Origin of the sequence: Pseudomonas sp. IT-P74 (assembly GCF_949768175.1) — a bacterium.
Classification (GTDB): domain Bacteria; phylum Pseudomonadota; class Gammaproteobacteria; order Pseudomonadales; family Pseudomonadaceae; genus Aquipseudomonas.
The window spans coordinates 114,618-172,288 of sequence record NZ_CATKQD010000022.1 but is presented as its reverse complement, the minus strand read 5'-3'; the positions used below and the strand labels follow the sequence as shown (position 1 = coordinate 172,288).

At 61.5% G+C, this 57,671-nt stretch carries 44 protein-coding genes (2 of these 44 cut by a window edge); 14 read left to right on the top strand and 30 right to left on the bottom strand.

Features of this window, described 5'->3' with window-relative positions; genetic code table 11:
* The 7 genes from ACM6J5_RS14685 to ACM6J5_RS14655 form a co-directional block, all read right to left on the bottom strand.
* Positions 1 to 1,464, bottom strand: the 5' portion of a protein-coding gene (locus tag ACM6J5_RS14685; RefSeq protein WP_414928816.1) for a BatD family protein. 186 nt of this gene lie to the left of the window's left edge; the window shows 1,464 of its 1,650 coding nt (coding positions 1-1,464); the start codon lies at positions 1,462 to 1,464; its stop codon lies beyond the left edge, outside the window.
* A complete protein-coding gene (locus ACM6J5_RS14680; RefSeq protein ID WP_150672933.1) occupies positions 1,461 to 3,197 on the bottom strand; it encodes a tetratricopeptide repeat protein in 1,737 nt (578 codons plus the stop codon). The genes ACM6J5_RS14685 and ACM6J5_RS14680 overlap by 4 nt, the downstream gene beginning before the upstream one ends.
* Complete coding sequence (locus tag ACM6J5_RS14675) at positions 3,194 to 4,276, bottom strand: vWA domain-containing protein (RefSeq protein ID WP_095944801.1); 1,083 nt, start codon at positions 4,274 to 4,276, stop codon at positions 3,194 to 3,196. The genes ACM6J5_RS14680 and ACM6J5_RS14675 overlap by 4 nt, the downstream gene beginning before the upstream one ends.
* Positions 4,269 to 4,763, bottom strand: coding sequence for a DUF4381 domain-containing protein (locus tag ACM6J5_RS14670; protein ID WP_095944800.1), 495 nt, complete (start codon positions 4,761 to 4,763; stop codon positions 4,269 to 4,271). The genes ACM6J5_RS14675 and ACM6J5_RS14670 overlap by 8 nt, the downstream gene beginning before the upstream one ends.
* Positions 4,760 to 5,704, bottom strand: a complete 945-nt coding sequence (locus tag ACM6J5_RS14665; RefSeq protein WP_095944799.1) for a DUF58 domain-containing protein — start codon at positions 5,702 to 5,704, stop codon at positions 4,760 to 4,762. Before ACM6J5_RS14665 ends, ACM6J5_RS14670 begins: the two co-directional genes overlap by 4 nt.
* A 5-nt stretch (positions 5,705 to 5,709) precedes the next feature.
* Positions 5,710 to 6,669: an AAA family ATPase gene (locus tag ACM6J5_RS14660; protein WP_008049510.1), complete on the bottom strand. Its 960-nt coding sequence runs from the start codon at positions 6,667 to 6,669 to the stop codon at positions 5,710 to 5,712.
* A gap of 269 nt (positions 6,670 to 6,938) precedes the next feature.
* Positions 6,939 to 7,292: a hypothetical protein gene (locus tag ACM6J5_RS14655; RefSeq protein WP_150672931.1), complete on the bottom strand. Its 354-nt coding sequence runs from the start codon at positions 7,290 to 7,292 to the stop codon at positions 6,939 to 6,941.
* 514 nt (positions 7,293 to 7,806) lie between these two features.
* On the opposite strand from ACM6J5_RS14655, the gene ACM6J5_RS14650 reads away from it, so the two are divergent.
* Positions 7,807 to 12,702 (top strand): NAD-glutamate dehydrogenase, encoded by a 4,896-nt coding sequence (locus ACM6J5_RS14650; RefSeq protein WP_414928815.1) that lies wholly within the window; start codon positions 7,807 to 7,809, stop codon positions 12,700 to 12,702.
* Between the two features lie 185 nt (positions 12,703 to 12,887).
* On the opposite strand, the gene ACM6J5_RS14645 is transcribed toward ACM6J5_RS14650, so the two are convergent.
* The 4 genes from ACM6J5_RS14645 to ACM6J5_RS14630 all read right to left on the bottom strand — a co-directional run bounded on the left by ACM6J5_RS14645 (position 12,888) and on the right by ACM6J5_RS14630 (position 16,248).
* Complete coding sequence (locus ACM6J5_RS14645) at positions 12,888 to 13,598, bottom strand: ATPase (RefSeq protein ID WP_414928814.1); 711 nt, start codon at positions 13,596 to 13,598, stop codon at positions 12,888 to 12,890.
* 228 nt (positions 13,599 to 13,826) lie between these two features.
* Entirely contained in the window at positions 13,827 to 14,237 is a 411-nt protein-coding gene (locus tag ACM6J5_RS14640; protein ID WP_095944795.1) for a cupin domain-containing protein, read from the bottom strand.
* A gap of 160 nt (positions 14,238 to 14,397) precedes the next feature.
* Positions 14,398 to 14,691, bottom strand: a complete 294-nt coding sequence (locus ACM6J5_RS14635; RefSeq protein WP_046037161.1) for a putative quinol monooxygenase — start codon at positions 14,689 to 14,691, stop codon at positions 14,398 to 14,400.
* A 123-nt stretch (positions 14,692 to 14,814) separates the two neighbouring features.
* Complete coding sequence (locus ACM6J5_RS14630) at positions 14,815 to 16,248, bottom strand: PLP-dependent aminotransferase family protein (protein ID WP_414928813.1); 1,434 nt, start codon at positions 16,246 to 16,248, stop codon at positions 14,815 to 14,817.
* A 205-nt stretch (positions 16,249 to 16,453) separates the two neighbouring features.
* Between ACM6J5_RS14630 and ACM6J5_RS14625 the strand changes: the two genes are divergently transcribed.
* The 3 genes from ACM6J5_RS14625 (at position 16,454) to ACM6J5_RS14615 (ending at position 18,643) form a co-directional block, all read left to right on the top strand.
* Positions 16,454 to 16,894, top strand: a complete 441-nt coding sequence (locus ACM6J5_RS14625; RefSeq protein WP_095944793.1) for a carboxymuconolactone decarboxylase family protein — start codon at positions 16,454 to 16,456, stop codon at positions 16,892 to 16,894.
* Between the two features lie 73 nt (positions 16,895 to 16,967).
* Positions 16,968 to 17,948, top strand: coding sequence for a LysR substrate-binding domain-containing protein (locus tag ACM6J5_RS14620; protein ID WP_414928812.1), 981 nt, complete (start codon positions 16,968 to 16,970; stop codon positions 17,946 to 17,948).
* A 173-nt stretch (positions 17,949 to 18,121) separates the two neighbouring features.
* Entirely contained in the window at positions 18,122 to 18,643 is a 522-nt protein-coding gene (locus ACM6J5_RS14615) for a GNAT family N-acetyltransferase (protein WP_150672922.1), read from the top strand.
* Between the two features lies 1 nt (position 18,644).
* On the opposite strand, the gene ACM6J5_RS14610 is transcribed toward ACM6J5_RS14615, so the two are convergent.
* Positions 18,645 to 19,337 carry an aspartate/glutamate racemase family protein gene (locus ACM6J5_RS14610; RefSeq protein ID WP_414928811.1) on the bottom strand — a complete coding sequence of 231 codons (693 nt, stop codon included), beginning with the start codon at positions 19,335 to 19,337 and terminating at the stop codon, positions 18,645 to 18,647.
* Between the two features lie 150 nt (positions 19,338 to 19,487).
* Here ACM6J5_RS14610 and ACM6J5_RS14605 point away from each other — a divergent pair, with 150 nt between their 5' ends.
* Positions 19,488 to 19,982 (top strand): hypothetical protein, encoded by a 495-nt coding sequence (locus tag ACM6J5_RS14605; protein ID WP_150724040.1) that lies wholly within the window; start codon positions 19,488 to 19,490, stop codon positions 19,980 to 19,982.
* Between the two features lie 53 nt (positions 19,983 to 20,035).
* Here ACM6J5_RS14605 and ACM6J5_RS14600 read toward each other — a convergent pair whose 3' ends face one another.
* Together ACM6J5_RS14600 and ccoN are read right to left on the bottom strand one after the other, a co-directional pair.
* Positions 20,036 to 20,257 carry a cbb3-type cytochrome c oxidase subunit 3 gene (locus tag ACM6J5_RS14600; RefSeq protein WP_414928810.1) on the bottom strand — a complete coding sequence of 74 codons (222 nt, stop codon included), beginning with the start codon at positions 20,255 to 20,257 and terminating at the stop codon, positions 20,036 to 20,038.
* Positions 20,257 to 21,684, bottom strand: coding sequence for a cytochrome-c oxidase, cbb3-type subunit I (ccoN, locus tag ACM6J5_RS14595; protein WP_414928809.1), 1,428 nt, complete (start codon positions 21,682 to 21,684; stop codon positions 20,257 to 20,259). The genes ACM6J5_RS14600 and ccoN overlap by 1 nt, the downstream gene beginning before the upstream one ends.
* 239 nt (positions 21,685 to 21,923) lie before the next feature.
* Between ccoN and ACM6J5_RS14590 the strand changes: the two genes are divergently transcribed.
* Together ACM6J5_RS14590 and ACM6J5_RS14585 are read left to right on the top strand one after the other, a co-directional pair.
* Positions 21,924 to 23,597, top strand: a complete 1,674-nt coding sequence (locus ACM6J5_RS14590) for a nitrite/sulfite reductase (protein WP_414928808.1) — start codon at positions 21,924 to 21,926, stop codon at positions 23,595 to 23,597.
* Positions 23,594 to 24,076, top strand: coding sequence for a DUF934 domain-containing protein (locus tag ACM6J5_RS14585; RefSeq protein ID WP_414928807.1), 483 nt, complete (start codon positions 23,594 to 23,596; stop codon positions 24,074 to 24,076). The genes ACM6J5_RS14590 and ACM6J5_RS14585 overlap by 4 nt, the downstream gene beginning before the upstream one ends.
* A gap of 42 nt (positions 24,077 to 24,118) precedes the next feature.
* On the opposite strand, the gene ACM6J5_RS14580 is transcribed toward ACM6J5_RS14585, so the two are convergent.
* From ACM6J5_RS14580 to ACM6J5_RS14515, 14 genes are all read right to left on the bottom strand, one after another.
* Positions 24,119 to 24,619, bottom strand: coding sequence for a hypothetical protein (locus tag ACM6J5_RS14580; RefSeq protein WP_414928806.1), 501 nt, complete (start codon positions 24,617 to 24,619; stop codon positions 24,119 to 24,121).
* A 329-nt stretch (positions 24,620 to 24,948) separates the two neighbouring features.
* Complete coding sequence (locus ACM6J5_RS14575) at positions 24,949 to 27,309, bottom strand: tetratricopeptide repeat protein (RefSeq protein ID WP_414928805.1); 2,361 nt, start codon at positions 27,307 to 27,309, stop codon at positions 24,949 to 24,951.
* Between the two features lie 210 nt (positions 27,310 to 27,519).
* Complete coding sequence (locus ACM6J5_RS14570; protein WP_414928804.1) at positions 27,520 to 30,033, bottom strand: fused MFS/spermidine synthase; 2,514 nt, start codon at positions 30,031 to 30,033, stop codon at positions 27,520 to 27,522.
* 183 nt (positions 30,034 to 30,216) lie between these two features.
* Positions 30,217 to 31,791 carry an arylsulfatase gene (locus tag ACM6J5_RS14565; RefSeq protein WP_414928803.1) on the bottom strand — a complete coding sequence of 525 codons (1,575 nt, stop codon included), beginning with the start codon at positions 31,789 to 31,791 and terminating at the stop codon, positions 30,217 to 30,219.
* Between the two features lie 73 nt (positions 31,792 to 31,864).
* A complete protein-coding gene (locus tag ACM6J5_RS14560; RefSeq protein ID WP_095944782.1) occupies positions 31,865 to 32,893 on the bottom strand; it encodes an HAD family hydrolase in 1,029 nt (342 codons plus the stop codon).
* Positions 32,890 to 34,317 (bottom strand): hypothetical protein, encoded by a 1,428-nt coding sequence (locus ACM6J5_RS14555; RefSeq protein WP_414928802.1) that lies wholly within the window; start codon positions 34,315 to 34,317, stop codon positions 32,890 to 32,892. The genes ACM6J5_RS14560 and ACM6J5_RS14555 overlap by 4 nt, the downstream gene beginning before the upstream one ends.
* Complete coding sequence (locus ACM6J5_RS14550) at positions 34,314 to 35,894, bottom strand: VWA domain-containing protein (protein WP_414928801.1); 1,581 nt, start codon at positions 35,892 to 35,894, stop codon at positions 34,314 to 34,316. The genes ACM6J5_RS14555 and ACM6J5_RS14550 overlap by 4 nt, the downstream gene beginning before the upstream one ends.
* A 1-nt stretch (position 35,895) precedes the next feature.
* Positions 35,896 to 36,888, bottom strand: a complete 993-nt coding sequence (locus ACM6J5_RS14545) for a vWA domain-containing protein (protein WP_414928800.1) — start codon at positions 36,886 to 36,888, stop codon at positions 35,896 to 35,898.
* A complete protein-coding gene (locus tag ACM6J5_RS14540) occupies positions 36,875 to 37,459 on the bottom strand; it encodes a DUF4381 domain-containing protein (protein WP_414928799.1) in 585 nt (194 codons plus the stop codon). Before ACM6J5_RS14540 ends, ACM6J5_RS14545 begins: the two co-directional genes overlap by 14 nt.
* Positions 37,456 to 38,400: a DUF58 domain-containing protein gene (locus tag ACM6J5_RS14535; RefSeq protein WP_371918282.1), complete on the bottom strand. Its 945-nt coding sequence runs from the start codon at positions 38,398 to 38,400 to the stop codon at positions 37,456 to 37,458. The genes ACM6J5_RS14540 and ACM6J5_RS14535 overlap by 4 nt, the downstream gene beginning before the upstream one ends.
* Positions 38,400 to 39,380, bottom strand: coding sequence for an AAA family ATPase (locus ACM6J5_RS14530; protein WP_414928798.1), 981 nt, complete (start codon positions 39,378 to 39,380; stop codon positions 38,400 to 38,402). The genes ACM6J5_RS14535 and ACM6J5_RS14530 overlap by 1 nt, the downstream gene beginning before the upstream one ends.
* Positions 39,381 to 39,388: 8 nt before the next feature.
* The gene (locus tag ACM6J5_RS14525) at positions 39,389 to 40,339 is read right to left on the bottom strand and encodes a transporter (protein WP_414928797.1); all 951 of its coding nucleotides are present in this window, start codon (positions 40,337 to 40,339) and stop codon (positions 39,389 to 39,391) included.
* 15 nt (positions 40,340 to 40,354) lie between these two features.
* On the bottom strand, positions 40,355 to 40,672 hold the full coding sequence (locus ACM6J5_RS14520) for a hypothetical protein (protein WP_414928796.1): 318 nt from the start codon (positions 40,670 to 40,672) through the stop codon (positions 40,355 to 40,357).
* 365 nt (positions 40,673 to 41,037) lie between these two features.
* The gene (locus ACM6J5_RS14515) at positions 41,038 to 41,463 is read right to left on the bottom strand and encodes a YciI family protein (RefSeq protein WP_414928795.1); all 426 of its coding nucleotides are present in this window, start codon (positions 41,461 to 41,463) and stop codon (positions 41,038 to 41,040) included.
* Between the two features lie 410 nt (positions 41,464 to 41,873).
* Here ACM6J5_RS14515 and tpx point away from each other — a divergent pair, with 410 nt between their 5' ends.
* From tpx to ACM6J5_RS14480, 7 genes are all read left to right on the top strand, one after another.
* Positions 41,874 to 42,374 (top strand): thiol peroxidase, encoded by a 501-nt coding sequence (gene tpx / locus ACM6J5_RS14510; RefSeq protein WP_414928794.1) that lies wholly within the window; start codon positions 41,874 to 41,876, stop codon positions 42,372 to 42,374.
* Positions 42,375 to 42,551: 177 nt separating this feature from the next.
* Entirely contained in the window at positions 42,552 to 43,868 is a 1,317-nt protein-coding gene (locus tag ACM6J5_RS14505; RefSeq protein ID WP_095944773.1) for an MdtA/MuxA family multidrug efflux RND transporter periplasmic adaptor subunit, read from the top strand.
* Positions 43,865 to 46,969 carry an MdtB/MuxB family multidrug efflux RND transporter permease subunit gene (locus ACM6J5_RS14500; RefSeq protein WP_414928793.1) on the top strand — a complete coding sequence of 1,035 codons (3,105 nt, stop codon included), beginning with the start codon at positions 43,865 to 43,867 and terminating at the stop codon, positions 46,967 to 46,969. Before ACM6J5_RS14505 ends, ACM6J5_RS14500 begins: the two co-directional genes overlap by 4 nt.
* Positions 46,966 to 50,073: an efflux RND transporter permease subunit gene (locus tag ACM6J5_RS14495; RefSeq protein ID WP_414928792.1), complete on the top strand. Its 3,108-nt coding sequence runs from the start codon at positions 46,966 to 46,968 to the stop codon at positions 50,071 to 50,073. The genes ACM6J5_RS14500 and ACM6J5_RS14495 overlap by 4 nt, the downstream gene beginning before the upstream one ends.
* Entirely contained in the window at positions 50,070 to 51,551 is a 1,482-nt protein-coding gene (locus tag ACM6J5_RS14490; RefSeq protein WP_150672908.1) for an efflux transporter outer membrane subunit, read from the top strand. Before ACM6J5_RS14495 ends, ACM6J5_RS14490 begins: the two co-directional genes overlap by 4 nt.
* Before the next feature lie 206 nt (positions 51,552 to 51,757).
* On the top strand, positions 51,758 to 53,875 hold the full coding sequence (locus tag ACM6J5_RS14485; RefSeq protein ID WP_414928791.1) for a putative bifunctional diguanylate cyclase/phosphodiesterase: 2,118 nt from the start codon (positions 51,758 to 51,760) through the stop codon (positions 53,873 to 53,875).
* Between the two features lie 86 nt (positions 53,876 to 53,961).
* Positions 53,962 to 54,708, top strand: a complete 747-nt coding sequence (locus ACM6J5_RS14480; protein WP_150672906.1) for an SDR family oxidoreductase — start codon at positions 53,962 to 53,964, stop codon at positions 54,706 to 54,708.
* A 152-nt stretch (positions 54,709 to 54,860) separates the two neighbouring features.
* Here the strand turns inward: ACM6J5_RS14480 and mapR are convergent, their stop codons facing one another.
* Both mapR and ccoG read right to left on the bottom strand, forming a co-directional pair.
* Complete coding sequence (mapR, locus tag ACM6J5_RS14475) at positions 54,861 to 56,270, bottom strand: GntR family transcriptional regulator MpaR (protein ID WP_095943607.1); 1,410 nt, start codon at positions 56,268 to 56,270, stop codon at positions 54,861 to 54,863.
* A gap of 130 nt (positions 56,271 to 56,400) precedes the next feature.
* Positions 56,401 to 57,671 carry the 3' portion of a cytochrome c oxidase accessory protein CcoG gene (ccoG, locus tag ACM6J5_RS14470; RefSeq protein ID WP_414928790.1) on the bottom strand. It continues 142 nt past the right edge of the window, so 1,271 of the gene's 1,413 nt are visible here — the last part of the coding sequence; its start codon lies off the right edge, out of view; its stop codon occupies positions 56,401 to 56,403.

Here is a 57,671-nt window from a genome sequence, read left to right as displayed (position 1 = left end):
GGCCAGGGTTTCCGGTTGTTGGCGGGCCCAGGCGTCGAGGGCCTGGCGGGTGGCGTGGGAATCGTTGGCCTGGCACGCGCGCTTGAGGTCGTCGAGTACGGTGCGCGGGCTCGGGCCGGTTTGAGCGACTCGCGCCACCGCCGGTTGCCAGCGGCCACGCCACCAGAGACCGAAGCCGAGCAGGGTGGTGCAGGCCAGGATCAGGGTGCTGAGTTTCCAGCGCCAGATTGCTTCGCTGTCGGTGCCGGCATCGACCGGTGAGGCACCGGCGGGGGTGTCGACCATCAGGCTCGGGTTGGCCGTCACGTGCAGTGTGCGAGCCGGCAGGCTGCTGTGTTCCAGATGGTCTTCAAAGGTGTTCCACCAGACCACGTCGACGGTGGGCAATTCGATGGCGCCGGTCCGTGTCGGCACCAGGGCCTCGCGGTCTTCACGGCTGCCGACCAGGCCGCGTTCGCTGTTCTGGTTGCCGAGCACCGGTTGATCCGGGTAACGACGCAGACCACCGACATCGGTGCCGGGCAGCGGTGGCAGTTGGGTGCTGGACAAGCCTTCGGCTTTTACCGTCAGGCTGCGGGTCAGTGAATCACCGACCTGAGTGTGATCCGGCTCCGGGTTCCAGCTTTCGCTCAGGGTCAGGCTGCGCGCTGGCAGCCAGGGGGCATCGGCCGGATAGGTGATGGGCTTGGCCTTGACCGTCAACAACAGTTCGGCCGAAGTGACGCGCATCAGCTTGCCGGCTTTCGGTCCCTGGGCGGCGTCCTGTACCGGTTGCGGGTCGACCAGCGCGGCGTTGAAGACCTGTGCCGGAATGATCAGTTCGCCACTGTGTTGCGGGTAGATCGCGTAGCGCATTTCGATCACGCCGTGGCGCAGGCCGTCGATGTCTTTTTCGTAGGTGCGCGATTCGCCCAATTGTTCGATGCGCGCGTCAGGTATCTGCAAGGGTGGCAGGCTGCTGTCGTCGTACAGCGATACCGAATGGTAGATGCGCAGGGTCAGAACCGCCTGGGCCTGTACGTACACGCTGGTTTGATCGAGGCTGGCATCAATGAACACCGCGGCACGCTTGTCCGGGATGTCCGGTGTTTCGCTCTCGACCACTTGCAGGGTGATCGGCTGGCTCTGCAGTTCACCCAGTTGCAGTGACGGAATCACCACGCTGCCGTTTTGCCGGGGCAAAAGGGTGACGATCCAGCGAGTAGTGGCCTGGTTTTCACCGCTCAGGGTGTTCAGCTGGTTGACCTGGCGTGTGCCGCGTACTTCGAACAAAGGCTCAAGCGCTGCCAGGTCAGGTTTGCCGAACTGGGTGACATCACTTGATTCCAGGGTCAGCTCGACCGTCTCGCCCGAGCTCAGGCGACTGCGATCAACACTGGCGACCAGTTCTGCTGCCTGTGCCTGAACCGTGCAGAACAACAGGCCATGCAGCAGCGCGAGCAATAAAACGGTGAAGCGGGTCATCGAGTTTCTTCCTGATCCTGATGTTGTTGCTGTTCGTACCAGAATTTGCGCCTGAGCAGTTCACCGGGGTCATCCGGGATCTGTCGCAGCCACTGCTCCAGTGCCTGGCGCTGTTCACCTTCGATGCTGTCGGTGGCCGGGCGCAAGGGCGGTGTGGTGTGTTGTTCGTCACCCAGTTCGCTGCCCGGTACCTCGTTGGTCCCCGGTTTCGGCGCTCTGGTGTGCTGTTGCTCCTCACCCGGGCGGGGCGGTTGCCCCTCGGTTTTCGGTTCGCCGCTGCTCGAGGGCTGGGCGGCGGCACCGGGCGGCGGCTCCCGGGATTCGGCTTCGGTCCGGGCGTTGCTGGCGTCTGGCTCAGGAGGGGGTGGCGTGTTTTTCTCCTTGAGCAGACGTTCGACCAGCGCCTTGTTGGTCAGTGCCGGACGCAGATCCGGTTGACGCTCCAGTGCCTGCTCGTAAGCGTCCAGTGCAGCCTCCAGTTCACCGCTTTTGGCCAGGGCATTGCCTCGATTGTAGTGGGCGTGGGCATCGTCGCCTTCGGCAAACCGCTCGGCGGCGCCCGTGTAGTCGCCGGCCTCATAGAGCGCCACGCCTTGCCACTGATGGTTTTCGAAACGTCGCGAGGCCTGGGCGGGGCGCTTCTGCTTGAGTAAATGCAGGCCTTGTTGATCAGGGCGCAGCCAAAGGTCCGCGAGGTCGAAGGCGTAGCTCGGTTGAGGCAGCGCCAATAGCAGTGGCAGGCACAGCAGCCAACCGCGACGTCCCGCGCAGGCCGCGAGCAGCAACAGTGGCAGCAGCAGCCAGTAACCCTGATCGGCCCAGGTGTCCAGGCGCAAGGTCTGACCGTCGTTGCGCAAGTGGCGTGGACCGTCGAGCAGGCCAAGGGCGTGCAGGTCGCTATCGTCCAGGCGCGCCTGGCGATAGCGCCCATCCAGGTCACTGGCAAAATTTTTCAAGCCGGGCTCGTCGAGGCGCGGCACGAGGATTGCGCCTTGTTCGTCCTTGAGGAAGCTGCCGTCCTCTTGGGTGATCGGCGAGCCTTCGGCGGTGCCGATGCCGAGCATCAGCAATTGAGTCGATTTGCCGATCAGCGCGCGGCGGATGCCCAGCCGCTCCTGGTCGGTCAGGGACGAACCGATCAGCAGGATCCGGCCGTCGCCCAAAGCAGCCTGATCGAGCAGCGAGAGGGCCTTGAGCACCGCCAGATCGGCGCGATGACCGGCCTCCGGCATCAACGACGGTTTCAGTGCATCCAGCAGATTGCGGCTGGTGGAAAGATCATCTGACAGCGGTACAAGCGTGTGGGCACTGCCGGCGTAGACGACGATGGCGGTTTGCGCGTCGCTGCGAATCTGCAGCAGATCAAGCAGCTTGCGTCGTGCCTGTTCGAGTCGGTTGGGCGTGACGTCGGTGGCGAGCATTTCCGGGGTCAGCTCGAGAATCACCACCAGCGGGTCGGCGGGCTTTTGACTGGTCTGCTCGACACGCTGCCAGCTCGGACCCAACAAGGCGAGCACGGTCAACAGCCACGCCAGACCGAGGGCGATCCAGGGCAATTTACTGTCGCGACCACTGCCACCGCTGAGCAGTGCTGCGTGAAAGGCCGGTGGCAGGATCATCTGCCAGCGCCCGGCGCGCTTCTTGCGATGCCAGAGTTGCCAGAGCAGCCAGCCAAGCACCGGCAGCAACAACAGCCACCAGGGGCGGAACCAGTAAGGCCACAGCGCACTCATCGGCGCCTCCGCAGGCGCAGGCGTTTGAGCCGCTGGCGCCAGTCGGGCAGCAATTGCGTCTGCAAAAACAGATCCTTGGTAAGCAAGCGTTGCAACGGGTTGTCCGGCCAGAGTACGGGGGCCAGCAGCAGCATGCTCAACCACAGCGCCAGGGCCAGTGGCCAGTGATACAAGGCTTGGGCCGGGCGGGCCTGGGTCGGTTGCTGGGCCACGGGCTCGAGTTGGTCAAGGGTGTCCTTGATCGATTGCAGTTCGTTGCCATCGTGGGCGCGGAAATACTGGCCGCCGGTGGCTTCGGCGATGGCTTTGAGGGACGGCTCGTCAAGGTCCAGGCTCGGATTGACACCGAGCAAGCCCACGGAGCCGCTTTGCTCCGGATCGGCACCGATGCCGATCGGGTAGATTTTCACGCCTTCCCTGGCCGCCAGCCGCGCAGCGGTAAGCGGGTCGATTTCACCGCCATTGTTGGCGCCGTCGGTGACCAGAATCAGCACGCGGCTGGTTGCCGGGCGCGAGCGCAGGCGCTTGAGGGCCAGACCGATGGCATCGCCGATGGCGGTGTTTTTGCCGGCAATACCAATGCGCGCTTCGTCGAGCCAGACGCGTACGGTATGGCGGTCGAAAGTCAACGGCGCTTGCAGGTAGGCCTGGCTACCGAACAGGATCAGGCCGACCCGGTCACCTTCGCGGCTTTCGAGGAAATCGCCGAGCAAGTGCTGGACCAGCGCCAGTCGACTCACTTCTTCGTCCTGCCACTGCATGTCAGGGAAGTCCATGGAACCGGAAACGTCCACCGCCACCAGCAAGTCACGGCCGCTGGCGGCAATCGGCAAGGGTTCGCCGAGCCACTGTGGGCGCGCCGCCGCGAGCAACAGCAACAGCCACAGCAGTATGAAGGGTGCCTGCTGGCGCCATGCCGGCAGGTTGGCCCGGGCGCGACGCCCGGCGAGGCCTTCCAGATCGCTGAGGAAGCTGACCTTGAGCGCCGGTTCGCCACTGTCGGCCACCGGCAATACGATGCGCATCAGCCACGGCAGCGGCAACAGGGCGAAGATCCACGGCCAGGCGAACTCAAACATGCTTGCGAATCCATGTGTCGACGGCCTGGGTCAGGCCGGCGATGGCCTTGTCGTCGAGTTTGCATTCGGGTTTGTAGGCGCCTTCGACCAGCACCATCCAGCGGGTCAGCCCGGCTGCCGGACACCGATTGTCGAGGAATGCCAGCCACTTGCGGCCGTTGAGGGTGTGGCTCTGGCTGTAGGGGTAGTGGTTGCGGCACAGGCGCTTGAGTAAACCGTTGAGTTGCTGCAGCCAGGCACCGGCCGGCGCACCGTCGTAGGGTTTGGGCATCAAGGCCAGCTCGGCCAGGGCGGCCAGGCGCACCGGGTCCAGCGGCTGTTCGGCGCGTACCACCGGGCGTTTGCGTGGAATGAAGTGCCGCAGCTTCCACAGGCCAAAACCGATCAGTGGCACCAACAGAAGCAGCAGCCACCAACCCGGTGCCGGAGGCCAGAACTCCACCGGTGGCGGGGATATCAGTGGTTGCAGTTGGTCAAGGCTGCTCATCGACCTTTCCCCGCATTCTGTGGGTTCAGGTATTCGCGCAATTGCTCGACCATCTCGCTCTGGGTGCTCAGGGGCATCATCAGCACCCGCAGTTTTTGCGCGAGCAGCTCCCAGCGAGCGATGCGTGCTTCGGCCTGGGCCCGGTAGGTCTGGCGCAGGTCGAAATTCAGCGTGTCGAGCTCCAGTTGCGCACCGCGCTCGGCGAAACGTAAAAGGCCGGCGGCGGGCAGGGCATGATCCAGCGGATCGGACAGCGGCAGCAGCAACAGGTCGCAATGGCGCGATAACAGGCTCAGCTGTTGCTCGGCACTGTCCGACAGGGCGCGTTCATCGCAAATCACGATCACCAGACTGCCCGGGCGTGACACTTCCCGGGCGCGGCGCAGGGCGATACCGAAGGCGTCGCGGTCCGGTTCGCCTTCGGTGGTCAGCGACTGGTTGACCCGCACCAGCCGGTTGAGCAACTGCAGCAGGCTTTGCTTGCTGCGCCGAGGCTTGATTTCGTAATGCACATTGTCGCCATACACCAGGCCGCCGACCCGGTCGTTGTGCCCCAGGGCCGCCCAACCGATCAGGCTCGCGGCCTGGGCGGCGAGCACCGACTTGAACATCAGGCCCGAACCGAAAAACAGCCGGCGGCTTTGTTCGACCATGATGAAAATCGGCCGCTCACGTTCTTCGTGGAACAGCTTGGTGTGTGGCTCCTGGGTACGCGCAGTCACGCGCCAGTCAATGGTGCGCACATCGTCGCCGGCCTGATAGACCCGCACCTGATCGAAGTCGACGCCACGCCCGCGCAATTTGGAATGGTGCAGGCCGATCAGCGGGCTGCGTTGGCTCGGCGTGGAAAACAGCTGCACTTCGCGCACGCGATGGCGCATCTCGATCAGGTCGGCGAGGCTGACGCGGATGCCCGGCTCGGGCGGCAGGCTGGCGTTCATCGGGGTCAAGCGACGGCTACGACGTCGAGAATCCGCTGGACCACACGGTCCTGATCGATGCCAGCGGCTTCGGCTTCAAAGGAAAGAATGATGCGATGACGCAGCACGTCGAACAGCACGGCCTGGATATCCTCGGGGCTGACGAAATCGCGTCCGGCCAGCCAGGCGTGGGCGCGGGCGCAGCGGTCCAGGGCAATCGAACCGCGGGGGCTGGCGCCGTAGGCGATCCACTCGGCCATCTCCGGATCGAACTTGGCCGGGGTGCGAGTGGCCATGACCAGCTGCACCAGGTATTCCTCCACGGCGTCGGCCATGTACAGACCGAGGATTTCCTTGCGCGCGACAAAAATCGTCTGTTGAGTCACCCGACGCTCAGGCTTCGCTTCGCCGTTGAGCGCTTCGCCACGGGCCTGTTGCAGGATCTTGCGTTCAACCGTCGCGTCCGGGAAACCGATCTTCACATGCATCAGGAAGCGGTCGAGCTGGGCTTCCGGCAGCGGGTAGGTGCCTTCCTGCTCGATCGGGTTCTGCGTGGCCATCACCAGGAACAGCGGCGACAGCTCATAGGTGCTGCGCCCGACACTGACTTGCCGCTCGCCCATGGCTTCGAGCAAGGCTGACTGGACCTTGGCCGGGGCACGGTTGATTTCATCCGCCAACACGAGGTTGTGGAAGATCGGGCCTTGCTGGAACACGAAGCTGCCGGTTTCCGGGCGGTAGATTTCCGTGCCGGTAATGTCGGCTGGCAACAGGTCGGGGGTGAACTGGATGCGGTGGAACTGAGCTTCGATGCCTTCGGCAAGTTCTTTGATGGCCTTGGTCTTGGCCAGGCCGGGAGCCCCCTCGACCAGCATATGGCCGTCGGCGAGCAGGGCGATGAGCAAGCGCTCGATGAGCTTTTCCTGGCCGAGAATCTGCGTTGAAAGAAAGGTTCGCAGCGCCAGCAGCGCTTCACGATGTTCCATCGATGACTGTTCCTGCAAAAGGGTGGCCGAGGACGTTGGAAATACGCCAGGGCTGGGGGCGTTACTTTAATCCATCGCGGGGGGCGGCGACTAACGGCATTTTGCGCAAAGTGCGGGAAATGGTTGGGGCAATTGCTGGATTTTTGTAGCAGTGGAGCGGCTGGGTGGCTGTACCGGCCCCATCGCGAGCAGGCTCACTCCTGCATTGACGGTGTACGACGATCAACTGTAGGAGTGAGCCTGCTCGCGACGAGGGCAGATCAAACACCTCAAATCTGGCGGATAAAGGTGCCAGTGCCATCAAGAATAGTCTTCAAGGTCAGCTCAACTTCAGCCAAATCCACCATGTCCGGGTCGAAGGTGATTTCCAGCACATCATCCCCATTCAGCACATCGGCATCGGCAGCCGCAATTTCGATCTTCAGCAGGGAAGGGCTGAGGGTGACTTTCACGCCATCAAGGGTCGAAGGCTCGCCGTCGAGGGTGATTTCCAGCTCGTCTTCATCGGGGTAGCGGCTCATCAGGAACATTTCGCCCTGTTCGCTGTGGCAGCACAGCATGGCCATGTTGTCTTCTTCGTCGTCGCAAGGGTTGACGATCAAGAGGGCGGTTTTCATTTTCATGGGAAATTCCTGGCTCGACGGGCGTGGTAAACGCAGCAAAGGGCGATTCTGCCAGCCCGCGCACATTTCTGCTTGGTTGAGTGTCGATGACCGGGTCGTGGGCGGACAGAGTGTTACTGGTCATTTCTGGTACGAATGTCCCGTAAAACCGGACGGAAAACCGTCATTTTCCTGTGCAAATGCTAGTGTTGTTCGATGCGCATGCCTTGAGCTGCGTACCGATGACCGAATATGTCGCAGCACCGCAAGCACGGGCCTTGCCGCACTGGTTAAGCTGCGCAACGGATGAGCACCCGTAAAGACATTGCGCTGCACGCAGTCCAGTCGTTTTTGCAGATGCCCATTCACGGAAGGTGAATGTGACCTGAGTGTCTCGTCCAGCTTCACCCACCTGTCACCCTGTTTCCTCTGCCCGAGAATCAGGAACAGGGTGACGGCTAGCTTTGAAACGTAGCCCCGAAAGGGGTTTCGCGCGACGCTTCCATCAATAACAAGCCCAAGCGGAGTACCACAGATGGCGTTCTTCACCGCAGCCAGCAAAGCCGACTTCCAGCACCAACTGCAAGCGGCACTGGCGCAGCACATCAGTGAACAGGCACTGCCACAAGTGGCGCTGTTCGCTGAACAATTCTTCGGCATCATTTCCCTTGACGAGCTGACCCAGCGTCGGTTGTCCGACCTTGCTGGTTGCACCCTTTCTGCATGGCGCCTGCTTGAGCGCTTCGATCACGCGCAGCCGCAAGTGCGCGTCTACAACCCCGATTACGAACGCCACGGCTGGCAGTCGACCCACACCGCGGTCGAAGTGCTGCACCACGACCTGCCTTTCCTGGTGGACTCGGTGCGTACCGAGCTGAACCGCCGCGGCTACAGCATCCATACCCTGCAAACCACCGTGCTGAGCGTGCGTCGTGGCAGCAAGGGCGAGTTGCTGGAAATCCTGCCTAAAGGCACCCAGGGCGACGACATTCAGCAAGAGTCGCTGATGTACCTGGAAATTGACCGCTGCGCCAACACCGCCGAGCTCAATGTGCTGAGCAAAGAGCTGGAGCAGGTGCTCGGTGAAGTCCGCGTGGCCGTCGGTGATTTCGAGCCGATGAAGGCCAAGGTCCAGGACATCCTGACCATGCTGGACAACAGCCGGTTCGCCGTCGATGGCGATGAGAAGAGCGAAATAAAGAGCTTCCTGGAATGGCTGGTGGGTAACCACTTCACCTTCCTCGGCTACGAAGAGTTTGTGGTCAGCGATGAAGCCGATGGCGGCCACATCGTCTATGACAAGGACTCCTTCCTTGGCCTGACCAAGCTGCTGCGTACCGGTCTGACCTACGATGACCTGCGTATCGAAGACTACGCCGTGAACTACCTGCGCGAACCGACCCTGCTGTCGTTCGCCAAGGCTTCGCACCCAAGCCGTGTCCACCGTCCGGCTTACCCGGATTTCGTGTCGATCCGCGAAATCGACGCCGACGGCAAGGTCATCAAGGAATGCCGTTTCATGGGCCTGTACACCTCGTCGGTGTATGGCGAGAGCGTGCGGGTCATCCCGTACATCCGCCGCAAGGTCGAGGAAATCGAACGCCGCTCCGGCTTCCAGGCCAAGGCTCACCTGGGCAAGGAACTGGCACAGGTGCTCGAAGTGCTGCCGCGCGACGATCTGTTCCAGACCCCGGTGGACGAGCTGTTCAGCACCGTGATGTCGATCGTGCAGATCCAGGAACGCAACAAGATTCGCGTGTTCCTGCGCAAAGATCCATACGGTCGTTTCTGCTACTGCCTGGCCTACGTGCCGCGCGACATCTATTCCACCGAAGTGCGCCAGAAGATCCAGCAAGTGCTGATGGATCGCCTGAAAGCGACCGATTGCGAGTTCTGGACCTTCTTCTCCGAGTCCGTGCTGGCCCGCGTGCAACTGATCCTGCGCGTCGACCCGAAAAACCGCCTCGACATCGACCCGCTGCTGCTGGAAAAAGAAGTGGTGCAGGCCTGCCGCAGCTGGCAGGACGACTACGCCGCCCTGACTGTTGAAAGCTTCGGTGAAGCCCATGGCACCAACGTGCTGGCCGACTTCCCGAAAGGCTTCCCGGCCGGTTACCGCGAGCGTTTCGCAGCGCATTCGGCTGTGGTCGATATGCAGCATCTGCTGAGCCTGAACGAAAAAAATCCGCTGGTGATGAGCTTCTACCAGCCGCTGGGCCAGGTGTCCGGCCAGCGCATGCTGCACTGCAAGCTGTACCACGCCGATACCCCGCTGGCGCTGTCCGACGTGCTGCCGATCCTGGAAAACCTCGGCCTGCGCGTGCTGGGTGAGTTCCCGTACCGCCTGCGCCACAACAGTGGCCGCGAGTTCTGGATTCACGACTTCGCGTTCACTGCCGCCGAAGGCCTGGAACTCGACATCCAGCAACTCAACGACACGCTGCAGGACGCCTTTGTCCACATCGTGCGTGGCGAAGCCGAGAACGACGCGTTCAACCGTCTGGTGCTGACCGCCGGCCTGCCATGGCGCGACGTTGCGCTGCTGCGTGCCTACGCCCGCTACATGAAGCAGATTCGTCTGGGCTTCGACCTGGGCTACATCGCCAGCACCCTGAACAACCACACCGACATCGCTCGCGAGCTGACCCGGTTGTTCAAGACCCGTTTCTACCTGGCGCGCAAGCTGACCGGCGACGATCTGGACGACAAGCAGCAACGCCTGGAACACGCGATCCTCAGCGCCCTGGACGACGTCCAGGTACTGAACGAAGACCGCATCCTGCGTCGCTACCTGGACCTGATCAAGGCCACCCTGCGCACCAACTTCTACCAGACCGACGCCAACGGCCATAACAAGTCGTACTTCAGCTTCAAGTTCAACCCGCACTTGATCCCTGAACTGCCGAAGCCGGTTCCGAAGTTCGAAATCTTCGTTTACTCGCCGCGCGTCGAAGGCGTACACCTGCGCTTCGGCAACGTGGCTCGCGGTGGCCTGCGCTGGTCCGACCGTGAAGAAGACTTCCGTACCGAAGTCCTGGGCCTGGTAAAAGCCCAGCAAGTGAAGAACTCGGTGATCGTGCCGGTGGGTGCGAAGGGCGGCTTCCTGCCGCGTCGCCTGCCACTGGGCGGCAGCCGTGACGAGATCGCGGCCGAGGGCATCGCCTGCTACCGCATCTTCATTTCGGGCTTGTTGGACATCACCGACAACCTGAAAGACGGCGCCCTGGTGCCGCCGGCCAACGTCGTGCGTCATGACCACGATGACCCGTACCTGGTGGTGGCCGCGGACAAGGGCACTGCGACCTTCTCCGACATCGCCAACGGCATCGCCATCGACTACGGCTTCTGGCTGGGTGACGCGTTTGCGTCCGGTGGTTCGGCCGGTTACGACCACAAGAAAATGGGCATCACCGCCAAGGGCGCGTGGGTTGGCGTACAGCGCCACTTCCGCGAGCGCGGCATCAATGTCCAGGAAGACAGCATCACCGTGGTGGGCGTCGGCGACATGGCCGGCGACGTGTTCGGTAACGGCTTGCTGATGTCCGACAAGCTGCAACTGGTCGCAGCGTTCAACCACCTGCACATCTTCATCGACCCGAACCCTGAACCAGCCAGCAGCTTCGCCGAGCGTCAGCGCCTGTTCGACCTGCCACGTTCGGCCTGGTCGGACTACGACACCAGCCTGATGTCCGAAGGTGGCGGCATTTTCTCCCGTAGCGCGAAGAGCATTGCGATTTCCCCGCAAATGCAGGAACGCTTCGACATCAAGGCCGACAAGCTGACACCGACCGAACTGCTCAATGCCTTGCTCAAGGCACCGGTGGATCTGCTGTGGAACGGCGGTATCGGTACTTACGTCAAGGCCAGCACTGAAAGCCACGCCGATGTCGGCGACAAGGCCAACGATGCGCTGCGCGTGAACGGCAACGAACTGCGCTGCAAAGTCGTGGGCGAGGGCGGTAACCTGGGCATGACCCAACTGGGTCGCGTCGAGTTCGGCCTCAATGGCGGCGGTTCCAACACCGACTTCATCGACAACGCCGGTGGCGTGGATTGCTCCGACCACGAAGTGAACATCAAGATCCTGCTGAACGAAGTGGTTCAGGCCGGCGACATGACCGACAAGCAACGTAATGAGTTGCTGGCGAGCATGACCGACGAAGTCGGTGGTCTGGTGCTGGGCAACAACTACAAGCAGACTCAGGCCCTGTCTCTGGCAGCCCGCCGTGCATTGCCGCGGATTGCCGAATACAAGCGCCTGATGAACGATCTGGAAGGCCGCGGCAAGCTGGATCGCGCCATCGAGTTCCTCCCGGCTGAAGAAGCCATCAACGAGCGCATTGCCGAAGGCCATGGCCTGACCCGTGCCGAGCTGTCGGTGCTGATCTCCTACAGCAAGATCGACCTCAAGGAGCAGTTGCTGGGCTCCCTGGTGCCGGACGACGACTACCTGACCCGCGACATGGAAACCGCTTTCCCGCCAACCCTGGTGAGCAAGTTCTCCGCGGCGATGCGTCGTCACCGCCTGAAGCGCGAAATCGTCAGCACCCAGATCGCCAACGATCTGGTCAACCACATGGGCATCACCTTCGTTCAACGACTCAAAGAGTCGACCGGCATGAGCCCGGCGAACGTGGCCGGCGCTTATGTGATCGTGCGTGACATTTTCCATCTCCCGCACTGGTTCCGTCAGATCGAGAACCTGGACTACCAGGTCTCCGCCGACGTGCAACTGGAGCTGATGGACGAGCTGATGCGTCTGGGGCGTCGCGCGACGCGCTGGTTCCTGCGTGCCCGTCGCAATGAGCAGAATGCTGCCCGCGATGTCGCCCACTTCGGTCCGCACCTGAAGGAGTTGGGTCTGAAGCTTGACGAGTTGCTCAGTGGCGAGATCCGTGAAACCTGGCAGAGCCGTTATCAGGCTTACGTCGAAGCCGGTGTTCCGGAGCTTCTGGCGCGTATGGTGGCTGGTACCTCGCACCTGTATACCCTGCTGCCGATCATCGAGGCTTCCGACGTGACTGGCCAGGACCCGGCTGAGGTGGCCAAGGCTTACTTCGCCGTGGGCAGCGCGCTGGACATCACCTGGTACATCCAACAGATCAGCGCTCTGCCGGTTGAAAACAACTGGCAGGCCCTGGCCCGTGAAGCGTTCCGCGATGACGTCGACTGGCAGCAACGCGCGATCACCATCTCGGTCCTGCAACAGGGCGACGGCACCCAGGACGTGGAAACACGGCTCTCCCTGTGGATGGCGCAGCACGAAAGCATGATCGAACGCTGGCGCGTCATGCTGGTGGAAATCCGTGCCGCCAGCGGCACCGACTACGCCATGTACGCGGTGGCCAACCGCGAACTGCTGGACCTGGCGTTGAGCGGTCAGGCGGTAGTGCCTGCCGCAGTCGCCGCCGAGCTGGAACCGGCTGCCTGATAGGCGCTGGATGAAAAAACCCGCATCGAGAGATGCGGGTTTTTTTTGACCTGGGTTTTGTGGTGGCTGACCGGGCCCCATCGCGAGCAGGCTCGCTCCTACAGTCATTCTTCAGTGAACACAGATTTTGTGTACAACAGAAGCCCACTGTGGGAGCGAGCCTGCTCGCGATGGGGCCATTGAAGTCAATACAACTTCTGGCTGGATTTATTATCAACCATCGACACATTACTTGTCGGGTTGGTCAATAAATTACTGAGCGACTGGTCAAACTTTTGCAGCGCCCTGACTTGTACATTCTGTTGTTCGTTAATGTCCGCAACTATCTCTTCACTGCGTTTATAGTCGGCCCACACCGGGCTGAGTGCTTTGGCGTCATGCCCTTGTGCAGTACCGATGTAGTTAAAGTTCTTGTCGTAAAAAACCGCACTGACATCTGCTTGTATGTCTGAACTGCGCGAGGTCATCAGTTGGCTGCGGGTGTCAATTACCGCTATCACATCCGGTTTCGCCGCCCTGAGGCTCTGCATGTCCGGGTATACGATAACCGAGCCGAACTGCCGCTGCATGGAAGCCTTGACCCAGTCAACGGCCATGTCTGGCCTGGAGGTGGTTACATAGGCGTCATGGATTGGCTGTACCAGCAGGCTCTGGCCGAAACCGGTTCCGGCGTTGGCCTGGTAGTCCCGAAGATAGGCGCGGTTGGTCTGGGTATTCTGGCTGTAGACAATACCCAGCGAGATATGGCTGCCGTTGGTTATCAGGGTAGTACTGCTACGGCCTACCGGTTCGGTAAAGATACCGCTCAGTGAAGAGACCGCCGTCGGCGCAGTGGGAATCGAGCAACCGGTTAAAACAACAGCCATGGTGAACGTACTGGCAAGCGCAAGTTTCATGGTGTTTCTCCAGTGAAACAACTTTAGTCGAAAGTTAAGTTGCCGGTGCTATACCGACGGTGAGTCAAGACTAAACCCTGGATGATTTATTTAAATAACCAATGTCCGCACTTATCCGGCGGTCAATAGTTTTGTTTGGTTTAAAAGTCTCCGGCTAATTGCGTCGGGAAATAAAAAGGCCCGAATTCACGATTCGAGCCTTTTTATTTATAGCTGTACGTTCAGCCATCAGTGTTCCAATGGGATCAACACTTTCTCGTCCGGGGCCAAAACCATGAATACCAGCAACTTGGCAGGCTTGGTCGCGCTGGCGTTTTTCGACACAAGGTGTTCCGACCCCGCCGGCTCATACCAGAACTCACCGGCCTTGTAGGTTTTCGCCGGCTGGCCCTTCACCTGGGAGGTGATTTGTCCGGAAATGACATAGGCCATGGTGGTGCCATCGTGTTTGTGGGCGATGGACGATTGACCGGGCTGGTAATCGACTTCGATCATCAGCGCTTTTTTACCAGGGACGTTCTTCAGCATTTCGTCCTGCAGGACGGTAACTTTTTCCGAAGGGGCATGGGCAAAGGCCGATGCGGATGCAATAAGGGCCAGGGCGACGAGAGGGGCAGCACAAAAGCGCAACACGTTCATGGTTCTTTACCTGCGGTGGTTGGTTGTTGCAAACCACAGTAGTGCGCAAGCTGTAGAGGTTAAACAGCCAATATTCTGGAAGGCGAGGGGGCCAATTGCAGGAAGGCCAACGGAGAAAAAATGATGGCGAGGGAGCAAGTTCCCTCACCACGGGAAATGGTTAAACGATCGGAAAACTGTTGAAGTCCACGGCATTGGCCAACTGGCTATCTATCAGGCTGATGAAGCCCTGGACTTCAGGACAGTTGAAATGCGATCGCATGGCCGCTTCCGATTGCCAGTGGGCGCTGACGGTCCAGCGATTGGTGTCCTCGGGGCAGCGGTCGACCATATAGGATTCGCAGCCCGGTAGTTCACGCAGGGTTTCGACAATCTTTTGCAGTTGCTTACCCAGTTCATCCGAGCGGCCGGCGGCGGCCTGTACCTGTACGGTATTGATCACTTCATGGGACATTGCTCACACTCCTGAATCAGGCCGGACGAATCCTGCTCATTGAGGGATAACGCCTATGCAGGATAGGCCCGCCCCCTGGGACCGCCAATAGCCAATCGCCGGATAAAGCCGCAGGCCAATCCGTCAGGCCACCTGCTGCAGGATGTCGCGCAAACGGTCCAGGGCGATGTCGATGTCGAGGGTTTCGATGGCGCCAAAACCCAAGAAAAGCCCGGCCCTGGGCGTTTCCTGATAGAAAAAACTGTCGATGGCATAGAGCCCGACTTCGACTTTTTTCGCCAGTTCGATCACCAATGGAATATCTATCGGCACTTTGCACATCACCACCATGTGGAAGCCGGCGGTAGACGGCACCGCCTCAAGCCAGGACGAGAGGTCGCCGGCCATGCGCGTCAGGATCCGCTCGCGGCGCCCGGCATAGATCGTATGGCAGCGCCGGATGTGCTTGAGCAGGCAGCCTTCGGCGATGAACTTGGCCAGCGCCCATTGCGGCAGGGTCGAGGTGTGCAGGTCGGTGAGCTGTTTGGCGCGCACCACGGCCTCGAGGATCGCCGGCGGCAGGATCGCATAGCCGAGCCGCAGCTCCGGTAACAGGGTTTTCGAGAACGTCCCGACGTAAGCGACGATCCCCCGTTCATCCATGCTCTGCAGGGAATCGGTGGGGCGGCCCTCATAGCGGAATTCGCTGTCGTAGTCGTCCTCGATGATGATCGCGCCCAGCTCATGGGCCTTGGCCAGCAATGCTTCCCGGCGTGCCTGGCTCATGGGCATGCCCAGCGGGAACTGGTGCGACGGGGTGACATAGATCAGGCGAGTGCCGCGAGGAATCCGGTCCACCACAATGCCTTCGGCGTCCACCGGCACGCCAATCACCGTGGCGCCATGGGTGCCGAACAGCAGGCGCGCTGGCGGGTAGCCGGGGTCCTCCATGGCGACCAGGCTGCCCGGACTGATCAGCACCCGGGCGATCAGGTCCAGCGCCTGCTGCGCGCCGTTGCACACCACCACATCCTCATCCTGACAATTGACCCCGCGGGAAAACGCGATGTGCTGCGCAATGGCGTTACGCAGGGCCGGCAAGCCCTCGGGCAAGCTATACAAGCCCTTGGAACCCGCCATCTGGCGCAGTGCATGGGAGGTACAGCGCCGCCAGTCATCCTGGGGGAACTGGCCCTTGCTGGTGGCGCCACCAATGAAGTCGTAGCGCAGCGAGCCTTCCAGGGTCGGATGACGCAGAAACACCGGCAGGTTGCGCCAGGACTCGATCACCTCGAAACCGGCAAGCTCGGTGTGGCTCTGTTTGCGCTGCACCTTCGACGCGCGCGCGTTGACGTAAGTGCCTTTGCCGACCACCCCGGTGAGGAAGTTTTCGTAGGTCAGCTGGGCGTAGGTATCGGAAATGGTCTTGCGCGAAATACCCAGTTGTTCGGCCAGCAAACGGCTGGGCGGCAGTTGCGTCCCGGCGGTCAGACGACCGGACTCGATGGCGCTGCGCAGTTGGTTGTACAGCTGGCCGGCCAGATCCTTGCGGCCGTTGATGACAACATGTAGTTCCATACCGGCGAGGCTCCGGGGCTGTTGAGGCGCGTGTGCGTCGCGCAAGATTACCCTTATCCGCTTGCAGTACAGAAGTTGTGCAGTGGAAAAACCGTCAATTGGTCTGGTGGCGCTGGTCACCGGGGAAATCGCCTGATTGGATCTGTCATGCTTGCGCGCCAGCGACTACCGTGAAAATCACCTCACGGTTGCACGAGATCGCTCCATGAACCCCCGTCTGGATTACTACAGCGCGTCCCCCAAGGCGATGAAAGCCATGATCGCCATGGAGGCCCTGACCAGCAGCCTGAGCATCGAGCAGGGCCTGCTGCACCTGATCAAGATTCGTGCTTCGCAGCTCAACGGCTGTGCCTTTTGCACCGACATGCACTCGGTGGATGCACGACGCCTGGGCGAAAGCGACCGGCGCCTGTATTCCATTGTGGTCTGGCGCGACAGTAACTTTTTCAACCCCCGGGAAAGAGCCGCGCTGGCCTGGACCGAGGCGGTCACCTTGCTCTCCGAAAGCCATGTGCCCGACGATGTCTACGTCCAGACCCGGGACCAGTTCAGTGAAAGCGAACTGGTCGACCTGACCATCGCCGTCACCACCATCAACAGCTGGAATCGCCTGGCCGTAAGCTTCCGGCAGACACCCAGCGCCTGAGTCTTTGTCACAGCAGCTTCATGAAGGATCCGCAGGATGGACCTGTCAGTGTCCGATCGACAGGGAGTCCTCGATGTCAGTCATGGAAATCTGCACCCAACAGGGTGCTGCCGAGTATCGTGTAGCCATCGATAAAAACGCGTCATGGCGCCAGTTGGCAGCGGGTATCGACCCCGAACTGGCGCTGTGTTTCACCGTCAGCGCCCGTTGCGGTTGCTTCATGCAGGCCGCCCGCAGTCTCAACATCAAGGCCACCCGTCTGCGCAGGCAACTGGTGCTGCTGGAAACGCAGTTGCAGTGTTCGCTGTTCAACCATTCTGACAATGGATTCAGCCTCAGCCGCGATGGCTTGCGCTTGCACGCACAATTGATCGCCCTGGCCCATGAACGCAATTTGCCGGTGATCGAGCAACCGTTGATTCGCCTGGCCGTGGCGGATTCGATCCTGCATGACATTCTCGGACGCGACCTGGTTGCACTGCTGCGGCGCAACGCCAGCGTTCGGCTGGACATCATCACGCTCGACAGCGAAATGTCATTGCAGGCGATCAGCGCCGACGTCGTGGTGTGGCTGGGCGAGACCGGATCGCCGTTACCGGGACCAAGCTTTGCCACCACCGAACCCCGGCGCCTGGCGCCACTCGATTACCTTCCGCACATTGCCAAGCGCTACTCGCGGGTTGCCTCCAGGCCGGAATGCCTGGATGACCTGGCCGATTTTCTCCTGGTGCAATGGCGGCAGGACGGCCATGTCGAAAGTTTCCGGCCATGGAATGCACTGGTGGACCAGCGCCTGGCGGGGGCGGTGCAACTGCAATCCTACGGGCTGATGCTGGAGATGATCCGATGCAGCGCCTGCATCGGCCTGCTGCCGCACTACATGAGCCACTTCGACCGCGGGCTGATTGCCTTGCCGGGCCTGTTTGACCAACCCATGCGGCGTCAGGTGTGGATGGCGGTCAACGCCGATTCCGGGGACGACGCGCAGGTACGGATGATCGTCGAATTGATCGAAAACACCTTCAGCGAGCGCCGGGAGTGGTTCGAAAGCTGAGTGCAATCTGACTGTGGGAGCGAGCCTGCTCGCGAATGCGGTTGTCCAGACACCTTCAATGTTGAATGTGATGACGCCTTCGCGAGCAGGCTCGCTCCCACATTGGTTCTCGCCACGGCCGAAGGTAGCGTTATAGAGTGAACGGCCATGTCTGCTTCAAGGATGATTCACCCATGCCAACCCCCGAGCCTGTCATTACCCTCGAACGCTTCAACGAATCTCATATCGAAGGCATTGCCGCGTTGTACAACGATCCGGCAATCGCCCGCCAAACCCTGCAAATGCCGTTTCAACCCACTGAACTCTGGCGCAGTCGCCTGGCACTGGATAACGAACGCCTGGTGAAAGTGGTGGCCCTGCATCAAGGGACGGTCGTCGGCAACATTGGCCTGGAGCAGTTCTCACGCATTCGTCGCAGCCATGCCGGCAGTTTCGGCATGGGCGTTGCGGTGGCGTGGCAGGGCAAAGGCGTAGGGTCGAAGTTGCTCGCAACGGCATTGGATATTGCCGATAACTGGATGAATCTGCAGCGCATCGAGCTGTCGGTATATGCCGACAACGAAGCGGCCATTGCCCTGTACCGCAAGTTCGGCTTCGAAACCGAGGGCCTGTTCCGTGATTACGCCGTGCGCGACGGCGTACTGGTGGACACCTTGAGCATGGCGCGCCTGCGTCGTACGCCCAGGGCCGGTTGAGTCAGTCGCCCAGGGCGAACGCCACCGCAGCTTGCGCATGCAGCTCGGTGGTGTCGAGCAAGGGTAGGGCGCTGTGTTCGGGTTTGATCAGCAGGCCAATCTCTGTGCAGCCGAGGATGATCGCTTGGGCGCCGCGCTGCTCCAGCGAAGCGATGACCTGCTGATACACCCGGCGCGAAGTTTCGCTGATGACGCCGACGCATAACTCGTCGTAGATGATCCGGTGCACGGCCTGGCGCTCCCCGGCCTCCGGCACCAACACGGTCAAGCCCCGGGCGGCGAGGCGTTCCTTGAGGAAGTCCTGTTCCATGGTGAACGCGGTGCCCAGCAAGCCCACTATCAATGCATCGGCCTCGACCGCGGCCTGAGCGGCCGGATCGGCGATGTGCAGGAAGGGAATGTCGATGGCCGCCTGAATCTGCCCGGCGACCTTGTGCATGGTGTTGGTGCATAACACCACGCAATCGGCGCCGCCCGCCTGCAAGCGCTGCGCGGCATCCACCAGGATCAGCGCCGCATCGTCCCAGCGACCGGCGTGCTGGGCCTGTTCGACTGGACCGAAGTCGACGCTGTACATGAGCAATTTCGCCGAACGCAACGGCCCGAGGCGCTCGCGTACCTGCTGGTTGATCAGGCGGTAATACTCGGCGCTGGACTCCCAGCTCATGCCGCCGATCAGGCCGATGGTGCGCATATCGTGCTCCGTTTGTCAGGTGAAGTGCGCACCTACAGTGCCCGCGATTACGCGACGGTGCAAACTGTCGTCAGGTTTTAGTCGTACGCAGCGTTCGGGCATCTGCCATGCTCCAGGTCCGCAACACCGGTCTATTCAGGGAACACCGCTATGGACGATGTACAGCAACTGGGCGAAATGCTTCGCCACTATGCCGAAAGCGAAGCGCACAAAAAGCAAGTGTTCGAGTCGCAATCGGCCGAGTGGGCGAAGCGCATTGGTGCGCTGTTCGATCAGATCCAGCAGTGGCTGGAACCGGTCAAGGCACCTGACCTGCTCGAAGTGAACCGCGAAGTGTATGTCGCGTCGGGGCCGAGTGTTCCGGTGGAGACCTCTCCATTCAAGACCGAAAAGCTGAGCATCCTGATCGCTGGCAAACCGGTGGAATTCGTCCCGGAGGTGATGGGTGTCGGCGGGCAGATTTCCGTGGCGGTGATGGGCTTTACAGCAGCACGTTATGGCAGCGTGTCACTGGTGTGCCTGCCGCCATCCACTAGCTGGCAGTGGCGCAAGACCAATGGCTTGAAAGACCCGGACACTTTTGAGTTCGATGCAAACTTCCTGGCGCAACAACTGCAAAGCCTGATTCCCCGGGAGCGTACCTGAAATCTCGACATACAACCCTGTGGGAGCTTGCTCCCGCAGTAATCGGTGCTACATCAAATATCCAGGGTTCCCCAATCCGGTTTCGCCTCTCGCGGCGGCAGTGTTCTAACGGTTTTCCCGGTCGCCAATTCCACCCGCCGCGCCACTTCCGGGTCATCCGCAAACGGGATCAGGCTCGCATCGTCCAGGCTCTCAGCGGTCTGGTGGCGCAGACAATACTCGATGGCGAACCACAAAAATGCCACACCCAGAATGTTCAATATGACTTCAATCATCAGGCTAACCGCGCCTCGCGTTCGGCCATCGCCACGTCCGTTACCCGCACCGTGCGCCACACGTTGTAGGCCATCAGCAGCATTCCGCTGAGGAAGAACACCCCGCCGGCAAAGCGCACGACGAATCCCGGATGGCTGGCCTGCAAGGCTTCGACGAAGGAGTAGGTCAGCGTGCCGTCATCGTTGATCGCGCGCCACATCAGGCCCTGGGTGATGCCGTTGACCCACATCGAGGCGATGTACAGCACGGTGCCGATGGTCGCCAGCCAAAAGTGCAGGTTGATCAGCGGCGTGCTGTGCATCTGATCGCGTCCGAATACCTTCGGCACCATGTGATAGGTCGCACCGAAGGTAATCATCGCCACCCAGCCCAGCGCCCCGGCGTGCACGTGGCCGATGGTCCAGTCGGTATAGTGGGAGAGGGCGTTGACGGTCTTGATCGCCATCATCGGCCCTTCGAAGGTCGACATGCCGTAGAAGGCCAGGGACAGCACCAGGAAACGCAGGATCGGGTCGGTGCGCAACTTATGCCAGGCACCGGACAGAGTCATCATACCGTTGATCATCCCGCCCCAACTCGGCGCCAGCAGGATCAGCGACATGGCCATGCCCAGCGACTGCGCCCAGTCCGGCAGCGCGGTGTAGTGCAAGTGGTGCGGCCCGGCCCAGATGTACAGGGTGATCAGCGCCCAGAAGTGCACAATCGACAGGCGATAGGAATACACCGGCCGGCCCACCTGTTTCGGCACGAAGTAATACATCATCCCCAGGAAACCGGTGGTCAGGAAAAAGCCCACGGCGTTGTGCCCGTACCACCATTGCACCATGGCGTCGGTGGCCCCGGAATACACCGGATAGGACTTGAACCAGTCGACTGGAATCGACAGGTGATTGACCACGTGGAGCATGGCGATGACCACGATGAATGCACCGAAGAACCAGTTGCCGACATAGATGTGTCTGGTCTTGCGTTGCACTACGGTCGTGAAGAACACCACGGCGTATGCAATCCAGACCACGGTCATCCACACCGCGCCGGAGAATTCGATTTCGGCGTATTCCTTGGTGGTGGTGTAGCCCAGCGGCAGGGTGATCAGCATCACCACAATCACCGACTGCCAGCCCCAGAACGTGAAGGCGGCGAGTGTGTCCGAGAACAGCCGCACCTGGCAGGTACGCTGCACCGCGTAATAGCTGGCGGCGAATTGCGCGCTGCCGGCGAAACCGAAAATCACCAGGCTGGTGTGCAGCGGGCGCAAGCGGCCGAAGGTGGTCCACGGCAGGTCCAGGTTCATCTGCGGCCACACCAGTTGCGAGGCGATCCACACGCCCATCGCCATCCCCACGACGCCCCAGATCACGGTCGCCACGATGAATTGGCGGACGACCTTGTAGTTATAGGCCTGTCCGATAGTTGTTGTGCTCATGATCGATGCTTCCACGGTTGCAATGACGTGCACTGTAAAAACCGTGGCGAAAACAAAACAGGCTCAGGAATATTTCATTTGTGCGGATCAGATAAGTTGCGCTGCTGCAGCGATCTTGCGCGCTCTGATACGGTTTTTAACGATTCAGGTGAATCTGTAACACGCTGCACCGCTGGCGCATAGTCGCTCTTATGAACGAGCCACAGAGCCCGATGCCCCGCAATCCTGATGAGGTAGCTATGTATCAATACGATGATTACGATCGGGCACTGGTGCTCGAACGGGTTGCGCAGTTTCGCGATCAGGTCGAGCGCTTCATGGCCGGTGAGCTGAGCGAAGAAGAGTTCCTGCCGTTGCGCCTGCAGAACGGCCTGTACATGCAAAAGCACGCCTACATGCTGCGGGTGGCGATTCCCTACGGCACGCTGAGTGCCCGGCAGATGCGTACGTTGGCGAGCATCGCCCGGGATTACGATCGCGGCTACGGCCATTTCACCACCCGGCAGAACATGCAGTTCAACTGGATCGAACTGGCTCAGGTGCCGGACATCCTCGAACGCCTGGCCGAGGTGGAAATGCATGCGATCCAGACCTCCGGCAACTGCGTGCGCAACATCACCACCGAAGCCTTTGCCGGGGTTGCGGCCGACGAAATGATTGACCCGCGACCGTTGGCGGAAATTCTGCGGCAGTGGTCGACCATCAACCCGGAATTCCTGTTCCTGCCGCGCAAGTTCAAGATCGCCATCTGCTCGGCCGAGCAGGACCGCGCGGCGATCATGATGCATGACATCGGCCTTTATCTTTACCCGGGTTCCGACGGACACATGCTCCTGCGAGTCATGGTGGGCGGCGGCCTGGGGCGCACGCCGATCCTCGGCTTGCAGATCCGCGAAGGCTTGCCGTGGCAGCACCTGCTGTCTTACGTAGAGGCGGTGCTGCGGGTGTATAACCGCCATGGCCGGCGGGACAACAAGTACAAGGCGCGAATCAAGATTCTGGTCAAAGCCTTGGGCATCGAGGCCTTCGCCCGGGAAGTGGAGCAAGAGTGGCAGTACCTCAAGGACGGCCCGGCGCAACTGACCCTTGACGAGTTCGAGCGTGTGGCCAGTGCGTTCGTCGCACCGCCATATCGTGATCTGTCCGACACCCATCTCGATTTCGGCACGCACCTGGCCAAAAACCCGGCGTTCGCTCGTTGGGTGCAGCGTAACGTGCAGCCGCACAAAATATCGGGCTATGCCAGCGTGGTGTTGTCGACCAAGCCCGGCAGCGCTGCGCCACCGGGGGATGTCACTACCGGACAGATGGAGGCGGTGGCCGAGTGGTCCGAACGCTTCGGCTTCGGTGAAATCCGCATTGCCCATGAGCAGAATATCGTCCTTCCTGACGTGTCCAAGGCCGATCTGTTCACCCTGTGGCGCCTGGCCTGCGGACACAATCTGGGCAGTGCCAACGCCGGATTGCTTACCGACATCATCGCCTGCCCCGGTGGCGACTTCTGCGCGCTGGCCAACGCCAAGTCGATCCCCATCGCCAAGGCTATTGCCGCACGCTTCGAAGATCTCGACTACCTGCACGACCTGGGCGAAATCAGCCTCAATATCTCCGGCTGCATGAATGCCTGCGGTCACCATCACATCGGCAACATCGGCATTCTGGGGGTCGATAAGAATGGCGCCGAGTGGTACCAGATCACCCTCGGCGGCACCCAGGGCAAGCACAGCGCGTTGGGCAAGGTCATTGGCCCGTCCTTCAGCGCTGCCGAAGTGCCCGAGGTGATCGAGCGCATCATCGACACCTTTGTGCGTTATCGCGAGAGCGAAGAACTGTTCGTCGACGCCTTCCAACGGATCGGGCTAGAGCCGTTCAAGGAGGCGGTCTATGCGAAAGTGCTGGAGGTGTCGGCATGAACAATCTGTTGCGGCTGGAAGAGGGCATGACGCGGATTGTCGCGGATGATCCGTGGAAGCTCGTGCGCGACCCGCAAGCACCGCTGCCCGTGGGTGCCGCGATTCTGCCGCTGAGCCGTTGGCTGGAAAACCCGTCGCAAAGCGGCGTGTGGCTGGGGCCGGACGATGAAGTGGAAAGCCTTCAGCCATGGTTTGCCCAACTGCCCTTGATCGCCCTGGATTTCCCGAGCTTTCGCGATGGCCGCGGGTACAGCCAGGCGTATCTGCTGCGCACGCGATTGGGCTGGGCCGGCGAGTTGCGCGCCATCGGCGATGTCTTGCGCGATCAACTCAGCCACATGCGCCAATGCGGTTTCGACAGCTTTGCCGTGCGTGAAGACAAATCCGCAGAAGATGCATTGAAGGGATTGGCGGGGATGAGCGTGTTGTACGGGCGTTCGGTGATTGAGCCGCGGCCGTTGTTTCGTCGCAGGGGCTAGACAAAAGGGCGCATCCCGAACGGCGGAATGTGCCGGGTGCTCTCAGTTGATGCGAACCAGTGTCGCGCGCTCGATTGGCGACAGCTGATCGATTTCCAGCAGTGTCAGGTTTTTTGGTGTTTCGCCGGCCACCGGACTGCCGAGGTTACCTGCGGCGTCTTCGGGAAGTTTGTACATGGCGCCAGTCAGTGGATCGACTACCAGCATGCCGATCAACCCGCCAATCAGGATGTTGCCCCAGTACCAGCCGCTCATGCTGGTATCCAGAGTGGTACTGGCATCGGCATAACCCTCTTTCTTGAAGGTGATGGTGTAGGCCTCACCCTTGAAGTAGCCACGACCGGAAGGAAGCGTCACGGTGTTGGGCGTGGAGCCGTTATGTACGACGACACCGGCTTTGTTGGTAATGGTGAAGTTGGCGCCGCTAGGCGTGCTCGATACGTTCACCGGGTATTTGCTGTCACCGACGATGCTTGCACAGCCCGAAGTCAGGAGTGCTGTGGTCAGGGCTGTAACGGTGAACAGCTTGCGGAGAGCTTCCATGGTTGATCCTTGCGAACGGTCATTGCCGTCATTGGCCGAGGCGTGCTTCATGTCGCCTCGAAATGTAATGGGGGAGAGGTTTTTCAAGCGCCGCGAACCTTATCACTAGTGGCGTAGTGACATCACTAAAAATCTAAGGGGTTCGCGTTGTTTGCTGACCGATACAGGGCAAACGGGGAGGGGACATGCCTGGGATGGGCGTTGCTCGCACGGCCGTCTTCGCGGGCACGCCTGCACCCACAGGGTTAGCGTCGTATGCAGATTCAGTCGACGACGCTAACCCTGTGGGAGCAGGACTGACCGTGAAGGGGCGTCCGGTTCAGCCCCGATCATTTCAACGCCGGATCCCCCCTGTTCATTTTCTTCCAGCCCTGCAACAGCACCTGCGCCTTGGGCTCCTGCCCGTTGTCCAGGTAGTACTGGATCAACGACAAGCGGGCATTGCGGTTCGCCGGTTGTTCTTTCAACAGCCGTTCCAGTTCTGCGCACGCCTGGTCAATCTTGCCGCTGTCATGCAGGGCCACCGCCAGCACATAGCCGAACTGTCCGCTCTGTGGTTCCAGTTGCGCGGCCTTGCGCAGGTACGGCAAGGCTTGAGCGGCCTGGCCCGCACGAATCAGCGCCAGGCCCTGGGTGTGTTGCAGCAGACCTGAGTCGGGGTGGTCCTTGAGGCTTTGCGCCAGCAGGGCATGAGCTTCCTGACGGCGACCGTTGGCCTCCAGCCATTGCACCAGGGTGACCAGCGCCGGGTAGAAGTCCGGATCGCGCTGCAGGGCGGTACGCAGCAACGCTTCGACTTCCGCGCTGCGGCCATCAGCCTGATAGAGCATGGCCAGGTTCAGGTTGGCCTCGGCGCGCTCGGCCAGACTTTTTTGCACCGCCTCGTACTCGGCGATGGCGGCATTCCAGCTGTCCTGGGCGGTGCCCAGGCCATTGCGTGCCACGCTGAGCAGGTCCCGGGCGACGGCGATGCGCACGGCCCGCACCGGGTCTCTCAGCAACGGCGTCAGCAATGGCGCGCGCTCCGCTGGCGGCAGGAAGGCGCTGACCACTCGCACCGCGCTCTCGCGGACTTGCGGCGCCGGGTTACCCAAGTCCTTGGTGGCCAGTTTCAACGCCTGTTCGCTCGGGTATGCCGGCAGCTCGGCCAGCAGCGTCGCCCGCTGAATCGCCGGCAGGTTGCTGCGTTGCAGTTGCTCGAACAATGCCTCGCCAGCGCCGGCCTGACCATTGCGAATCAGCCACAGGCTTTCGTCGTAGCGCGGGGCCTGTACCACGCTGGCGTTGGCGGTGTTCCACAGCTTGAACTGCTCGGTGACCTTGTCGCCGGCCTTGCCTTGGTGACAAGTCAGGCAAGCGTCAGGCGTCCCCAGTTTTTTCGCCCGCTCGGGGTTGGGAATACTGAAACTGTGGTCATGCCGCAAGTCGTTGCCCATGTAGAACTTGCCGGGCATGTGGCAATCCACGCACTGCGAACCCGGTTGGCCCAGGGTGTGGCGAGTGTGTTCGATGGCGTCGTAGTTTTTCGCTAGCAGGCCCTTGCCGTCGACACCTTCCACAGTGGTTTTGCCGGCGGTGTTGTGGCATTGCAGGCACACTCCGTTGCCAGGCGCTTTCAGCTGAGTGCTGTGGGGGTTGTGGCAGTCGCTGCAACGCACGCCCTTGTCGAACATTTTGCTCTGGGCAAAGGAGCCGTGTTCGAACACTTCATCCTTGATCTTGCCGTCCAGCGCGTACAACTCGCGGGTCAGGACGCTCGGCAGGTAGTCGTCCATCAGCCGCTTGCCGACCGTGTAGCCATCGTCCAGCGGCGCACGACGCGAGTGGCAGCGGGCGCAGGTTTCGATTTCGACGGTGGCGTTCTTGTCCTTGAGATCGACGGCAAAGCCGGCATGGATCAGGTCGGTTTTCTTCGCGGCCCATTCCAGGTGACTGGACGCCGGGCCATGGCAGGCCTGACAGCCGACGCCGAGGCTGTTCCAGTGGCTGTCGAAGGTGTTTTTCGCCGCATCGAAATTGCGCTTGTAGCCGGTGGTGTGGCACTCGACGCACATGAAGTTGGCGTTCTGGCTCGGCTTGCTCCAGTGCAGCGGGTTCTTGAAGGTGACGCCCTGGCCCGGATAGAGGTGAAACCAGCGGTGCTTCTCGGTATCCCAGGCCACCGCAAGAGCCTGCAAGCGGCCTTCGCCGACCTCGATCAGGTATTGCTGCAAGGGGGCGATGCCAAAGGTGTAGGCCACTTTGAAATCGGCATTCTTGCCATCGATTCCCGGCGTGTTGACCCAGAATTCGTCGCCTTTGCGCGAGAACACCGTGGTCTCTTTCTCGGCCTTGAAGGTGACGTTGTTGAAGTCGCCGAGCAGGGTGTCCGCGTTGGCTTGCTGCATCGCCAGTTGGTGATGGGAGCCTTGCCAGTCCTTGACCTGCTCGCCGTGGCAGCCCTGGCATTGTTGCTCATCGACCATTTTCGCAGGCGCGGCAGCGACCGGTTGCGGTTTGGCCGGTTGCACGGCAGGGGCGCTGACGGGAACTGACTTGAGCGGCGTCGATGTACCGCCCAGCAAAAACCAGCCAATACCCGCCACTGCCAGCAGCAGGATGCCGATGGTGACAGGGAACAGGTAACGGTTGATCAGGGTCGGTTGCGAATCAGGGTTTGGGATTGCAGCTTTATTTTTATGGTTCGGCATTACGACTTCCATGGTCCAGGTGCGATTGCCTTGCGGCGCGCGATGAAGCTCGATTCAGCTTTGCCGGATGGTCGGCGTCTGTCAAATGGCAGATGCTGTGAAGCTGATGTCCCCATCGCGAGCAAGCTCGCTCCCACACTGGATCTGTGAGCGCCACAAGTCCCCTGTGGGAGCGAGCCTGCTCGCGATGGCGGCCGCCAAGGCGCCCAATCACTCCCCGACAAACCACCGGTAATACGGATTCCCGGAATCCCAACGCATCACCTCGCGCATATCCCTGGCCCAGGCGTCACGGTCGCCGTCGTAGGCATGCAGGCTCGCCCGATAGAACTGCATCAGGCGTTGTTGCTGGGTGTTCATGCGCTCGATGAACCCGGCGTCGGCGTTCAACACGGCTGGCGGCTGGTGCAGGTCGAGCAGGGCGGGCAACACGCGGCTGATCTCTTTCGACCGAACCCAGGGCGCGTATTCGATCCTGGGCTGATCGTCCGTCACCGGTTGCGCATCGCCAGCGAAGCGTTCGAGCCCTCCACGGTCAGTCACCCAGGTGGCGAGCAACGCCGCGGCCGAACCGACGCCGACATCCTGCAAGGTGCCGCGAACACTGTCTTGCTGGAAGCGTGCGTTGATCTTTGCCACATCCAGTTCAATCGGCTCCATCGAACCCACCAGCAGCATCTCGTGGAATTCGCTGGTCCACAGGGTCGCGTACGGGTACACGTCGAGGAAGCTGCGCACCAGTGAGCGCGAGTCGTCGATGTTCTGCGTCGGTAGCGGCAGCCATTGGGCGACCAGGCCTTGTTTGTGCAACCGGCTGGCGGCCAGTTGGTAGAAGTCCCGGGAATACAGGTTGACAACGCCGGCAGCGGAGGGCGGTGGCGGCTCGAGGGTGATCAGGTCGTAGCGCTGCGGATTGCGCAGCAGTTCCTGGCGACCGTCACGCGAGCGCACATCGACCCCCGGATCGGTCGCGGCATTGAAATTGCCCTTGAACAAGGGGGCCGCCTTGACCACCGAAGGCAGCAGTTCGGCGACCACGCGATGTTCCAGACCGGGGTAGCGGGTCAGGGCACCCGCGGTGATACCGGTACCGAACCCGATCACCAGTGCCGAACGCGGCTCACCGTTGTGAATCAACAGGGGCAACAGCGCCTGGATCCGCATGTAGCGCAGGGACGGCATGGCATCGCCGGTATTGGACACGCCCTGAATGTACAAGCGCTGGAACGCTCTTTCGCCCTTGCCCTGGGTGACCACGGCGACGGTTCCGCCACGGCCTTCTTCGTAGAACGTCAGCGTGCCATTGCGCGCCCCCGGCAGCAGGCTGGCCAGCTTGTTGACCGGCGTGAACACGGCAAGTGCCAGCGACACCAGGCCGATGGCAACCACTGCCTGGCGTCGGCCTTTTTTCACGCCATGACCCTTGCGTACGGCGAGGTAGGCGATACCGGCGGCGATCATCGCCAGCAGTCCAAGGGTTCGCACCAGACCGAGCATCGGGATCAGGACAAAGCCGCAGAGCATCACCCCGATGATCCCGCCAAGGGTATTGAATGCGACGACTTCGCCGACGTTGCGCCCCACCCGTTCGCCGCCGACACTCAAGCGCAGGGCCAAGGGGAACGCCGCACCGAGCAACAGGGTCGGTACAAACACGATGCTCAAGGCGGCCACCGCAAACCGCGTGCTCATGCCCGCCAGCTCACTGCCGCCCAATGACAATACCCAGGATTCGACCAGGGTCTGGGCGAGCACCAGCCAGCGTCCGAGCAACGCCACTTCCAGCAAGGCAATCGCTCCGGCTGCGGCAATCAGCAAACCGAACACCCCCCAGGGATCGCGCAGACGATCGACTCGACGGGCCAGCAGCATGCTGCCCAGGAACAACCCGGTGAGGTAAGTCGCCAGCACCACCGCAAAGGCGTAGGTGCGGGTGCTCATGAATTGCACGATCGATTGCGACCACACCACTTCGTAGCCCAGGGCCACGCCACCGGCAATGGAGTACAGCCACAGGGCCAGGCGGTCGGGGGTTTTTTCAGTGTGATGTTTCACCGGGGCATCGACGGTTGCCACGCGCCGGCGCTGAAACCACAAGGCTCCCGCGGCGGCCAGAAGGTTCAGCATGGCGGCGGCCAGTGCGCTGCCGCGCACGCCGAGGGTGGCGATCAGCACGAACGCGGCGAGCAGGGTGCCGGCAATGGCCCCGGCGGTGTTCGCCGCATACAGTTGCCCGCCGGCCTTGCCCAGGTGTTGCGGGTCAGTGGCCAGGGAGCGAACCAGCACCGGCAAGGTGCCACCCATCAACAGCGCGGGAATGCCCACCAGCGCGAACGGCAGCACCCAGGCCAGCAAACCTACGTGTGCTTCCAGCCAGGCAAAGGGGCTGGCCGCCAGACTCATGGCAAAGGTCGCGGCGACGCCGAGTACCGCCACCAGCACTTCCAGCCCGGCGTAGAGCACAACCGGTTGCTGCATCCGGTCCGCCCAGCGGCCGAACAGCAAGCCGCCCAGGGCCAGCCCGGCAAAGAACGCGCTGATCCCGGTGGTGATGGCATAGACCTCGACGCCCACCACCAGCGACAGCTGCTTGATCCACAGCACCTGGTACACCAGCGCGGCGGCGCCGGAGACAAACAGAAGCAGGGCGGGGATCAACAGCGCCGGGGAGGCGACTTGAGGGGCAGGTATGGCCGACGACTTGCTGGCGACACGTGAGGTCATTGCGGATTGCCTTGTTCCAATTCGAAATTGCCTGTGACCGCACCGGCCCTTCGCGAGCAGGCTCGCTCCCACATTTGCAATGCTGTCCCTGTGGGAGCGAGCCTGCTCGCGAATGAAGTCGATGCGGTCCCGGATCGAAAATAAGTCCGCTCGCCAGTGAAGGCGAGCGGCGGTCCAGCGGTCTTACTGTGCAGCTTTCATTTTTTCAGCGATTTTGGCGTCTACCGCAGCACGGATCTGGTCGATGCTGAAGCTCGCCGGTTTCTGGCTAGGCGGGTATTCGATGAAGGTTTGCAGGAACGCCGCCGACTTGCCAACTGCTTGCGCAGTCAGGTAGACGTTCTTGGTTTGCCAATCGTAGTACTGGTCAGAAACAATGTCGGCTCGCTCATACGGGTCCATCCGCAGATTGAAGGTCTTCGGTACGCGCAAGCATACGAATGGTTCGCTCCAGACCTTGAAACCGCCCGGTGCGCGCTGTTCGCAGAACACGGCTTTCCAGTTGCCGAAGCGCATCGAAACCAGCACGCCGTCATCGTTGAAGTAGTAAAACTCCTTGCGCTCACCCTTTGGCGCCTGGCCAGTCAGGTAAGGCAGTTGGTTGTAGCCGTCCAGGTGCACCTTGAAGTTGGTGCCACCGGAAGTCGGCGCCCAGCCCTTGAGCAGCTTGTTTTTCACATCGGTTTCGCCCGCTGCGGCGAGCAGCGTGGGGAACCAGTCCATGCCCGAGAACATCTCGTTGGACACTTCACCGGCCTTGATCTTGCCCGGCCAGCGGACCATAGCCGGCACTCGGTAGGCACCTTCCCAGTTGGAGTTCTTCTCGTTACGGAACGGCGTGGTCGCCGCGTCCGGCCAGGAGAACTGGTTCGGGCCGTTGTCGGTGGTGTAGACGACGATGGTGTTGTCGGTGATTTTCAGGTCATCGAGGGTTTTCAGCAGTTTGCCGACGTCGCCGTCGTGCTCGAGCATGCCATCGGCGTAATCGTTGCCGGGCATGCCGCTCTGGCCCTTCATCGATTCACGCACGTGGGTGAACAAGTGCATGCGGGTGGTGTTCATCCAGACGAAGAACGGCTTGTCCGCCTTGGCCTGTTTCTCGATGAACGCTTGCGCGGCGGCGGTGGTTTCGTCGTCGATGGTTTCCATGCGCTTGGTGTTCAGCGGGCCGGTGTCCTCGATTTTCCCATCGGCAAAGCTGTGGATCACACCGCGCGGCGAGTAGGCCTTGACGAACGCGGGGTCGTCCTTGGGCCAGTACGGACGCTCAGGCTCTTCTTCGGCGTTGAGGTGGTACAGGTTGCCGAAGAATTCGTCGAAACCGTGGTTGGTCGGCAGGTATTCATCCTTGTCGCCCAGGTGGTTCTTGCCGAACTGGCCGGTCGCGTAGCCCTGGGACTTGAGTGCCTGGGCGATGGTGATGTCACGCTTTTGCAAACCGACCGGTGCGCCAGGCACGCCAACTTTCGATAGCCCGGTACGCAGTGGCGTCTGCCCGGTGATGAAGGAAGACCGTCCTGCGGTGCAGCTGTTCTCCGCATAGTAGTCGGTGAACATCATGCCTTCTTTGGCGATGCGGTCGATGTTCGGGGTCTTGTAGCCGACCACGCCCATGGAATAGGCGCTGACGTTGGTCTGGCCGATATCGTCGCCGAAGATCACCAGGATGTTGGGTTTGTCAGCGGCATTCGCCGCCATTGCCATGACCGTTGTCGCCATCAGGGCGAGTTTCGGTATCCACTTACGTATGCGAGTCATCTGACTGGCTCCTTATGCTCACTTGCGTCGCGTACAGCGACAAACGTTTATTGCGGTCCTGCATGACGTCTTTTTATTGCGCTTGCTCGGGAGTGGCGGCATCGAACGGGTAGATCCGACGCCATTCGGAGGCCATGTCGACGACCGTCCAGCCGCGTTTGTTTGCTTCGTCCAGGGCCTTGTCCAGACGACCGATCTGCGACTGCCGGTCGTAAGCCCATTCACGTTTGGCGTCGGTGTGATGCACCAGGCCCATGAAGCGTTTGCCGGGACCGGCGGCGGTCCACTGGAGCATTTGCAGGTCGCCGTCGGAGTTGCCGAAGGCGAGGATTGGCCGGCGCCCGATCACCGCGTCGATGCTGACCGGTTTGCCCGGGCCATCGTCGTTGTGGGCCAGTTTCGGTGTGCGCAGGATCGACGCCTTGCCATCCTTGTAATCAAAGGTGGTCACGAAGGTCGTGCCGATCACCTGCTCGGGCGGAACGCCATAGACCTTCTCGGCGAAGGCGCGCATGAACCCGGTGTCGCCGCCGGAGACGATGTAGGTCTTGAAGTCCTTGCCGCGCAGGTAGTCGAGCATCTCCAGCATCGGCTGGAAGATCATCTCGGTATAGGGCTTGCCGGTTTTCGGGTGGCGGGCCTGGCTCAGCCAGGTCTTGGCGTAGTCATCGAAGGCTTCGGTGGTCATCCCGGTGTGGGTGGCACCGAAAATTTTCATCATGCCTTCAAGGCCACTGGCAGCCAGGGCCTTGTGATCGTTTTCCAGCACGGCCTGGAAGGGCTGGGTGGTTTTCCATTCCGGGTGCTGCGATGCGGTGCGCTTGACTTCCTCGAGGGCGAACAGCAACTCGAAGTACATCGGTTGCTCGCTCCACAGGGTGCCGTCGTTGTCGAACACGGCAATGCGGTCCTCGGGCCTGACGAAGTCCTTGCTGTTTTGATCGGTGACCGTCTGCACGAACTCGATGATCTGCTTTTTCGACGGCCCGTCGTTCCAGGAGGGCAGCGGCTCGGCCGCCTGCACCAGCAGCGGCAGGCTCAAGGCCAGGGTCAGCAGGAAACTGAATGCGCGATGATGGCGTTGAGATATCGAATTCGTCATGGCAAGTCCTTGTCGTGAACAGGATTGAGTGGATGCAGTGCGCAAGAGACTGATTCTCTGTTGCGTCCGGCCTGACTATGCAGCGTAGACAAGGATTCCCCGATTTGGCGAAGTGCCTGTTCTTTGTCCGGTTCGCGGCCATAACAGGCCCGCAGGAAGGTTTGCAGGCGCGAGCCGAGGCCGGTCAGTTTCAGGCCGTGGTGGCTGCGTCGGGTCCACAGGTACAGGGCGCTGAGTTGCGCCGGATTGCCTTCGATCTGCGCCGGGATCTGCCGCCACGCGTAGTCGGCGGACTCGAGCCAAGCGTTGTGCCGGGCGTGGCGTCGGGCTTGCCACTTGAGGTGCGCGCGGTGCACGAGCGGGCGACTGAACCAACCGAGTGCCACCACCGCCAAAACCAGTGCCAATAGTCCGAACCAGTGCCCGGAAAGGTGCAGGCGATTCTGCTGGCCGAGTTTTTTCAGGTCTTCGGCGATTGAAAATACCGGCTTGTAGGCGCCGTTTGCGGTCGCTTCGAAAGTCACGGCAGGCACCGTGGCCGTGCGGGTTTGCTGGCTGCTGGCATCCCACCATTTCAGTTCAACGGATGGCAGGCGGTAGTGGCCTTCGGTGTCGATTCGATAAGTCATGCTGTCGATGCGTTGGCCGCCATTGAAGTGGCCCCGACCGTCATCCAGATTGCGGATTTGCGGAGTTTTCGGGTAGCGACTCAGGCCCTTGATATCGTCCAGTGCCGGTGTCGGCAGTGACATGGCCAGTGCACCGTCGGCCTGCAAGGTCAGCTCCCGGGTGATGCTGTCGCCGACCTTGAGCGGCGTGGCCGAGTGGGTGGTCTTCTGGGTAAAACGCAGCCCTTGGGCCACCAGCACTGCCTCGCCGGGCTGGAACCCCGGTGGTTGCGCGGCGCTGAAATGCAAAGGCTGGCTTTGGGCGCTGAGTGCGTGGCTGGCCTGGCCCGGTGTGGCGTGTACCGTCAGTGCCGGAATGTCGAAGCCCTGGGCCTGGTTCGGGGTGATCAGGTAGCTGTAGCGCATGCCGCTGAAGGATTGGCCTTCGATGGTCTGATTGATGTGCTCGGCATGGCCGTCCGGTGGCATCACCAAGGCGCCGGGCAGTTTCAGGTCGGGCAGGGTGGGGGCGCTGGTGAACCAGGCGTCGGTGAAGACATCGAGTTGCAATCTGACCAGGCTGCCGACCATGACGGGGGTGGCGGGTTGCAGGGTGGCCTGTACCTTCAACTGCGGGTCGGCAGCGAATGTGTTGAGGCTGACCAGGCCAATGAGCAGGGCGCCGAGTGTTGTGGTGATTGATCTGGCGCCTTCGCGAGCAGGCTCGCTCCTACATTTGATCCTGGCGCACCGCAAATCCTCTGTAGGAGCGAGCCTGCTCGCGATGGCAGCGACTCGGTCTTGAAGGCTGATCATGGTTTAGCCCCCGCCTGATCCTGCAGACTGAATTTCTGCTTGAGGAATTTCGCCGGCGATGTGGTGAGGTTCTGCAACCATTGCTCATCCGAGGCCGCTTGCTGGGTCTCCACCTTTTTGCTTTGGCCTTTACCCGGCGCCTTGTCCATCATGATTTCGTCGGGTTTGACCTCTGGCGTGTTTTTCTCGGCGCTTTCAGTGTCCTTGTCCAAGGCTATGGCCAACGCCAGGTTGGCCGAAGCTTGCGGGAACTGCGGTTGCAATTTCAACGCCTGGGTATAGGACGCGATGGCCTGATCGAACTTGAACCGGCGCACGTAGATGTTGCCCAGGTAGAAATACGCCTGCGGTGTATCGAGCCGCGCGAAGCTGGCCAGTGCCAGGTCGAAATCGGCCGCGTTATAGGCGGCCACGCCTTTCCAGTACGGATCGACGAACAGCGCCGCCGCCTGAGGGTAGTGCTCATGTTCGAAAGCCCAGCGACCTTGCTGGTCGCGGGTGAAAAAGGCATCGGTCAGCGCGTTGGCCTGGGCCGGCGCCGGTTGCAGGCCCAGGCCCACCGCCAGCAGCAGTGCGGCCATCCAGTTCAGGCTCCAGCCCCTGCGTACGCTGAAAAAGGCGATCAGCAACAGCGGCCAGCACAGCCAGTAACCGGCGTCCTTCCAGTGCAGTTCGCGCTGTTCGTCACTGGCTGACTGGAAATGCTGCTCGGCGTGCAGTTCGATCCAGTCCAGATCGTCATCGTTGAGGGTCAGGCTGCCCAGCGGCGCATCCATCGCCGAGGCCAGCTGCTTGAGGGCGTCCTGATCGAAGCTGCCCATTTTCGGGCGACCGTTGCTGTCGGTGCGTGGCTGGCCGCTGGCATCGCGGATGATCCCGCCGTCGCTGCTGCCAGCCGCCAGTATCAGCACTTGCAGCGCACTGTTTGCCAGTTGCTTGTCCAGCCCGGCCAGTGCCGAGGTGTCGGCGCCATCGGTGATCAGCAGCAGGGTGCCGGGTGTTTTCTCGGCGGCGAGCAGGCGCTTGGCCTGATCGATGACCGCGCTGACATTTTTCCCCGGTTTGTTGATCAGGTCGGTGCTCAGGGCCTGAATGAACGTATCGAGCAGCGCCGGGTCGTCGGTGGCGGGCAACACCAGGTGCGCGCTGCCGGCGTAGGCAATCAGGGCGTTGCGTGAACCGGCGCGGCGCTGGATCAAGTCATGGAGCTTGTGCTTGACCGCTTCCAGGCGACTGGGTGGAACATCGCCGGCGTCCATGGAGGGTGACAGGTCGATGGCGATGATCAGCGGCGCACGGTTTTCCAGAAAGTCCGGCCGGTCCTGCTCCCAGGTCGGCCCGGCGGCGGCGATGGCGCCCAGCACCAGCAGCGCACACACCAGATGTACCGGACGCAGGCGTTGCCGGTCCTGCGGGGTGATCAGCAGATGCGGCAGCAGGTGCGCGGCGATGTTGCTGCGCAAGCGCCGTTGCAGGTCCTGGTTGCGCCGCCACAGCAATGGCAGAAAAGCACCGAACACCGCGAGCAACAGCCACAGGGGGCGCAGGAAATGGAAGTCGCTGAGGTTGATGTCCATGTCAGGCCTCCTGCCGTTGACGGGTGAGCATCAGCCGTGGAAGCAGCAGGGCGCCCAGGTGATAAAGCGCGAGCAGGGCGATGGACGCGCCCAGCGGCCACCAGAACAGATCGCGTTTGGGCTGGTGGCTGAGGGTTTTCACCTGATGCGGAGTCAGTTTGTCGAGGGTGCTGTAGACCTGATCCAGGGCATTGCGGTCTTCGGCGCGGAAGAAGCGTCCGCCCGTGGCTTGGGCAATGTCCTGCAAGCCTTGCAGGTTGACCTTGGCTTCGCCCTCGGCATTCGGCTCGCCGATGCCGATGGTGTGAATCACCACGCCTTTGGCCGCGGCCATGGCGGCCGCATGATCCGGGGTGATGGCGCTGCTGGTGTCGTTACCGTCGGTGAGCAGGATCAGCACTTTTTCCTGCTCGTGGGCCTGGTCCAGCAGTTTCAGGCTCAGGCCGATGGCGTCGCCGATGGCCGTGTTGGGGCCGGCCATGCCGATGCCGGTGTCGTCCAGCAGCAGAGACAGGCTGGCGTGGTCGAGGGTCAACGGCGCCTGCGGATAGGCACCTGTGCCGAACACGATCAGTCCGATTCGATCGTCTTTACGTTTGTCGATGAACCCGTGCACCACTTCCTTGACCGCGGCCAGGCGATCGATCTTCTGGCCATTGGCGTCGGTGAAATCGGTGGTTTCCATCGACTGGGAAATGTCGATGGCCAACATCAGGTCCCGCACCGGCTGCTGGCGTTCGATGGGTTTTTCCACGAGCACCGGCCTGCTCGCCGCCACCAGCAACAGCGTCCAGACTAGCAGGTTCAGGAGCAATTGCCAGCGGTTGCCGCGGGTGCCGGCCTGGCTCGGGGCCTGGCCGACCGCACGGCTCATCGCCCCGAAAAACGGTACACGCACAGCGCTGCGCGCCTCGCGGTAATCGGGCAAGTAGCGATAGCCGAACCACGGCAGCGGCAGCAGGATCAGCAACCAGGGGTAATCAAGCTGCCACATGATGACGCTCCACCCAGGTTTTGCAGGTGCTGAACAGCTGCTGGCGCTGCTCGTTGGGCATGGCCCGCAATGTGGCGTCGGGGGCGTAGGCCAGCAGCGAGAGTTGTTGGCTCAGGTCGGCGGGTAGCGGCTGTTTACTGTGCCGCTGCAAAAATGCCTGCCAATCCTCTTTCCCCAATGCCGCAGGAAGTCCCTGTGGGAGCGAGCCTGCTCGCGAATGCGTCGTATCAGACGCCATCGACGTTGAATGTAGGGCCCTCTTCGCGAGCAGGCTCGCTCCCACAGGTTTCGCGTTAGGCATAGAGAGCGCCACGCGCTTGAGCAGTTCGGGAAGCTCGCGCAATGCGCTCAGGTCATTGCTGCGCTGTTGCAGTTCCTCCAGGCGCACCAACGCCTCGCGCCGATAGCGATCGCGCCGCCATTGGCAGTAGCGCCGTGCGCCGGTCACGACCAGCGTAACGATCAGCAGTGCCAGCAACGCCCACCAACCCCAGGTTTGCGGTGCATAACTGACCGGCGCCGGCAGTGCCATTTCCTTGAGTTGGTCGATGCTCGGGATAGAGGGGTTCATCGGCGCCCTCCGGCAAACTTGCCGAGTTCGGCGCGCAGTTGTTCGTGGGCTTCTGTCGCCGTGCTGAACATCATCAACGGCACCTGGCTGCGGCGCAGCAGGGTAGCGACGTCCTTGAGGCGTCCGCTGAGGAAATCCCCGAGCGGCTGATGCACTTGCTGCCGATCCACCGCCAGTTCCACCTGCAATTGCCCTTGGGTGATCAGCAAACGACCGTTTTTCGGCAGGTTCAGCGCCAGCGGGTCGTACACCTGCATGGCAATCACATCGTTGTGGGCCGCCAGTTGTCGCATCAGTTGCAAGGTGCGTTCGCCGGCCCCGGCGAAGTCGCTGACGATGCAGATCAGGTGATCGTGACCGGCCACCGCCAGGCAATGCTGCAGGACCTTGTCGAGCTGGTCTTCGCCTTCGGCGTCCGGATTGGCGGCATTGAGTGCCTGGTTCTGCCGGGCGATGCGGCTGCACAGCGCTTCGATCCGTTTGCGGCTGCGCAGCGGGGCGATGCTGTCGATGCGTTGATCGTTGAAGACCAGTCCACCGACGCGGTCGCCGGCGTTGAACACCATCCACGCCGCCAGGGCGCCGAGTTCTGCGGCGACGGCGGATTTGAAGCTGCGTTGCGAGCCAAAGAACATCGACATGCGCTGGTCTACGAGGATCAGGGCCGGGCGGTCGCGCTCTTCGGTGAATGTCCGTACCACCGGTTTGCCGGTGCGCAGGGACGCGCGCCAGTCGAGATGACGCAAATCGTCTCCCGGCTGATAGCGGCGCAGTTCATCGAAGTTCAGGCCCCGGCCACGCAAACGCGAGGCGTGGTTGCCGGCCAGGATGCTGCCCTGGGGCTGACGCGCCAGAAAACTCAGGTCACGGGCCTTGAACTCCAGGGCCATCAATTGCGCCAGGGAGACATACACCAGTCCGTCCGCGCTGTTCATGGACATCAGGCCGGAATCGCCACTTTATCGAGCAGACGGTCGAGCACCTGATCGGCGCTCACACCATCGGCCACCGCGTCGTAGCTCAGTTGCAGACGATGGCGCAGTACCGGGTGCACCATGGCGCGGACGTTGTCAGGCGATACGAAATCCTGGCCCTGCAACCAGGCGTCGGCCCGGGCACAACGGTCCAGGCCGATGCCGCCGCGCGGACTGGCGCCGATGCTGATCCAGCGCCCGAGGTCGGCGTCGTAATCGGCCGGGTGGCGAGTGGCGTTGATCAGGTCGATCAGGTAGCGGTCGATGGCCGGGGAGACGTGTACCGCGCTGACTTCACGGCGCGCGGCGAACACCACGTCCTGAGACAACGAGAAGCCCTGCACGGCGGCAGTTTTGGCGCCGAGGGCCTGTTCTTCTTCGCGCAGCAGGCGCAGCACCTGGCTTTCGTTTTCGGCGCTCGGATAATCGAGTAGCACCTTCATCAGGAAGCGGTCCATCTGCGCTTCCGGCAGCGGATACGTGCCTTCCTGTTCGATCGGGTTCTGGGTGGCGACCACGATGAACAGGTCCGGCAGCGCATGGCTGTTGCCGGCCACGGTGATCTGGCGTTCTTCCATGGCTTCGAGCAACGCCGCCTGGACCTTGGCCGGCGCACGGTTGATTTCGTCGGCGAGGATCAGGTTGCCGAACAGGGGACCTGGCTGGAAGCGGATTTCGTTCTGACCCTCGACCTGATGCAGCACCTCGGCGCCGGTGATGTCCGACGGCAGCAAGTCCGGGGTGAACTGGATGCGGCTCATCTTTGCGTCCAGGTGTCTGGCCAGTGATTTGACCGTGCGGGTCTTGGCCAGGCCGGGCAGGCTTTCGAGGAGCAAATGCCCGTTGGCCAGCAAGCCGACGAGCATCTGCCGGATCACCTGGTCCTGGCCGAGCACCGCTTCGGCGATGCTGGCTTGCAGGGCGTTGAGGTCGTTGAGTGCGCTCATGGGTTCTCCTAGAAAAACGCCAGGGTCATGTTGACGCTGATGCCATTGCCTTCAGGGCGGTTCTTGGTGTCGAACTCCGGCACCCAGCGCGCGTTGAAGTTGGCCTGGGCGTCGGCGAATTTGCCGGTCCAGCCCACTGTCGGGCCGGCGCCCACGGAACGACCGCGGAAACCGCTGTCGGCACCGGCCCCCGAGTCATCAGTAACTTGCTGGATGTAACCGGCGGCGATACCGGCGTTCCAGCCGTTGCCAAAGCCGTGGGTCCATAACGCATCGAGGGTGTAGATGTTGCCGTTGCGATAATCGGTGGCATCGTTCTCGGTGTAGAACTCCAGGCCGCTCGACAGCGTGAATTCGCCGCCCTTGCCGTCCAGATGAGTGAACGCCACGGTCGGCATGAAGGTGTAATTGTTCTGCCCGGGGTTGGCCAGGCGATCGTCGTTGTAGGCGCCGGTGGGCACGTAGATCGGCAGCGAGAACGATATGTGATTGAGTTCGTCGAAGTGATAGCCGGCGGCAATCGGCGTCACCAGCATGTCGGCGAACTGCGTGCCAGTGTCGGAAGAGCCTAGTGTTCTGCCTCGGGGACCGGTGATGTTGGCCGTGATGTCGGTGTACTGCACCGGAACGCCAACGGCCGATGCATAGTTCCAGCGACCCTTGCCGGTGTCCCAGACATGGGTGAAGTTGGCCATGGTGTAGGAAACCTTCATGTCCAGCCCGGTACTGGTGGCCCCCACCAAAGGCACCTGGGCGTTGCCCTTGAGGTCGCCGTCGTACCAGATGCTGGTCAGGGACATGACCCAGCCGGGTTCCGGCGGCACGATCCCGGCATTGGAGAACACTTGCTGGCCGGTGATCGGCCGTCCGACACCACCTTCAGCCGCCAGTACCAACGGGCTGCCGCTGACCATGCACAGCGCCAACAACAGGGGGCGCACTACGAAAGGCCTGATCATGACTGACTCCACTTGTTATTTTTGATTGACGGGCTTCAGCAGCGGCATTTTCCATTCGCCGTTGCTGACTTCAGCTTCTGGCAAATACCAGCGTTCATGGATAGCTTCTTTATGGCCTGGGCGGGTTAGTGCGGCGATTGCTCGGCGAACACATCGAGCGCGTGGTGCGTACGCAAACCGGATGGAATGGAGCACAGAAAAGGAGGGCGTATCAGTCGAGAGCCTTGCGGCGTGCGACAGGTTGGACGGGGTGTTGGGGTGTGCCCGGGTATAAAGGCAAGGCGTATGCAGACTCACCAAAAAAAAGGCGCGCATCTCCATATTTTTCGACATGATTCCCCCGATTCCCTGGTGGCTCATTGGATACTCGGCCTTATTTTTGGCCGTTACTCCGTAATCCCTTTCTGAACGAGCCGTAGGACGCGTCAGATAGAGTTAAGCATCTAAATATGAGTTAGCCAGTCGAATGAGTTAATTCTTTCGTTTTGTGTGCAGGTTCTCGTTGTTTTTTTGTGTACTAAGAAGTTAATACGAAACAAGGGGTTGCCGTCTGAAGGTGATCTGTCGGGGGAGGATGGTGGCTAGGGGTGTAGGCAATATCCCGCAGGGACAGAGCGTGCTTGCGACTGAGGTTTGCAACCAGTAAACAGGGGCGACTGATCGGCACTATCCCGAGCAGGCTCGCCCCAGCCGGGGATTCAGTTTTTCTTCGCCTGCTCCCACACACGCTCTTCCTGCTCGCGCAGTTCCGGCGTGAACTCGGCACCAAAATCTTCGGCTTCAAACACCTGACGAATCTCGATCTCGGCCTCGGTGCCCGGCATCGGGTTGGGGCAGCGCTTGACCCATTCGATGGCTTCTTCTTTGGACTTCACTTTCCACAACCAGAAACCGGCGATCAGTTCCTTGGTTTCGATGAAGGGGCCGTCGATTACCGTATGTTTGTCACCGGAAAATTTTACCCGTGCGCCCTTGCTGCTCGGGTGCAGGCCTTCGCCCGCGAGCATGATGCCGGCCTTGACCAGTTCCTCGTTGTAGTTGCCCATGGCCGCCAGCAGTTCCTGGCTGGGCATGACGCCGGCTTCGGAATCCTGGCTGGCCTTGATGATGATCATGAATCGCATGGTGTCGTCTCCGTTGCAGTTGAGTGGCTCGATTTATAGTCGAACGACGGTGGAGCAATTCGACAGAGTGTTAACAAAAGTTTTCGCCGATGACGTGTCACGTGCCTTTCGTCATGAACATCGGGTGGCGGCGGGTGAGGGCGTACTCTGTACTTTTGCCGACTTGTTCGGCTAACACACAAACCCTGTGGGAGCGAGCTTGCTCGCGATGGCGTCAGATCAGTCGCCCGCGATGTTGAATGACATTGCGCTTTCGCGAGCAGGCTCGCTGCCACGGGTTTGTGGGTTGTATCCAGTTTTGTATCTTGTTACATGACAATTCATGTTTGGCCATAGGTCGCAGGACAATTTCATGGTTAACTTCGGCCTCGTCAAAATTCTCCACCACAACGTTCAGAAGGACTCCGTTCATGGCTCAAGTCACCCTTAAAGGCAACCCGGTTCAAGTCAACGGCCAACTGCCACAAGCCGGTTCCAAGGCGCCAGCCTTTTCCCTGGTTGCCGGCAATCTGTCCGACGTCACCCTGAAAGACTTTGCCGGCAAGCGCAAAGTGCTGAACATCTTCCCAAGCGTTGACACCCCGACCTGCGCGACCTCGGTGCGCAAGTTCAACGCCCAGGCCAGCGACGTGGCCAACACTGTCGTACTGTGCATCTCCGCTGACCTGCCGTTCGCCCAAGCCCGCTTCTGTGGCGCCGAAGGCCTGGAAAACGTACAGAACCTGTCGACCCTGCGCGGTGCCGAGTTCATCCAGGACTACGGCGTTGCCATCGCCGACGGCCCGCTCAAAGGCCTGACCGCCCGTGCCGTGGTGGTTCTGGACGAGAACGACAACGTGCTGCACAGCGAGCTGGTTGGCGAAATCGCTGACGAGCCGAACTATGAAGCGGCACTTGCTGTTCTGAAATAAGCGTACCTTTACACTTATTAACGGCCTGGCCCTGTCCAGGCCGTTTTCATTTGTGTTTCAGTGTCTTGGATAAATCTCCTGCTACGTAAGCCAAAGGTAAATTGCCGGTAAAGGCGCTTTGCTTAAAACCCGCCAGTGCTTATCGTTCAGCCTCATGTAAAAAAGCCCACGCGCCCAATGGTTGATCACTCAATGCAATCCTCCGCTTCCCGTAGTCCCCGTCGCTGGCTGTTCGGCCTGCTTGTCCTGTTGGTCATCGCTGGCTTGTGCTGGAAGTTCTGGCCCGGCAGCGCTGCACCCAAAGAGGCTGCGGGGCAGAAAGCCGTCGCCGGGCAAACCGGCAGGTCAGGCGGAATGCGACCTGGATTCGGTGGCGCGTCCGGACCGGTACCGGTGCGAGTGGCGCCGGCGGTCAAGGGGGATTTCCCGCTTTATTTCAAGGCGCTGGGCACGGTCACGGCGCTGAATACCATCAATGTCCGCAGCCGCGTCGGCGGTGAGCTGGTCAAGATCCATTTCGAAGAAGGGCAGATGGTCAAGGCCGGCGACCTGCTGGCCGAAATCGACCCGCGCCCTTACCAGAATGCCTTGCTCCAGGCCGAGGGCACCTTGCTGCAGAATCAGGCGCAGCTGAAAAACGCCCAGGTCGACGTCGAGCGCTATCGCGGCCTGTACCGCGAGGACAGTATTGCCAAGCAGACCCTGGACACCGCCGAAGCACTGGTCGGTCAGTTCCAGGGCACGGTCAAGACCAATCAGGCGGCGGTCAACGACGCCAAACTCAATCTCGAATTCACCAGGATCCGCGCACCGATCACCGGTCGCGTCGGTCTGCGTCAACTGGACGTCGGCAACCTGGTAGCGGCCAACGACACCACCGCATTGGCGATCATCACCCAGACCCAACCGATCAGCGTGGCTTTCACCCTCCCGGAAAACAGCCTCGACACCGTTCTGGCCCGTTATCGCAGCGGCGCCAAGTTGCCGGCTGAAGCCTGGGATCGCGGTGATACCAAATTGCAAGCCACTGGCGTGCTGCAGAGTCTGGACAACCAGATCGACGTGACCACCGGCACCCTGAAATTCAAGGCCCGTTATGAGAACCGCGATCAGTCGCTGTTCCCCAACCAGTTCGTCAATGTGCGCCTGCTGGCCGATACCCTCAAAGATGTAGTACTGGTGCCTTCGGCCGCGATCCAGTTCGGTACCAACGGTACGTTCGCCTATGCCCTGGACGGTGACAAGAAGGTCAAGATCCGTCAGTTGAAAGTCGGCGCCAGTGACGGCGTGAACACTGTGGTCACCGAAGGCCTGTCGGCGGGCGACCGGGTCGTGTTGGAGGGCACCGACCGCCTGAAGGACGGCAGCGACGTGGAGGTGGTCAATGACAGCCAGGACGTGCCGACCACGCCAACCGAACACCTGCAAGGCAAGTCAGCGGTCAACGCGGCTGAGCCTGCGACCACTGACAAGGCGAAAAAGGGCGGCGCATGAATCTCTCGCGGCTGTTCATCCTTCGCCCGGTAGCCACCACGCTGAGCATGCTGGCCATTATCCTGGCCGGCGTCATCGCCTATCGTCTGCTGCCGGTGTCGGCGTTGCCCCAGGTCGATTACCCGACCATTCGCGTCATGACCCTGTACCCCGGCGCCAGCCCGGATGTCATGACCAGCGCGGTGACCGCACCGCTTGAGCGGCAGTTCGGGCAAATGCCCGGCCTGACGCAAATGGCTTCTACCAGTTCGGGCGGGGCGTCGGTGCTGACCCTGCGGTTCAGCCTCGACATCAACATGGACGTGGCCGAACAGCAGGTGCAGGCAGCGATCAACGCCGCGACCAACCTGTTGCCCAAGGACCTGCCGGCACCACCGGTGTACAACAAGGTCAACCCGGCCGACACGCCGGTGCTGACCCTGGCCATCACCTCCAAGACCATGCTGTTGCCCAAGCTCAATGACCTGGTCGATACGCGCATGGCGCAGAAGATTGCCCAGATCAGCGGCGTCGGCATGGTCAGCATTGCCGGCGGCCAGCGCCAGGCCGTGCGGATCAAGGTCAATCCGGAGGCCTTGGCCGCCAATGGTCTGAACCTGTCGGACGTGCGCACCCTGATCGGCGCCTCCAACGTCAACCAGCCCAAGGGCAACTTCGACGGCCCGACCCGGGTCTCGATGCTCGATGCAAACGATCAACTGACGTCGCCCAAGGACTACGCCAACCTGATCCTGGCTTACGCCAATGGCGCACCGCTGCGGCTCAAGGACGTGGCACAAATCGTCGACGGCGCCGAGAACGAGCGCCTCGCTGCGTGGGCCAACGAGAACCAGGCCGTGCTGCTGAACATCCAGCGTCAGCCCGGCGCCAACGTCATCGAGGTGGTGGACCGGATCAAGGCCCTGCTGCCGAGCATCACCGACAACCTGCCGGCCGGCCTCGACGTGGTGGTGCTGACCGACCGCACCCAGACCATCCGCGCCTCGGTCAAGGACGTGCAGCACGAATTGCTGATCGCCATCGCCCTGGTGGTCATGGTCACCTTCCTGTTCCTGCGTCGCGCCAGCGCCACGATCATTCCGTCGGTGGCCGTGCCGCTGTCGCTGATCGGTACGTTCGGCGTGATGTACCTGGCAGGCTTCTCGGTCAACAACCTGACCCTGATGGCCCTGACCATCGCCACCGGTTTCGTGGTGGACGATGCGATCGTCATGCTGGAAAACATTGCGCGCTTTATCGAGGAAGGCGACAGCCCGCTGAACGCGGCGCTCAAGGGCGCCAAACAGATCGGTTTCACCCTGATCTCCCTGACGTTGTCGCTGATTGCCGTGCTGATCCCGTTGCTGTTCATGGCGGATGTGGTCGGGCGCTTGTTCCGCGAATTCGCCATCACCCTGGCGGTGGCGATCCTGATATCCCTGGTGGTGTCCCTGACCCTGACGCCGATGATGTGCGCGCGGTTGCTCAAGCGTGAACCCAAGGAAGCAGAGCAGGGCCGTTTCTACCGTGCCAGCGGCGCGTTCATCGACTGGATGATCGCCGCCTATGGACGCAAGTTGCAGTGGGTGCTCAAGCACCAACCGCTGACTTTGATGGTGGCCATCGGCACTCTGGTGCTGACGGTATTCCTGTACATGGTGGTGCCCAAGGGCTTCTTCCCGGTGCAGGACACCGGCGTTATCCAGGGTATTTCCGAAGCACCGCAATCGATTTCCTTCACGGCTATGAGCGAGCGCCAGCAGGAACTGGCCAAGGTGATCCTGGCCGATCCGGCGGTCGAGAGCCTGTCTTCCTACATTGGCGTGGATGGCGACAACTCGACCCTCAACAGCGGCCGGTTGCTGATCAACCTTAAGTCGCACCACGACCGTGACCTGAGCGCCACGCAAGTGATTGCCCGGCTGCAACCGGAACTGGACAAGCTGGTGGGCATTCGCCTGTTCATGCAGCCGGTGCAGGACCTGACCATCGAAGACCGGGTCAGTCGCACGCAGTACCAGTTCAGCATGTCGTCACCGGACTCGGCGTTGCTGAGCCTGTGGAGCGGGCGTCTGGTCGAGGCCCTGGCCGACCGGCCGGAATTGACCGACGTCGCCAGCGATTTGCAAGACAAGGGCTTGCAGGTCTACCTGGTGATCGACCGCGATGCGGCGTCGCGGGTTGGGGTGTCGGTGTCGAACATCACCGATGCGTTGTACGACGCCTTTGGTCAGCGGCAGATATCCACGATCTACACCCAGGCCAGTCAGTACCGCGTGGTGCTGCAATCGCAGTCCGGCGAGAAGATCGGCCCGCAGGCGCTGGAGCAGATTCACGTCAAGACCACTGATGGCGGGCAGGTGCGCCTGTCCAGCCTGGCGCACATCGAAGAGCGTCAGGCACAACTGGCGATCACCCACATCGGCCAGTTCCCGGCGGTGATGATGTCCTTCAACCTCGCACCCGGCGTGGCGCTGGGGCATGCGGTCGAGATCATCGAGCAGGTGCAGAAGGACATTGGCATGCCGATTGGCGTGCAGACCCAGTTCCAGGGCGCGGCGCAAGCGTTCCAGGCTTCGTTGTCGAGCACCTTGCTGCTGATACTGGCGGCGGTGGTGACCATGTACATCGTGCTGGGCGTGCTCTACGAGAGCTACATCCACCCGATCACCATTCTTTCGACCCTGCCGTCGGCGGCGGTGGGCGCCTTGCTGGCGTTGATCCTGAGCGGCAATGACCTGGGCATGATCGCGATCATCGGCATCATTCTGCTGATCGGCATCGTGAAGAAGAACGCGATCATGATGATCGACTTCGCCCTCGACGCCGAGCGCAACCAGGGCATGGACCCGCAAACGGCGATCTATCAGGCGGCCTTGCTGCGTTTCCGGCCGATCCTGATGACCACCCTGGCCGCGCTGTTCGGTGCCGTGCCATTGATGCTGGCCACCGGTTCCGGCGCGGAACTGCGCCAGCCGTTGGGCTTGGTGATGGTCGGCGGGCTGTTGCTGAGCCAGGTGCTGACGCTGTTCACCACGCCGGTGATCTATCTGTATTTCGACCGTCTCGGTCGGCGCTGGGGCCGCAAGCCTGAGTCCGCGGAAGCGGTAGAGCAGCCATGAATCTTTCCGGACCTTTCATCAAGCGCCCGGTCGCGACCATGTTGCTGAGCCTGGCGATCATGCTGCTGGGCGGCGTGAGCTTCGGTTTGCTCCCCGTGTCGCCGCTGCCGCAAATGGACTTTCCGGTGATCGTGGTCCAGGCCAGCCTGCCGGGGGCGAGCCCCGAGGTGATGGCGTCCACCGTGGCCACGCCTCTGGAACGCTCCTTCGGCAGCATTGCCGGGGTCAACACCATGAGCAGCCGCTCCAGCCAGGGTTCGACCCGGGTGATCCTGCAATTCGACCTGGACCGCGACATCAACGGCGCAGCGCGGGAAGTGCAGGCGGCTATCAATGCCTCACGCACATTGCTACCGAGCGGGATGCGCAGCATGCCGACCTACAAGAAGGTCAACCCGTCCCAGGCGCCGATCATGGTGTTGTCGCTGACCTCGGATGTGCTGGAAAAAGGCCAGCTCTATGACCTGGCCTCGACGATCCTGTCCCAGAGCCTGTCCCAGGTGCAGGGCGTTGGTGAAGTGCAGATCGGCGGCAGTTCGCTGCCGGCGGTACGTATCGAGCTTGAACCGCAGTCGTTGAACCAGTACGGCGTGGCCCTGGACGATGTGCGCAACACCATCGCCAATGCCAACGTGCGCCGGCCCAAGGGGTCGGTGGAAGACGATCAACGGCTGTGGCAGGTCCAGGCCAACGACCAGCTGGAAAAAGCCCGGGACTACGAGTCGCTGATCATCCACTACAACGGCGGCGCGGCCCTGCGCCTGAAGGATGTGGCCAAGGTCAGCGATGGCGTCGAGGACCGCTACAACAGCGGTTTCTTCAACGACGACGCGGCGGTGCTGCTGGTGATCAACCGGCAGGCCGGCGCCAACATCATCGAGACGGTCAACGAGATCAAGGCGCAGTTGCCGGCGTTGCAGGCGGTGCTGCCCGCCAGCGTCAAGCTGAACCTGGCCATGGACCGCTCGCCGGTGATCAAGGCCACGCTGCACGAAGCGGAAATGACCCTGCTGATCGCCGTGGCGCTGGTGATCCTGGTGGTGTTCCTGTTCCTCGGCAACTTCCGCGCCTCGCTGATTCCGACCCTGGCGGTGCCGGTGTCGCTGGTCGGCACCTTTGCCGTGATGTATCTCTATGGCTTTTCGCTGAACAACCTGTCGCTGATGGCGCTGATCCTGGCCACCGGGCTGGTGGTGGACGATGCCATCGTGGTGCTGGAGAACATTTCCCGGCACATCGACGAAGGCGTGCGGCCGATGCAGGCCGCGTACCTGGGTGCCCAGGAAGTCGGTTTTACCTTGTTGTCGATGAACGTATCGCTGGTGGCGGTGTTCCTGTCGATCCTGTTCATGGGCGGGATCATTGAAAGCCTGTTCCGCGAATTCTCCATCACCCTGGCGGCGGCCATCGTGGTCTCGCTGGTGGTGTCGTTGACTCTGACCCCGATGCTCTGCGCCCGCTGGCTCAAGCCGCACACGCCGGGGCAGGAGAACCGTCTGCAACGCTGGAGCCGACGAACCAACGACTGGATGGTCGGCAAATACGCCACCAGCCTCGACTGGGTGCTGCGCCACAAGCGCCTGACATTACTCAGTCTGTTCGTGACAATTGGTGTGAACATTGCGCTGTATATCATTGTTCCTAAAACATTTTTACCGCAGCAGGATACCGGCCAGCTGATCGGTTTCGTGCGCGGCGACGATGGCCTGTCGTTCAGCGTGATGCAGCCGAAGATGGAGATTTTCCGCCGGGCGGTGTTGAAGGATGAGGCGGTAGAAAGCGTCGCCGGGTTCATTGGCGGCAATAACGGCACCAACAACGCCTTCATGCTGGTTCGCCTCAAGCCGATCAAGGAGCGCAGCATTTCGGCGCAGAAAGTCATCGAGCGCCTGCGCAAGGAAATGCCCAAGGTTCCCGGGGCACAACTGATGCTCATGGCGGACCAGGACCTGCAATTCGGTGGCGGTCGCGAGCAGACCACCTCGCAGTACTCGTACATCCTGCAGAGCGGGGATCTGGGGGCATTGCGCGAGTGGTACCCGAAAGTCGTGACCGCGCTCAAGGCCTTGCCGGAGCTGACGGCGATCGATGCGCGGGAAGGCCGGGGCGCCCGGCAAGTGACCCTGATCGTCGACCGTGACCAGGCCAAGCGCCTGGGTGTCGACATGGACATGGTCACGGCGGTGCTGAACAACGCCTACAGCCAGCGGCAGATTTCGACCATCTACGACAGCCTCAACCAGTATCAGGTGGTGATGGAGGTCAATCCGAAGTACGCCCAGGACCCGATCACGCTCAAGCAGGTCCAGGTGATCACCGCCGATGGCGCGCGGATCCCGCTGTCGACCATCGCCCATTACGAGAACAGCCTGGAAAACGACCGGGTCAGCCACGAAGGCCAGTTCGCCTCGGAAAGCATTGCCTTCGACATGGCCGAAGGCGTGACCGTGGAGCAGGGCGGTGCCGCCATCGAGCGGGCGATTGCCAAGGTCGGCCTGCCGGAAGACGTGATCGCGAAAATGGCCGGCACCGCCAACGCTTTCGCGGCGACTCAAAAAAGTCAGCCGTGGATGATTCTGGGGGCGCTGGTGGCGGTGTATCTGGTGTTGGGTGTGTTGTATGAAAGCTACATTCACCCGCTGACGATTCTCTCGACCCTGCCGTCGGCCGGGGTCGGCGCATTGCTGTCGATCTATGCGCTGGGTGGCGAGTTCAGTCTGATTTCGTTGCTGGGGCTGTTTCTGCTGATCGGCGTGGTGAAGAAGAACGCGATTCTGATGATCGACCTGGCGTTGCAGCTGGAACGAAACCAGGGCATGGCCCCGCTGGAGTCGATCCGCAGCGCCTGCCTGCAACGTTTGCGACCAATCCTGATGACCACGCTGGCGGCGATCCTCGGTGCCTTGCCGTTGCTGCTCAGCCGCGCCGAAGGGGCGGAAATGCGCCAGCCGCTGGGCCTGACCATCATCGGCGGGCTGATCTTCAGCCAGGTGCTGACGCTTTACACCACCCCGGTGGTTTACCTCTATCTCGACAGACTGCGCCATCGCTTCAATAAATGGCGTGGCGTGCGTACCGATGCTGCCCTGGAAACTCCGCTATGACTGAACGTTCGCTTTTCAACCTGGCTGCACCGCTGCTCACGGCTCGAGGCTCGCGCCTGTTGAGCCTGTCACTGTGCGTGGCGATGCTCAGTGCCTGCGCCGTCGGCCCGGATTACCAGCGCCCGCAAACCGCCGAGCCGGCGCAGTACAAGGCCGCAGAGGGCTGGCGTCAGGCCAACCCCAGCGATGCCCTGGCGCGTGGCGCGTGGTGGGAATTATATGGCGACCGGCAGCTCAACGACCTGATCGAAAAACTCAACAGCGCCAACCAGACCGTCGCCCAGTCCGAAGCGCAGTACCGCCAGGCCCAGGCCTTGGTGCGCAGCGCACGGGGGGCGTTTTTCCCGACGGTGGACCTGAACGTCAGCAAAAACCGTTCAAGCCAGGGCACCGGCAGCAGCAACTCCAGCCTGAGCAGTTCGTCCAGCGGTATTCGCGACACGTACTCGGCCCAGGCGGGCGTCAGTTGGGAGGCGGACGTTTGGGGCAAGCTGCGCCGGGGCCTCGAAGCCGACACCGCGAATGCCCAGGCCAGCTTTGCCGATCTGGCGGCCATGCGCCTGAGCCAACAGTCGGAGCTGGTGCAGAATTACCTGCAATTGCGGGTGATCGATGGCCAGAAGCGCCTGCTCCAGGACACGGTCGAGGCTTATCGGCGCTCGTTGAAGATGACCGAAAACCAGTACCGCGCCGGCGTATCGGGCAAGGACGCGGTGGCCCAGGCCCAGACGCAGCTCAAAGGCACCGAAGCCGATATGGTCGACTTGATCTGGCAACGCGCCCAGTTCGAGAACGCCATCGCCGTGCTGATCGGCCTGCCGCCTTCGCAGTTCAGCCTGGCGGAAAGCCAGGACATCCCGCAGTTGCCGCAAGTGCCGCCGGCACTGCCTTCACAGCTGCTGGAGCGTCGCCCGGACATTGCTTCCGCCGAGCGTTCAGTGATGGCCGCCAACGCTAATATCGGCGTGGCCAAGGCCGCCTATTACCCCGACCTGACCCTGAACATGAACGGCGGTTACAGCAGTAGCACCTACGCCAACTGGATCAGTCTGCCGAACCGTTTCTGGTCGGTCGGACCGCAATTGGCCATGACCCTGTTCGACGGCGGCCAGCGCTCGGCGGAAGTCGACCGCAGTGAAGCGGCCTATGACGAAACGGTGGCCAAGTACCGTCAGACCGTGCTGGACGGATTCCGCGAAGTGGAAAACTTCCTGGTGCAGCTCAAGGTGCTTGAGGACGAAGCTGTCGTGCGCCAACAGGCACTGGATGCTGCCCGGGAATCGTTGCGCCTGACCCAGAATCAGTACAAGGCCGGTTTGATCGCGTACATCGATGTGGTGGTGACCCAGGCGGCGGCGCTAAGCAATGAACGCAGCAACCTGGACCTGTTGCAAAGCCGCCTGATCGCCAGCGTGCAGTTGATTGCCGCGTTGGGGGGTGGCTGGGACGGGCAGCTTGAGGTGAGCGATAGCCGATAGCGCAATCCCTGTGGGAGCAAGCTCACCCCCACAGGTTTTGTGCGTTAGAAAGGAGTTAATGTAAAACCTTAAAACAAGCGTTTCATCGGACTGATGGCCCTTTGCTCATTTTGTGAGTGCGTTCTTATTTGGAATCAGTACAATCGCCGCATTTTCCCCCCAGCGAGAATCAATACCAATAAGGGGGGCATTCGCGAGAATTCTCCATGCTCATCGGCAGCTATTCCCCCACCCTGGTCATCATTTCGCTCTGTGTAGCGATTCTCGCTTCATACACCGCACTCGACCTTACCGGACGCATCGCCACCGCCAAAGGCCGCGCCGTGCATTTGTGGACGGCGGGCGGGGCCGTTGCCATGGGCATCGGCATCTGGTCGATGCACTTTATCGGCATGCTCGCGTTCAAGTTGCCGATCGATCTTGGGTATGACGGCGCCATCACCCTGTTGTCGCTGCTGATCGGCGTGCTTTCCAGCGGTTTTGCGCTGTGGCTGGTCAGCCAGCCGCAATTGCCGGCCTGGCAACTGGCCTTTGGCGCGTTGGTCATGGGCGCCGGCATCAGCGCGATGCACTACACCGGCATGGCCGCCATGCGCATGCAACCGGGCATCGACTACGACCCGACGCTGTTCGGCGCCTCGCTGTTGATCGCGGTCGGCGCTTCGGGCGCGGCATTGTGGATCGCTTTCCATCTGCGCCAGCACACGCCTTATGTCCGACTGATCCGTGGTGGCGCCGCCGTGATCATGGGCATCGCCATCGTCGGCATGCACTACACCGGGATGGCCGCCGCACGCTTTGCCGATGGCAGTTTTTGTGGAGCAGCGGTCAATGGATTGAGCGGCAATGGCCTGGACAACCTGGTGCTGATCACCACGTTGGCGGTGCTGAGCATTGCCTTGCTGACCTCGATCCTCGATGCACGCCTGGAAGCTCGCACCGCGAGTCTGGCCCGGTCGCTGACCGAGGCCAACCGTGAACTGACCCAACTGGCCCTGCACGACACCCTCACCGGGTTGCCGAACCGTACACTGCTCGCCGATCGAATCGATCAGGCCATGTCGCGGGTCAGGGAACAGGGAGGGTGCTTTGCCCTGATGTTCATCGACCTGGACGGCTTCAAACCGGTCAACGATGCCTTCGGCCACCACATGGGCGATCTGCTGTTGCGCGAAGTGGCCGTGCGCCTGCGCGAAGACTTGCGCAGCCAGGACACCCTGGCGCGCATCGGCGGCGATGAGTTCGTGTTGCTGGTGCAGTTGAGCGAACAGAACGACGCCTTGAACCTGGCGGCCCGTCAGGTCGGATTGATCGCGCGTGCGTTCCGGGTTGCCGAACATGATTTGCACATTTCCGCCAGCGTCGGTATCGCGCTCTACCCGGGTAACGGCCAGTCCGCCCACGAATTGTTGATGAACGCCGACGCGGCGATGTACCACGCCAAGGGCGCGGGTAAAAACGGCTACAGCTTTTTCGATGCTTCGATGAACAGCAACGCCCGCAAACAGCTGCAATTGCTGCAGGACCTGCGCAATGCCGTGGAACAGCAGGAATTCAGCCTGCATTACCAGCCCAAGTTCGACGCCGCCAATGGCCGGCCAGTGGGCGCAGAGGCCTTGTTGCGCTGGGAGCACCCGACGCAAGGGATGCTGTTGCCGGACAAATTCATCGACATGGCGGAAAAAACCGGGCTGATCATTCCAATCGGCGAGTGGGTGCTCAACGAAGCGTGCCGCCAGATGCGCGAGTGGTACGTGTTGGGCTACACCGATTGGCGCATCGCGGTGAACCTGTCGGCCATTCAGTTTTGCCATGCCGGGTTGGTCCAGAGCGTCGCCAAGGCATTGGCGACCCACCATCTGCCGGCCAACAGTCTGACCCTGGAAATCACCGAAACCACCGCCATGAGCGATGCCGATGCGAGTATGACGGTGCTGCAGGAACTGTCGGAAATGGGTGTCGACCTGTCCATCGACGATTTTGGTACGGGCTATTCGAGCTTGATGTACCTCAAGCGCTTGCCGGCCAACGAACTGAAAATCGATCGGGGGTTTGTGCGGGACCTGGAGCACGACAGCGACGACGCTGCGATCGTTTCGGCCATCGTCGCCCTCGGCCAGGCGCTGGGGCTGCGCATCGTCGCCGAAGGTGTGGAGACGGGTGTGCAACAGGATTTCCTGACTCAGCTCGGCTGCGATTCGTTGCAGGGTTACCTGCTGGGGCATCCGCTGCCGGCCGCAGGGTTCATGATGGAAATCCATCGCGGGGAGCAATTGGTCGAACCGCTCAAAGCCAGTACCGAGCGTGAAATGTCGGTGACATGACAGCTGACGTGAAGCCATGCAAAAAACGCCAATGGCGGTTATTCTTGCCCCCGACCGCTTAAGCTTCGATTGGGGGAAAAGCTCGCATGGACAAAGTCATCGTCATCACCGGCGGTAGCCGCGGCATTGGTGCGGCCACCGCTCTGTTGGCCGCCGCGCAGGGCTATCGGATCTGCATCAACTATCAGGCGGACGAACGGGCCGCCCTCGGCGTGCTGGAGCAAGTCCGCGCACTCGGTGCACAAGCCATTGCAGTGCGGGCCGACGTCAGCATCGAAGACGAAGTCATCGCGCTGTTCCATCGGGTGGACAGTGAACTGGGCCGGGTCACCGCGCTGGTGAACAACGCCGGCACCGTCGGACAAAAGTCTCGAGTCGACGAGATGTCCGAGTTCCGCATTCTCAAGATCATGAAAACCAACGTCCTGGCGCCGATCCTCTGTGCCAAGCACGCGATCCTGCGCATGTCGCCCAGGCACGGCGGGCAGGGCGGCAGCATCGTCAACGTATCGTCGGTCGCCTCGCGATTGGGGGCACCCAACGAGTACGTGGATTATGCAGCGTCCAAAGGCGCGCTGGACACCTTCACCATCGGCCTGTCCAAGGAAGTGGCGGGCGAGGGGATTCGGGTCAACGCCGTGCGTCCGGGCTACATCTACACCGATTTCCATGCCTTGAGCGGCGATCCGGATCGGGTCAGCAAGCTGGAGTCGGCGATTCCTATGGCCCGGGGCGGACGTCCGGATGAAGTGGCGGAGGCGATTGTCTGGTTGCTGTCGGACAAGGCTTCTTATGCGACGGGGACTTTTGTTGATCTGGGTGGTGGGCGTTAACGCTTCAGTTTTGTGTTGTTGAATATGGCCTCATCGCGAGCAGGCTCGCTCCCACAGTGGATCTCCAGTGTTCACAGATATTGTGTGCACCGATAAACCCTTGTGGGAGCGAGCCTGCTCGCGAAGGCGATAGAGCAGGCAACATCCAACCCTCAGAACGACCGTACAATCCGCCCCAACGTCTCCATCGCCTTCTCCGATTCCTCGGTCCACGGACTGCCATAATTCAACCGAATACAGTTCCTGAAACGCTGGGTCGGCGAAAAGATCGGCCCCGGTGCGATGCTGATGCCTTGGGCCAATGCCATCTGGAACAACTTCAACGAATCCATCTGCTCCGGCAATTCCAGCCACAGAAAGTACCCGCCGGCGGGTTGGCTCACCCGCGTCTGTGCCGGGAAATAGCGAGCGATGGCGGCGAGCATGGCGCTTTGCTGGTCTTCCAGGGCGTGGCGCAATTTGCGCAGGTGCCGGTCGTAGCCACCGTGTTGCAGGTAATCGGCGATGGCGGCCTGGGCCGGCATCGAAGCGCACAGCGAGGTCATGAGTTTCAGTCGTTCGACTTTCTGCGCGTAACGCCCGGCGGCGACCCAGCCGATGCGGTAGCCGGGGGCCAGGCTCTTGGCGAACGAGCCGCAATGCATCACCAGGCCTTCGGTATCGAAGGCCTTGGCCGGTTTCGGTGCTTGCTGGCCGTAATACAGTTCGGCGTAGACATCGTCTTCGATCAGGGGCACCTGGTGGCGCCGCAACAATTCAACAAGCTGCTGTTTCTTTACCTCGGGCACGGTCGCGCCCATGGGGTTCTGGAAGCTGGTCATGCACCAGCAGGCCTTGATCGGATGGCGCTCCAGGGTTTGTTCGAGCACACCGAGGTCGATGCCATCGCGCGGGTGCACGGGAATTTCCACGGCCTTGAGTTTCAGTCGCTCGAGCACTTGCAGGCAGGCGTAGAACGCCGGTGCTTCGATGGCCACCAGATCGCCGGGCTCCGTCACCGCTTGCAGGCACAGGTTCAGTGCTTCGAGGGCGCCGTTGGTGATCAGCAGTTCTTCCATGGGCAGCATCAGCCCGCCGACCATGTAGCGCAGGGCGATTTGCCGACGCAGTTGCGGGTTACCCGGCGACATGTCGGTGACCACCATGCGCGGGTCCATCTCGCGGCTGGCGCTGGCCAGGGAGCGGGACAAGCGTTGCAGGGGAAACAGCGTCGGGCTGGGGAACGCCGAGCCGAAGGGCACGGTGTTCGGGTCCTTGATCGAGTCGAGCACCGAAAACACCAGTTCGCTGACGTCGACTTCCGTGGACTCGTTGACCTCATTGCTGATCACCGGCTCGGAAAACGGCCGGGGTGCATGGGCGTTGACGAAGTAGCCGGAGCGCGGACGGGCGCGGATCAGGCCACGACGTTCCAGCAGGTAATAGGCCTGGAACACCGTGGACGGGCTGACGCCGTAGGTCTGGCTGGCGTAGCGCACCGACGGCACCCGCTGGCCGGGACCCAGGACGCCGGAGCGGATCAGTTCTGCGATGTCGTCGGCGAATTTTTCGTAGCGTTTCATCAAAAGCCCGGTTGAGGTCATTCAGGAAAACGAAGTGATTTCATCGCGAGCAGGCTCGCTCCCACAGGTACTGCGCCGTTTTGTGTGGGAGCGAGCCTGCTCGCGAATGGCAGCACCGCAGTGTAAAGGCTCAGCGATTCATCGGCGCAACAAACCGGCTCTTCGCCACGCTGTAGACACCAGGCTCATCGCTGTCGACCACCTTGAAGCCGATGCTCTGCGAACTGCTGGCAGGGCGCTCCGTGAGCATTGCCACCGACACCGGCACATCGACAATCTCGCCCGGCGCCAGGCTGAATTCGGTCTTGCCCTGCAACTGGAAATCACCGGCATCGACCAGGCTCAATTGATAGTCCTGACGCTGTTGGGTCTTGTTGATCACCTTCAGACTGTAGATGTTTTCGATCTGCCCCTGGCTGTTCTCGCGGAACAGGCCCCGGTCCTTGCTGACGTCGAGGGACACCATCGGCCGTTCCACCAGCGCCATCACCAGGGCGGCAATCATCACCAGCAGCACGGCGGTGTAGCCGATCAGGCGCGGACGCAGCAGGTGTGTCTTGCCACCCTGCAACTGATGCTCGGACGTGTAGCTGATCAACCCTGGGGCGTAGCCCATTTTGTCCATGATCGAATCACAGGCGTCGATACATGCGGCGCAACCGATGCATTCCATCTGCAAGCCATCGCGAATGTCGATGCCGGTCGGGCAGACCTGTACGCACAGCTGGCAATCGATGCAATCGCCCAAACCGACTTCGGCGGGTTTGACCTCGCGCTTGCGCGGGCCACGGTTTTCGCCTCGGGCCACGTCGTAGGAAATGGTCAGGGTGTCCTTGTCGAACATCACGCTCTGGAACCGCGCATAGGGGCACATGTGCATGCACACCGCTTCACGCAGCCAACCGGCATTGATGTACGTGGCGCCGGTAAAAAACAGCACCCAGAACAGGCTGACGCCACTCATCTGGAAGGTCAGCAGCTCTTCGGCCAACGGCCGGATCGGCGTGAAGTAGCCGACGAACGTCAGGCCGGTCAGCAGGCTGATGGCCAGCCACAAGGTGTGCTTGGCCGAGCGCCGCATCAGCTTGTTCAGGCCCCAGGGCGCGGCGTGCAACTTGATCCGCTGGTTGCGTTCGCCTTCGGTGATCTTCTCGCACCACATGAAGATCCAGGTCCACGAACTTTGCGGGCAGGTGTAGCCGCACCAGACCCGTCCCGCGAATACGGTGATGGCAAACAGGCCGAACGCGGCGATGATCAACAACGCCGAAAGCAGAATGAAATCCTGCGGCCAGAAAGTGGCGCCGAAGATATGGAACTTGCTTTCGGAAAGGTCCCAGAGCACCGCCTGGCGGCCGCCCCAGTTCAGCCACACAGTGCCGAAAAACAGCAAAAACAGAA

Bases quoted from the DNA above. Each gene is read 5' to 3' on its own strand.
- ACM6J5_RS14680 (WP_150672933.1), bottom strand. From the start codon at position 3,197: ATGAGTGCGCTGTGGCCTTACTGGTTCCGCCCCTGGTGGCTGTTGTTG.
- ACM6J5_RS14675 (WP_095944801.1), bottom strand. From the start codon at position 4,276: ATGTTTGAGTTCGCCTGGCCGTGGATCTTCGCCCTGTTGCCGCTGCCG.
- ACM6J5_RS14670 (WP_095944800.1), bottom strand. From the start codon at position 4,763: ATGAGCAGCCTTGACCAACTGCAACCACTGATATCCCCGCCACCGGTG.
- ACM6J5_RS14665 (WP_095944799.1), bottom strand. From the start codon at position 5,704: ATGAACGCCAGCCTGCCGCCCGAGCCGGGCATCCGCGTCAGCCTCGCC.
- ACM6J5_RS14660 (WP_008049510.1), bottom strand. From the start codon at position 6,669: ATGGAACATCGTGAAGCGCTGCTGGCGCTGCGAACCTTTCTTTCAACG.
- ACM6J5_RS14655 (WP_150672931.1), bottom strand. From the start codon at position 7,292: ATGAAAATGAAAACCGCCCTCTTGATCGTCAACCCTTGCGACGACGAA.
- ACM6J5_RS14650 (WP_414928815.1), top strand. From the start codon at position 7,807: ATGGCGTTCTTCACCGCAGCCAGCAAAGCCGACTTCCAGCACCAACTG.
- ACM6J5_RS14645 (WP_414928814.1), bottom strand. From the start codon at position 13,598: ATGAAACTTGCGCTTGCCAGTACGTTCACCATGGCTGTTGTTTTAACC.
- ACM6J5_RS14640 (WP_095944795.1), bottom strand. From the start codon at position 14,237: ATGAACGTGTTGCGCTTTTGTGCTGCCCCTCTCGTCGCCCTGGCCCTT.
- ACM6J5_RS14635 (WP_046037161.1), bottom strand. From the start codon at position 14,691: ATGTCCCATGAAGTGATCAATACCGTACAGGTACAGGCCGCCGCCGGC.
- ACM6J5_RS14630 (WP_414928813.1), bottom strand. From the start codon at position 16,248: ATGGAACTACATGTTGTCATCAACGGCCGCAAGGATCTGGCCGGCCAG.
- ACM6J5_RS14625 (WP_095944793.1), top strand. From the start codon at position 16,454: ATGAACCCCCGTCTGGATTACTACAGCGCGTCCCCCAAGGCGATGAAA.
- ACM6J5_RS14620 (WP_414928812.1), top strand. From the start codon at position 16,968: ATGTCAGTCATGGAAATCTGCACCCAACAGGGTGCTGCCGAGTATCGT.
- ACM6J5_RS14615 (WP_150672922.1), top strand. From the start codon at position 18,122: ATGCCAACCCCCGAGCCTGTCATTACCCTCGAACGCTTCAACGAATCT.
- ACM6J5_RS14610 (WP_414928811.1), bottom strand. From the start codon at position 19,337: ATGCGCACCATCGGCCTGATCGGCGGCATGAGCTGGGAGTCCAGCGCC.
- ACM6J5_RS14605 (WP_150724040.1), top strand. From the start codon at position 19,488: ATGGACGATGTACAGCAACTGGGCGAAATGCTTCGCCACTATGCCGAA.
- ACM6J5_RS14600 (WP_414928810.1), bottom strand. From the start codon at position 20,257: ATGATTGAAGTCATATTGAACATTCTGGGTGTGGCATTTTTGTGGTTC.
- ccoN (WP_414928809.1), bottom strand. From the start codon at position 21,684: ATGAGCACAACAACTATCGGACAGGCCTATAACTACAAGGTCGTCCGC.
- ACM6J5_RS14590 (WP_414928808.1), top strand. From the start codon at position 21,924: ATGTATCAATACGATGATTACGATCGGGCACTGGTGCTCGAACGGGTT.
- ACM6J5_RS14585 (WP_414928807.1), top strand. From the start codon at position 23,594: ATGAACAATCTGTTGCGGCTGGAAGAGGGCATGACGCGGATTGTCGCG.
- ACM6J5_RS14580 (WP_414928806.1), bottom strand. From the start codon at position 24,619: ATGGAAGCTCTCCGCAAGCTGTTCACCGTTACAGCCCTGACCACAGCA.
- ACM6J5_RS14575 (WP_414928805.1), bottom strand. From the start codon at position 27,309: ATGCCGAACCATAAAAATAAAGCTGCAATCCCAAACCCTGATTCGCAA.
- ACM6J5_RS14570 (WP_414928804.1), bottom strand. From the start codon at position 30,033: ATGACCTCACGTGTCGCCAGCAAGTCGTCGGCCATACCTGCCCCTCAA.
- ACM6J5_RS14565 (WP_414928803.1), bottom strand. From the start codon at position 31,791: ATGACTCGCATACGTAAGTGGATACCGAAACTCGCCCTGATGGCGACA.
- ACM6J5_RS14560 (WP_095944782.1), bottom strand. From the start codon at position 32,893: ATGACGAATTCGATATCTCAACGCCATCATCGCGCATTCAGTTTCCTG.
- ACM6J5_RS14555 (WP_414928802.1), bottom strand. From the start codon at position 34,317: ATGATCAGCCTTCAAGACCGAGTCGCTGCCATCGCGAGCAGGCTCGCT.
- ACM6J5_RS14550 (WP_414928801.1), bottom strand. From the start codon at position 35,894: ATGGACATCAACCTCAGCGACTTCCATTTCCTGCGCCCCCTGTGGCTG.
- ACM6J5_RS14545 (WP_414928800.1), bottom strand. From the start codon at position 36,888: ATGTGGCAGCTTGATTACCCCTGGTTGCTGATCCTGCTGCCGCTGCCG.
- ACM6J5_RS14540 (WP_414928799.1), bottom strand. From the start codon at position 37,459: ATGAACCCCTCTATCCCGAGCATCGACCAACTCAAGGAAATGGCACTG.
- ACM6J5_RS14535 (WP_371918282.1), bottom strand. From the start codon at position 38,400: ATGTCCATGAACAGCGCGGACGGACTGGTGTATGTCTCCCTGGCGCAA.
- ACM6J5_RS14530 (WP_414928798.1), bottom strand. From the start codon at position 39,380: ATGAGCGCACTCAACGACCTCAACGCCCTGCAAGCCAGCATCGCCGAA.
- ACM6J5_RS14525 (WP_414928797.1), bottom strand. From the start codon at position 40,339: ATGATCAGGCCTTTCGTAGTGCGCCCCCTGTTGTTGGCGCTGTGCATG.
- ACM6J5_RS14520 (WP_414928796.1), bottom strand. From the start codon at position 40,672: ATGTCGAAAAATATGGAGATGCGCGCCTTTTTTTTGGTGAGTCTGCAT.
- ACM6J5_RS14515 (WP_414928795.1), bottom strand. From the start codon at position 41,463: ATGCGATTCATGATCATCATCAAGGCCAGCCAGGATTCCGAAGCCGGC.
- tpx (WP_414928794.1), top strand. From the start codon at position 41,874: ATGGCTCAAGTCACCCTTAAAGGCAACCCGGTTCAAGTCAACGGCCAA.
- ACM6J5_RS14505 (WP_095944773.1), top strand. From the start codon at position 42,552: ATGGTTGATCACTCAATGCAATCCTCCGCTTCCCGTAGTCCCCGTCGC.
- ACM6J5_RS14500 (WP_414928793.1), top strand. From the start codon at position 43,865: ATGAATCTCTCGCGGCTGTTCATCCTTCGCCCGGTAGCCACCACGCTG.
- ACM6J5_RS14495 (WP_414928792.1), top strand. From the start codon at position 46,966: ATGAATCTTTCCGGACCTTTCATCAAGCGCCCGGTCGCGACCATGTTG.
- ACM6J5_RS14490 (WP_150672908.1), top strand. From the start codon at position 50,070: ATGACTGAACGTTCGCTTTTCAACCTGGCTGCACCGCTGCTCACGGCT.
- ACM6J5_RS14485 (WP_414928791.1), top strand. From the start codon at position 51,758: ATGCTCATCGGCAGCTATTCCCCCACCCTGGTCATCATTTCGCTCTGT.
- ACM6J5_RS14480 (WP_150672906.1), top strand. From the start codon at position 53,962: ATGGACAAAGTCATCGTCATCACCGGCGGTAGCCGCGGCATTGGTGCG.
- mapR (WP_095943607.1), bottom strand. From the start codon at position 56,270: ATGAAACGCTACGAAAAATTCGCCGACGACATCGCAGAACTGATCCGC.